Source organism: Paenibacillus vandeheii (assembly GCF_030433635.1).
GTDB classification, from domain to species: Bacteria; Bacillota; Bacilli; order Paenibacillales; family Paenibacillaceae; genus Paenibacillus; species Paenibacillus vandeheii.
Window position 1 is genome coordinate 461372 of record NZ_JAROCD010000003.1, and the last position, 57671, is coordinate 519042.

General features: G+C 45.4%; 62 protein-coding genes (2 of these 62 running past the window's edge). 60 read left to right on the plus strand and 2 right to left on the minus strand.

The annotated features are described in order from the left end of the window. Nucleotides 1–139, minus strand: the 5' end (the start) of a protein-coding gene (locus tag P5G61_RS07630; RefSeq protein ID WP_301245947.1) for a polysaccharide deacetylase family protein. 827 nt of this gene lie to the left of the window's left edge; only the first 139 of its 966 coding nucleotides appear in the window; the start codon lies at nucleotides 137–139; its stop codon lies off the left edge, out of view. A 334-nt stretch (nucleotides 140–473) separates the two neighbouring features. On the opposite strand from P5G61_RS07630, the gene rplS reads away from it, so the two are divergent. The 10 genes from rplS (at nucleotide 474) to P5G61_RS07680 (ending at nucleotide 9365) form a co-directional block, all read left to right on the plus strand. Next, on the plus strand, nucleotides 474–815 hold the full coding sequence (gene rplS / locus P5G61_RS07635) for a 50S ribosomal protein L19 (protein WP_024630190.1): 342 nt from the start codon (nucleotides 474–476) through the stop codon (nucleotides 813–815). A gap of 256 nt (nucleotides 816–1071) precedes the next feature. After that, on the plus strand, nucleotides 1072–1692 hold the full coding sequence (gene lepB / locus P5G61_RS07640) for a signal peptidase I (protein WP_024630191.1): 621 nt from the start codon (nucleotides 1072–1074) through the stop codon (nucleotides 1690–1692). Nucleotides 1693–1859: 167 nt separating this feature from the next. Beyond that, a complete protein-coding gene (gene ylqF, locus P5G61_RS07645) occupies nucleotides 1860–2723 on the plus strand; it encodes a ribosome biogenesis GTPase YlqF (RefSeq protein WP_079346996.1) in 864 nt (287 codons plus the stop codon). A gap of 400 nt (nucleotides 2724–3123) precedes the next feature. Further along, nucleotides 3124–3828 carry a ribonuclease HII gene (rnhB, locus tag P5G61_RS07650; RefSeq protein ID WP_301245948.1) on the plus strand — a complete coding sequence of 235 codons (705 nt, stop codon included), beginning with the start codon at nucleotides 3124–3126 and terminating at the stop codon, nucleotides 3826–3828. Nucleotides 3829–3850: 22 nt separating this feature from the next. Further along, complete coding sequence (locus P5G61_RS07655) at nucleotides 3851–5911, plus strand: DNA ligase (protein WP_301245949.1); 2061 nt, start codon at nucleotides 3851–3853, stop codon at nucleotides 5909–5911. Continuing rightward, nucleotides 5908–6216 carry an EscU/YscU/HrcU family type III secretion system export apparatus switch protein gene (locus tag P5G61_RS07660; protein ID WP_301245950.1) on the plus strand — a complete coding sequence of 103 codons (309 nt, stop codon included), beginning with the start codon at nucleotides 5908–5910 and terminating at the stop codon, nucleotides 6214–6216. The genes P5G61_RS07655 and P5G61_RS07660 overlap by 4 nt, the downstream gene beginning before the upstream one ends. After that, the gene (locus P5G61_RS07665; protein ID WP_301245951.1) at nucleotides 6210–6608 is read left to right on the plus strand and encodes a YraN family protein; all 399 of its coding nucleotides are present in this window, start codon (nucleotides 6210–6212) and stop codon (nucleotides 6606–6608) included. The genes P5G61_RS07660 and P5G61_RS07665 overlap by 7 nt, the downstream gene beginning before the upstream one ends. Before the next feature lie 498 nt (nucleotides 6609–7106). Further along, nucleotides 7107–7268, plus strand: a complete 162-nt coding sequence (locus P5G61_RS07670; RefSeq protein ID WP_301245952.1) for a paeninodin family lasso peptide — start codon at nucleotides 7107–7109, stop codon at nucleotides 7266–7268. Between the two features lie 66 nt (nucleotides 7269–7334). Beyond that, entirely contained in the window at nucleotides 7335–8546 is a 1212-nt protein-coding gene (locus tag P5G61_RS07675; protein WP_301245953.1) for a carboxypeptidase-like regulatory domain-containing protein, read from the plus strand. A 267-nt stretch (nucleotides 8547–8813) separates the two neighbouring features. Next, on the plus strand, nucleotides 8814–9365 hold the full coding sequence (locus P5G61_RS07680) for a nitroreductase family protein (protein ID WP_301245954.1): 552 nt from the start codon (nucleotides 8814–8816) through the stop codon (nucleotides 9363–9365). Nucleotides 9366–9591: 226 nt separating this feature from the next. Here the strand turns inward: P5G61_RS07680 and P5G61_RS07685 are convergent, their stop codons facing one another. Further along, nucleotides 9592–11196 (minus strand): YifB family Mg chelatase-like AAA ATPase, encoded by a 1605-nt coding sequence (locus tag P5G61_RS07685; RefSeq protein WP_301245955.1) that lies wholly within the window; start codon nucleotides 11194–11196, stop codon nucleotides 9592–9594. A gap of 528 nt (nucleotides 11197–11724) precedes the next feature. Here P5G61_RS07685 and P5G61_RS07690 point away from each other — a divergent pair. From P5G61_RS07690 to uppS, 50 genes are all read left to right on the plus strand, one after another. Further along, entirely contained in the window at nucleotides 11725–12180 is a 456-nt protein-coding gene (locus P5G61_RS07690; RefSeq protein ID WP_301245956.1) for a MarR family winged helix-turn-helix transcriptional regulator, read from the plus strand. Nucleotides 12181–12428: 248 nt separating this feature from the next. Continuing rightward, entirely contained in the window at nucleotides 12429–13589 is a 1161-nt protein-coding gene (gene sucC / locus P5G61_RS07695) for an ADP-forming succinate--CoA ligase subunit beta (RefSeq protein ID WP_024630201.1), read from the plus strand. 79 nt (nucleotides 13590–13668) lie between these two features. Beyond that, on the plus strand, nucleotides 13669–14598 hold the full coding sequence (gene sucD / locus P5G61_RS07700) for a succinate--CoA ligase subunit alpha (protein WP_024630202.1): 930 nt from the start codon (nucleotides 13669–13671) through the stop codon (nucleotides 14596–14598). 244 nt (nucleotides 14599–14842) lie between these two features. Next, nucleotides 14843–15973 carry a DNA-processing protein DprA gene (gene dprA, locus P5G61_RS07705; protein WP_301245957.1) on the plus strand — a complete coding sequence of 377 codons (1131 nt, stop codon included), beginning with the start codon at nucleotides 14843–14845 and terminating at the stop codon, nucleotides 15971–15973. A gap of 120 nt (nucleotides 15974–16093) precedes the next feature. Continuing rightward, a complete protein-coding gene (gene topA / locus P5G61_RS07710) occupies nucleotides 16094–18184 on the plus strand; it encodes a type I DNA topoisomerase (protein ID WP_029880927.1) in 2091 nt (696 codons plus the stop codon). A gap of 23 nt (nucleotides 18185–18207) precedes the next feature. After that, entirely contained in the window at nucleotides 18208–19551 is a 1344-nt protein-coding gene (gene trmFO, locus P5G61_RS07715) for an FADH(2)-oxidizing methylenetetrahydrofolate--tRNA-(uracil(54)-C(5))-methyltransferase TrmFO (protein WP_435874075.1), read from the plus strand. 26 nt (nucleotides 19552–19577) lie between these two features. Further along, entirely contained in the window at nucleotides 19578–20120 is a 543-nt protein-coding gene (hslV, locus tag P5G61_RS07720; RefSeq protein ID WP_024630205.1) for an ATP-dependent protease subunit HslV, read from the plus strand. Nucleotides 20121–20256: 136 nt separating this feature from the next. Next, the gene (hslU, locus tag P5G61_RS07725; protein WP_301245959.1) at nucleotides 20257–21660 is read left to right on the plus strand and encodes an ATP-dependent protease ATPase subunit HslU; all 1404 of its coding nucleotides are present in this window, start codon (nucleotides 20257–20259) and stop codon (nucleotides 21658–21660) included. 989 nt (nucleotides 21661–22649) lie between these two features. Continuing rightward, entirely contained in the window at nucleotides 22650–23057 is a 408-nt protein-coding gene (gene flgB / locus P5G61_RS07730) for a flagellar basal body rod protein FlgB (protein ID WP_053783790.1), read from the plus strand. Between the two features lie 5 nt (nucleotides 23058–23062). Continuing rightward, nucleotides 23063–23515, plus strand: coding sequence for a flagellar basal body rod protein FlgC (gene flgC / locus P5G61_RS07735; RefSeq protein ID WP_024630208.1), 453 nt, complete (start codon nucleotides 23063–23065; stop codon nucleotides 23513–23515). Nucleotides 23516–23578: 63 nt separating this feature from the next. Further along, on the plus strand, nucleotides 23579–23890 hold the full coding sequence (fliE, locus tag P5G61_RS07740) for a flagellar hook-basal body complex protein FliE (protein WP_024630209.1): 312 nt from the start codon (nucleotides 23579–23581) through the stop codon (nucleotides 23888–23890). A gap of 138 nt (nucleotides 23891–24028) precedes the next feature. Then, nucleotides 24029–25612, plus strand: a complete 1584-nt coding sequence (gene fliF, locus P5G61_RS07745; protein ID WP_301245960.1) for a flagellar basal-body MS-ring/collar protein FliF — start codon at nucleotides 24029–24031, stop codon at nucleotides 25610–25612. An 11-nt stretch (nucleotides 25613–25623) separates the two neighbouring features. Continuing rightward, nucleotides 25624–26640 carry a flagellar motor switch protein FliG gene (gene fliG / locus P5G61_RS07750; protein ID WP_053783792.1) on the plus strand — a complete coding sequence of 339 codons (1017 nt, stop codon included), beginning with the start codon at nucleotides 25624–25626 and terminating at the stop codon, nucleotides 26638–26640. Next, on the plus strand, nucleotides 26633–27493 hold the full coding sequence (locus tag P5G61_RS07755; RefSeq protein WP_301245961.1) for a FliH/SctL family protein: 861 nt from the start codon (nucleotides 26633–26635) through the stop codon (nucleotides 27491–27493). Before fliG ends, P5G61_RS07755 begins: the two co-directional genes overlap by 8 nt. Next, nucleotides 27480–28799, plus strand: a complete 1320-nt coding sequence (gene fliI, locus P5G61_RS07760) for a flagellar protein export ATPase FliI (RefSeq protein WP_024630213.1) — start codon at nucleotides 27480–27482, stop codon at nucleotides 28797–28799. Before P5G61_RS07755 ends, fliI begins: the two co-directional genes overlap by 14 nt. An 11-nt stretch (nucleotides 28800–28810) precedes the next feature. Further along, complete coding sequence (fliJ, locus tag P5G61_RS07765) at nucleotides 28811–29263, plus strand: flagellar export protein FliJ (RefSeq protein ID WP_024630214.1); 453 nt, start codon at nucleotides 28811–28813, stop codon at nucleotides 29261–29263. 43 nt (nucleotides 29264–29306) lie between these two features. Further along, nucleotides 29307–30245, plus strand: coding sequence for a MotE family protein (locus P5G61_RS07770; RefSeq protein ID WP_301245962.1), 939 nt, complete (start codon nucleotides 29307–29309; stop codon nucleotides 30243–30245). A 42-nt stretch (nucleotides 30246–30287) separates the two neighbouring features. Continuing rightward, nucleotides 30288–31667 carry a flagellar hook-length control protein FliK gene (locus tag P5G61_RS07775; RefSeq protein WP_301245963.1) on the plus strand — a complete coding sequence of 460 codons (1380 nt, stop codon included), beginning with the start codon at nucleotides 30288–30290 and terminating at the stop codon, nucleotides 31665–31667. A gap of 19 nt (nucleotides 31668–31686) precedes the next feature. Then, complete coding sequence (locus P5G61_RS07780) at nucleotides 31687–32232, plus strand: flagellar hook capping FlgD N-terminal domain-containing protein (RefSeq protein WP_024630217.1); 546 nt, start codon at nucleotides 31687–31689, stop codon at nucleotides 32230–32232. Then, complete coding sequence (locus P5G61_RS07785) at nucleotides 32229–32612, plus strand: TIGR02530 family flagellar biosynthesis protein (RefSeq protein ID WP_301245964.1); 384 nt, start codon at nucleotides 32229–32231, stop codon at nucleotides 32610–32612. Before P5G61_RS07780 ends, P5G61_RS07785 begins: the two co-directional genes overlap by 4 nt. A gap of 81 nt (nucleotides 32613–32693) precedes the next feature. Continuing rightward, the gene (gene flgG / locus P5G61_RS07790; RefSeq protein ID WP_301245965.1) at nucleotides 32694–33509 is read left to right on the plus strand and encodes a flagellar basal body rod protein FlgG; all 816 of its coding nucleotides are present in this window, start codon (nucleotides 32694–32696) and stop codon (nucleotides 33507–33509) included. Nucleotides 33510–33575: 66 nt separating this feature from the next. After that, nucleotides 33576–33797, plus strand: a complete 222-nt coding sequence (locus P5G61_RS07795) for a flagellar FlbD family protein (RefSeq protein WP_076208897.1) — start codon at nucleotides 33576–33578, stop codon at nucleotides 33795–33797. After that, nucleotides 33797–34255 carry a flagellar basal body-associated FliL family protein gene (locus tag P5G61_RS07800; protein ID WP_079346966.1) on the plus strand — a complete coding sequence of 153 codons (459 nt, stop codon included), beginning with the start codon at nucleotides 33797–33799 and terminating at the stop codon, nucleotides 34253–34255. The genes P5G61_RS07795 and P5G61_RS07800 overlap by 1 nt, the downstream gene beginning before the upstream one ends. 39 nt (nucleotides 34256–34294) lie before the next feature. After that, nucleotides 34295–35293, plus strand: coding sequence for a flagellar motor switch protein FliM (gene fliM / locus P5G61_RS07805; RefSeq protein ID WP_094936442.1), 999 nt, complete (start codon nucleotides 34295–34297; stop codon nucleotides 35291–35293). Then, on the plus strand, nucleotides 35283–36545 hold the full coding sequence (fliY, locus tag P5G61_RS07810; RefSeq protein WP_079346964.1) for a flagellar motor switch phosphatase FliY: 1263 nt from the start codon (nucleotides 35283–35285) through the stop codon (nucleotides 36543–36545). The genes fliM and fliY overlap by 11 nt, the downstream gene beginning before the upstream one ends. A gap of 28 nt (nucleotides 36546–36573) precedes the next feature. After that, entirely contained in the window at nucleotides 36574–36939 is a 366-nt protein-coding gene (locus tag P5G61_RS07815) for a response regulator (RefSeq protein WP_017689175.1), read from the plus strand. A gap of 11 nt (nucleotides 36940–36950) precedes the next feature. Further along, entirely contained in the window at nucleotides 36951–37487 is a 537-nt protein-coding gene (locus P5G61_RS07820) for a flagellar biosynthetic protein FliO (RefSeq protein WP_301245966.1), read from the plus strand. Further along, nucleotides 37484–38239: a flagellar type III secretion system pore protein FliP gene (gene fliP, locus P5G61_RS07825; protein WP_301245967.1), complete on the plus strand. Its 756-nt coding sequence runs from the start codon at nucleotides 37484–37486 to the stop codon at nucleotides 38237–38239. The genes P5G61_RS07820 and fliP overlap by 4 nt, the downstream gene beginning before the upstream one ends. 25 nt (nucleotides 38240–38264) lie before the next feature. Further along, nucleotides 38265–38534: a flagellar biosynthesis protein FliQ gene (gene fliQ, locus P5G61_RS07830; protein WP_024630226.1), complete on the plus strand. Its 270-nt coding sequence runs from the start codon at nucleotides 38265–38267 to the stop codon at nucleotides 38532–38534. Nucleotides 38535–38544: 10 nt separating this feature from the next. Continuing rightward, nucleotides 38545–39333, plus strand: a complete 789-nt coding sequence (gene fliR, locus P5G61_RS07835; protein WP_024630227.1) for a flagellar biosynthetic protein FliR — start codon at nucleotides 38545–38547, stop codon at nucleotides 39331–39333. 23 nt (nucleotides 39334–39356) lie between these two features. Continuing rightward, nucleotides 39357–40439, plus strand: coding sequence for a flagellar biosynthesis protein FlhB (flhB, locus tag P5G61_RS07840; protein ID WP_029880928.1), 1083 nt, complete (start codon nucleotides 39357–39359; stop codon nucleotides 40437–40439). A gap of 25 nt (nucleotides 40440–40464) precedes the next feature. Next, complete coding sequence (flhA, locus tag P5G61_RS07845; protein WP_024630229.1) at nucleotides 40465–42498, plus strand: flagellar biosynthesis protein FlhA; 2034 nt, start codon at nucleotides 40465–40467, stop codon at nucleotides 42496–42498. Next, nucleotides 42495–43850 (plus strand): flagellar biosynthesis GTPase FlhF, encoded by a 1356-nt coding sequence (gene flhF / locus P5G61_RS07850; RefSeq protein ID WP_301245968.1) that lies wholly within the window; start codon nucleotides 42495–42497, stop codon nucleotides 43848–43850. The genes flhA and flhF overlap by 4 nt, the downstream gene beginning before the upstream one ends. Next, nucleotides 43847–44740: a MinD/ParA family protein gene (locus tag P5G61_RS07855; RefSeq protein WP_301245969.1), complete on the plus strand. Its 894-nt coding sequence runs from the start codon at nucleotides 43847–43849 to the stop codon at nucleotides 44738–44740. The genes flhF and P5G61_RS07855 overlap by 4 nt, the downstream gene beginning before the upstream one ends. 33 nt (nucleotides 44741–44773) lie before the next feature. Continuing rightward, complete coding sequence (locus tag P5G61_RS07860) at nucleotides 44774–46216, plus strand: protein-glutamate methylesterase/protein-glutamine glutaminase (protein WP_301245970.1); 1443 nt, start codon at nucleotides 44774–44776, stop codon at nucleotides 46214–46216. A gap of 33 nt (nucleotides 46217–46249) precedes the next feature. Continuing rightward, the gene (locus P5G61_RS07865) at nucleotides 46250–48328 is read left to right on the plus strand and encodes a chemotaxis protein CheA (RefSeq protein ID WP_301245971.1); all 2079 of its coding nucleotides are present in this window, start codon (nucleotides 46250–46252) and stop codon (nucleotides 48326–48328) included. Between the two features lie 42 nt (nucleotides 48329–48370). After that, nucleotides 48371–48832: a chemotaxis protein CheW gene (locus tag P5G61_RS07870; protein ID WP_024630234.1), complete on the plus strand. Its 462-nt coding sequence runs from the start codon at nucleotides 48371–48373 to the stop codon at nucleotides 48830–48832. 37 nt (nucleotides 48833–48869) lie between these two features. Beyond that, a complete protein-coding gene (locus tag P5G61_RS07875; protein ID WP_301246005.1) occupies nucleotides 48870–49463 on the plus strand; it encodes a chemotaxis protein CheC in 594 nt (197 codons plus the stop codon). After that, complete coding sequence (locus P5G61_RS07880; RefSeq protein ID WP_024630236.1) at nucleotides 49456–49953, plus strand: chemotaxis protein CheD; 498 nt, start codon at nucleotides 49456–49458, stop codon at nucleotides 49951–49953. The genes P5G61_RS07875 and P5G61_RS07880 overlap by 8 nt, the downstream gene beginning before the upstream one ends. A 3-nt stretch (nucleotides 49954–49956) precedes the next feature. Further along, nucleotides 49957–50400 carry a hypothetical protein gene (locus tag P5G61_RS07885; protein WP_079346952.1) on the plus strand — a complete coding sequence of 148 codons (444 nt, stop codon included), beginning with the start codon at nucleotides 49957–49959 and terminating at the stop codon, nucleotides 50398–50400. A 15-nt stretch (nucleotides 50401–50415) separates the two neighbouring features. Next, nucleotides 50416–51204 (plus strand): FliA/WhiG family RNA polymerase sigma factor, encoded by a 789-nt coding sequence (locus tag P5G61_RS07890; RefSeq protein WP_024630238.1) that lies wholly within the window; start codon nucleotides 50416–50418, stop codon nucleotides 51202–51204. Nucleotides 51205–51273: 69 nt separating this feature from the next. Further along, nucleotides 51274–52683 (plus strand): flagellar assembly protein A, encoded by a 1410-nt coding sequence (locus P5G61_RS07895; RefSeq protein ID WP_301245972.1) that lies wholly within the window; start codon nucleotides 51274–51276, stop codon nucleotides 52681–52683. A 52-nt stretch (nucleotides 52684–52735) separates the two neighbouring features. Beyond that, complete coding sequence (locus tag P5G61_RS07900) at nucleotides 52736–53050, plus strand: hypothetical protein (protein WP_285079514.1); 315 nt, start codon at nucleotides 52736–52738, stop codon at nucleotides 53048–53050. 66 nt (nucleotides 53051–53116) lie between these two features. Beyond that, complete coding sequence (locus P5G61_RS07905) at nucleotides 53117–53689, plus strand: DUF6115 domain-containing protein (RefSeq protein WP_301245973.1); 573 nt, start codon at nucleotides 53117–53119, stop codon at nucleotides 53687–53689. A 3-nt stretch (nucleotides 53690–53692) separates the two neighbouring features. Then, nucleotides 53693–54325: an endolytic transglycosylase MltG gene (locus P5G61_RS07910; RefSeq protein WP_094936451.1), complete on the plus strand. Its 633-nt coding sequence runs from the start codon at nucleotides 53693–53695 to the stop codon at nucleotides 54323–54325. A gap of 274 nt (nucleotides 54326–54599) precedes the next feature. Beyond that, nucleotides 54600–55298, plus strand: a complete 699-nt coding sequence (rpsB, locus tag P5G61_RS07915) for a 30S ribosomal protein S2 (RefSeq protein WP_024630243.1) — start codon at nucleotides 54600–54602, stop codon at nucleotides 55296–55298. Between the two features lie 116 nt (nucleotides 55299–55414). Continuing rightward, the gene (tsf, locus tag P5G61_RS07920) at nucleotides 55415–56065 is read left to right on the plus strand and encodes a translation elongation factor Ts (protein ID WP_024630244.1); all 651 of its coding nucleotides are present in this window, start codon (nucleotides 55415–55417) and stop codon (nucleotides 56063–56065) included. A gap of 229 nt (nucleotides 56066–56294) precedes the next feature. Further along, nucleotides 56295–57023: a UMP kinase gene (pyrH, locus tag P5G61_RS07925; RefSeq protein WP_024630245.1), complete on the plus strand. Its 729-nt coding sequence runs from the start codon at nucleotides 56295–56297 to the stop codon at nucleotides 57021–57023. Beyond that, on the plus strand, nucleotides 57023–57577 hold the full coding sequence (gene frr / locus P5G61_RS07930; protein WP_024630246.1) for a ribosome recycling factor: 555 nt from the start codon (nucleotides 57023–57025) through the stop codon (nucleotides 57575–57577). Before pyrH ends, frr begins: the two co-directional genes overlap by 1 nt. Before the next feature lie 89 nt (nucleotides 57578–57666). Continuing rightward, nucleotides 57667–57671, plus strand: partial view of an undecaprenyl pyrophosphate synthase gene (gene uppS, locus P5G61_RS07935; RefSeq protein ID WP_285079510.1) — the 5' portion only. It continues 763 nt past the right edge of the window; the window shows 5 of its 768 coding nt (coding positions 1–5); the start codon lies at nucleotides 57667–57669; the stop codon falls past the right edge of the window.

Below are 57671 nucleotides of genomic sequence, written 5' to 3' on the forward strand. Positions count from 1 at the left end.
TACGTTTTACCATATCCCAGGACGTGCATGCTTTGTGGGACATTGCATTGGTAGGATGAGTTACCGCATACGCATACATCGTAATAGTACAAGTGATTACAGCGAGTACGGCAAGCGTGATTTTTTTCAAGTGTTTCATAATTCTATTGGTTCTCCTTTTACAATTCATTTCTTCGTGGGAGTACATCTTTGATGCTTCAGCACGTAATCCAACAAGCTATATCATAGACGATCTGTCTTGACAGAAAGTTACAGTATTTTTTCCGTCTAATGCTTGACATATTCCAGAATACTAATCATGACGATCCATCGCGGTGGAACTTCTAATTTGTTTATTTTTCCTTGTGTTTTGTTATGGTGCGTGATACAATAAGTCTGTTATGTGGAATACGGCGGTCCTCTATGGATAATGAAGGAGACAAGGTGTTCTCTGGAAGAAGTATGAACGCCTGTACGGAAGGAGGGAGTCATAGATGAATATCGTTCAAGCGATTACACAAGAACAACTTCGTAAGGATATTCCGAGTTTTCGTCCTGGTGACACTTTGAAAGTGCACGTTAAGGTAATCGAGGGAACTCGTGAGCGTATCCAATTGTTCGAAGGTGTTGTGATTAAACGCCGTGGTGGTGGAATCAGTGAGACTTTTACAGTTCGTAAAATTTCTTACGGTGTAGGTGTGGAAAGAGCTTTCCCGCTTCATTCCCCTAAAATCGATAGAATCGAAGTGGCTCGCCGTGGTAAAGTGCGTCGTGCGAAGCTTTATTATCTTCGTGAACTACGCGGTAAAGCAGCGAGAATTAAAGAAATTCGTTAATATAACGGATACCGGGGAGGGCTTGGAGACAAGCCCTTTTCGTTTTTGTCCGGGAAAAGTTGAACCGGAGGTGCACTTCCGAGTAAAATGGTATGGCGGCACATGCGCGAATAGTCCGGGAGGCTTGTGAAATCAGTTATTGAAGAACATTTGAATTGTGGATTAAATGTACTGGTAATGCTTGCATGTAAGATTACATAACTGATGATGTGTACAAACTGCTATAACATGTACTGTGAAGAGAGGAAGATCATTAATGGAACAGGAAGTTCAACAGGACCAGGGCAATGCTGCCGAAGAGAAAGGCAGTCGATCCAAAAAAGCCAAAAATGAAATTTTCGAATGGCTCAAAGCCATCGTGATTGCACTAGTACTTGTCATATTAATTCGGTGGTTGCTGTTCAAACCGTTTGTTGTGGACGGGCCTTCCATGCAGCCGAATTTTCATACAGGTGAACGTGTGATCGTCAATGAAATCTTATATGATATCAGGGAACCACAGCGCGGAGAAGTTATCGTATTCCACGTTCCATCTGAAGGTCGTGATTTCATTAAACGTGTCATTGCTGTTGCTGGTGATACCGTTGAGGTTCAGGACGATACGGTTCTCGTCAATGGTAAAAAAGTCGATGAGACTTACATTCAGGGAGCAATCGATGCTGCTGAAGCGAACGGTGGAACTTACAACGTGAAGGACTTCCCTAATGAGCAATTCCCGGATGGGAAAGTACCTGAAGGTCATGTTTTTGTAATGGGGGATAACCGCCCGAACAGTACGGATAGCCGGATGATCGGTTATGTGTCACTGACGGATATTGTAGGTCGTGCAGATGTGATTTTCTGGCCGATCGGCGATATCAAGTGGATTAACCATTAATATGAATGCAGGATATACAAGCAAAATATAAAATATACACTAAAACGTAGAGGGCAGAGATAATCTGGGGATAATAATGACCGGAAGATTATTTTGCCAGCGAAGTGATACGGTGTGGATGTTATAGTTAAAGCTTGTATATCAACAAATAATGAGGTGAAGACAAGGTGACGATTCAATGGTTTCCAGGTCATATGACCCGAGCCAGACGCCAGATTCAGGATAAGTTAAAGCTGATTGACGTGGTCATCGAACTGCTGGATGCCCGTCTGCCTGTCTCCAGCCGCAACCCGATGATTGACGAGATTTTACAGGGCAAACCCCGGATGATTTTGTTGAATAAGTCCGACTTGGCTGATCCAAAAGTGACGCAAGAATGGATTGAATATTTCAAAAAAGAGGGAATCACGGCTTTTCCTGTAGATGCTTCAACAGGTACCAACGTGAAAGACATCCCAACACAAGCGAAGCTTCTCCTTAAAGAAAAAATTGACCGTCAAATAGCTAAAGGGATTAACCCTCGAGCGGTTCGTGGACTGATTGTTGGTATTCCAAACGTGGGTAAATCCACGCTAATTAACCGACTGGCTGGACGGAACATTGCGGCAACGGGAGATCGTCCTGGTGTGACAAAGGGACAACAGTGGATCAAAGTGGGTAAAGAAATGGAACTGCTGGATACCCCGGGTATTCTTTGGCCGAAATTCGAAGATCAAAACGTGGGTTATCGTCTTGCGGTAACGGGTGCAATCAAGGAAGAGATTCTGAATGCAGAAGACATCGCCTTTTTTGGCATTAGTTACCTGATGCGCTATTACTGGGATTCTCTTGAAGAACGATATGGACTTCAGGAGTTCTCTAAGGATGCGGATGATTCAGACAGTGTCGTTGCGATCATGGAACAGGTTGGTCGTATACGTGGTTGTGTTGTGAGTGGTGGGCGTATCGATTTGGAAAAGGCATCGCGAGCATTTCTGCGTGAACTGCGTGCGGGCAAAATGGGACGTTTCTCTATGGAAGCTCCTTATTAAATACGAAACAACTGCCGAAAGAAGCGGCCGTTACCGGATTACCGGGAGCGGTCGCTTTTTGTCATACTGGAAGTCAAAATAGAGGAACTTTGATTGAGCTGGAAGTCGATTCTAGTAAATTGCACTTTATGGTATTGTTTTGTACGTATATCTGAGGATTGTAAATCATGCTATGATGAGTGATAAAGATTTAGCCTGCTCAATGCTGAATATCTTCAATTTAAGCCATCAGATACCGATAAAATAATAACTCATCATCGTATTATCTATAGGCTTCACGGAAATTTATGTCTTGTTTAATTGGATTTGATAGAACAAAAATCGGGAATCTACGTCTATATAATAAATGATATAAAAGTGATGCGTTGAAGCAAGAGTGGGCAGAGGAGATGACACTGTAATGAATGATATGAATGAAATAACTGAATTGACACAGTTGGATGCCCTGGTTGAACCCAAAAAGAAGGAAAAGGAATGGGTTGAGCCCAAAGATCTGCTAATCTATGAGCGTGAATATTGGGAAAGCGGATTTGAACGGATTGCCGGAATTGATGAGGTGGGACGTGGTTGTTTATTTGGAGATGTCGTAGCCGCAGCCGTTATTTTGCCTCGGGATCTGATTCTAGAAGGGGTTAATGATTCCAAGAAATTAACGGAGAAAAAGCGAGATGCATTATATGACATCATTATGGAAAAGGCGTTGTCAGTTGGGATCGGATATGCGGATGCGGAAACGATTGATCAACTGAATATTAAACAGGCAGCAAGGCTTGCTATGAAACGTGCGGTGGAAGCACTTGAAGGCGTTCCAGACTATTTATTGGTGGATGCCGAAAAGGTAGATGTGAATATACCGCAGTTGTCCATTATTAAAGGCGATGCAAACAGTCAATCCATTGCGGCAGCATCCATTATTGCGAAGGTTACCCGGGATAGGCTTTGCAAAGAGGACTGGGATACGTTATATCCGGAATATGGCTTATCAATACATAAGGGATATGCAACGAAATTTCATCGTGAACAAATTATGGCTTTGGGTGCTACACCCATGCACCGTCGCAGTTTTCTCGGCAATTTGCTCGGAGAGCAGCACACTTTATTTTAAATAGACCACACACGGAGGGAGGGTGAAGGGTTTGAATATAGGTTCCGTGATTCGTGGTTTGCTAGGGGATAGTAAACCGGGAAATGCCAAGCCGCTGGAGTTAAAGGAAGGCCAGGTTGTACGAGGGTCCGTAGTTAGTGTATCCGATGATGGAGCAGATGCGGTTCTTCAAATTCAGGGTGTACAGGTACGAGCAAAACTGGAAACTCCGCTTCGACCAGGTGAAACAACACTGCTTCAGGTCCAGCCTCCAGGTGAGAATGGCGTAACGGTCATGAAGCCGCTCACGGGCACATTAGCAGAAGTTCCACAGGCTTCTTTGAACAATTTGCTTCAGGAGGTAGGTTTGCCGGATACCAAAGGTAATCGTGAACTATTGTTAGCCATGCAGCGAAGCGGGTTACCCTTAACCAAGGATAATGTAGCTATGGTTCAAAATATGATGACAGCTAAACCTGCACAGGTGCCTGTCGAAGAATGGGTGCAGGCGACAGGTATTGCATTTCAGCGGGGTCTTCCGGTTACGGCGGAAACGGTAAAGGGCTTGCATCAGGCTGTATTTGGTCCGCCACTACATCAGTTGTTAAAGGGTTTGGCTGAACAGCTGGAATCCATGCTGACCCAAACAGCGGGCAAACCGGCAGGTAGTGGAGAACAGGCAGCCACGATGAGACCATCCGTTATGGGAGGAGTGCCTGTACCGTTAAGCGGAGAGCAGACGGGAGAAGCGTTGGCTCTGTCAGGCGGTGCGCGAGTGACAGGAGGAACATCTGGCTTGACAGGACAACTCGTGCCCGGGGCATCTGCAGGTGCTGCTCCAGTGGCTGTTGGATCCGAGGAAGCTGCGGGTAATGCGGTGAAAGGTAATGGGCAGACAGGTGCAGGTACGGTAAATGCGGAAGCTACTGGAATGAAGTCAGGGGCCAGCAATATTGAAACTGCTGGCAAGGTGGGTGCAGGTATTCCGGCGGGAACCGGAATACCTGGTGAGAGCCCGCGTACAGCTGATGCGGGCGTTGCGGGGAGCCGCCCGGGCACACCGGGGGCGGCTGTGGATACTGCAGCTGGCCGTGTGATAACGGGCCAGACTGAGGGGAACGCGGCCGGTCGAGTGGACGGCCGCGGTGAAACGCCTGCTGCTGCGGGGCTTTCTGCCGCAGCAGGGCAGGTGGCGCCAGCAGCTCCATCGGCAGCGGAGCTGGCGCCCAAGCTGCTGGCGCTGCTGGACGCGCTGCGCAGCGCGTCCACAGCCGCACCGGCACAGCCAGGTGCGGCGACGACACAGGCCGCCCCTGCTTCGCAGGGCGGCCAGGCGGCTGCGGCTGCCGGAGGCGTGCCGCAGCCTTTGCCAGCCGGCGCGGATGCGCTGCCGGCTGGCGGTAGTGCCGCAGCACCCGCAGGTGCTGCTGCGGCGCCCGTCACCCACGAAGGGGACCCGTGGGTGGGGCGCGTGTTGAAGCTGCTCGGTGCGGAGCACGAGCAGCAGGCAGTGCACGGCGCGGCTGCGCAGGCGCGCGTGGGGGATGTGGCGAGTCCGGGAACCGCGGACTCGCTGAAGGGCTTGCTGCTGCAGCTTGCCCGCAGCGATGGTGCACCGGCGGCGCTCAAGGATGCCGCCGGACAGGCCGTGCAATTTCTGACAGGTCAGCAGTTATTGCTGACAACGGATCGCAGTGCTGCTTTTGCCCAGATGCACTGGTTTATTCCGATTACGGGACCCGACGGAGAAGAGACAGCTTCCGTCCAGATTCAATCACGCCGGGGACAACGCGGTGAATTGGATGCATCCAACTGCCGCCTGTGGTTTGATCTGGATATGAAGAGTCTTGGCCCAACGCTGGTGGATGTGCATGTTGTTAATAATATCGTCAGTCTGCGTGTACTTAATGACGGTGAAGGAATGGGACCGCTCCTGGAAAGTGGGCGTGAAGAGATCCACCGGGCGTTGGATAAGCTGGGCTATCAGTTGCTGACCTTCAAGGCAGAACCATGGCCTGTTGGCCAGGAACCAGGTGCAGAACGGAAAATGACTGCCTCGGACTACAGTCCTGAACGATACAAAGGGGTGGACATGCGGGTATGAAAGAGGATTCGCAACCGGACCTGATCTCCAAAAAGGCCGTTGCATTAAAATATGTACCTGGTGAGAGTGAAGCGCCAGTCGTGGTGGCCAAAGGCCGTGGCAAAGTGGCAGAAGCCATTTTGGATAAAGCCAAGGAAAATGGTGTCCCTGTTCAGGAGGATGCTGCACTTGTCGAAGTGTTATCCAAGCTGGATTTGGATGAACAGATCCCGTCAGAGCTATATCAACTGGTGGCCGAAGTGTTAACCTATATTTATCGAGCTGACCGTATGGCTTCTGGACGAGAGGAAGAGGATTCATGGTAGAGCGCAGATCAGATCAGGGTCCAGTTTCAAAACTGACACGTCAGCAAAAAGGACGATTAGGTGAAGAAGCTGCTTGCGACTGGCTTCGAGAGCAACATTATCGGATTCTCCGTCAAAATTGGCGTTGCCGAAGCGGAGAGATTGATATCGTTGCTGCCCATGAAGGCATGATCATTTTTATTGAAGTCCGGAGTAGAAGTGGAACTGGAAAGTATGGTACACCCCAGGAGTCGGTTGATATCCGTAAAATGCAGCAGGTACGTGCAACCGCATCTGTATATTTGCAAATGACAGGAGAGACAAATCATCAGATCCGTTTTGATGTGATCGCAGTCATGCTGGATAAAGCGGGCGAAACCGTGTCGGTTGATCATATTATTAATGCATTTTGAGCTGCTACTATATACGCGATTTTTCAGCTGTGTTAACCCACGAGAAAGACACTAGAAAAAGTGTCTCTCTCGTGGGTTATTTTGATTTGGAACCGGTTAGAGAAAAAGAACTTAAGAGCAGCAATACATTACATACCATAATTTAGATACAATTTGTATCACTTTATTGGTAAAATTATTTCTTCATCCCCGTTGTTTTCAATCCACTTTCTGATTGTAAACAAGCTATATCTAATAAATAATTTTCTAAATAAAAGCTCAAACGATGTGTTTCAATCCAGTCTATGATACTAAGTTACCTGTTATAAAGTACCCTCTTTCTCCTTACATGTAAATGTCCTATTCAAAGTTCGTTTTAATTCTATAAACAATGCAGCTTCGTTGTGTTCTAACTTGTTTCTAGCAGACAAAGAGATTAAAGTTCTTAAAATAAATAGATACAAAATGTATCGTTTATAATAAAATGAGAAAATAAAATTAAAAAAAGAGGTGTGAACTATGAACGAAATTCAATCTGTCGCAGCAATGAAAGAGAAACTGGTGTGGGAGACCCCTCGAATGGAAGTGCTGGATATTAGCGAAACCATGAACGGCGGTGAAGGAATTTGGCAATATGTATGGGGCGGGGAGTTTTGGAAGCTCGAAATGCTAGTTAGTTAGATAGATATAACGATCTCATATTGCCTTAGGACTTACTACTATATTTGGATGAGGTGAACGATTGTCATGAGTAATCAATGGAAATGGATAGTTCGTTTAAGCGTATTATTATTATTTTCCGGAGTGTTTGGTCTGCTGCTTTCTGGAACTACATATGCTGCATCCAAAGATGCTTCTGTGGAGGGGCAAGTTAATCGTCTTGCTCAAACTTCGAAAATTTATGGGAAAATTACTGATAACGATGGTTTTCCAGTGAAAGATGCGGATGTAAATATTACGCAGCAAACTGGTGGGGCACAAAAACAAATAGTAAAGACCGATTCCCAAGGAGATTTTCGTTTTGAAACGGCTATAAGTGAAAGCACTGATTTCTCCATTAAAGCGGTAGCCAAGGGATACTTGGATTCAGGAATGAATTTTAGTTATGTTACCTTGAGTCCGGGGGATACAAAAGTAGTGAATTTAGTACTCTTTGAGCCAGCCACCATCGTAGGTACAGTGACTGACCAATCGGGAAAACCTATTGTGGGTGCGATTGTAAAAGCGACAACGGTAAGCCAAACAATTAAAACAGACAAGAATGGAAACTACGCCATCACGGGGATTAACGCATATCATACCAGAAACATTGATGTTGAGGTCAATGCGAATGACTATGTTCCTTACACGAGATATGTGTCAGTCAGCTATGGGACTACGGATATATTGAATTTCAATCTGCAAGAGGCTGCTGCTGTAAACGGCGTGGTAATCGATGAGAGTGGAAAGGGAATCATAGGCGCCAAAGTGACAATCAATGGTTTCCAGACAACAACAGACAAACAGGGTAACTATACGATGAAGCAGCAGCTTCCTGGATTAAAAACAATTTCTGTTGAAGCTGATCAATATATCAAACAAACGATTAGAGTGACTTTAGTCAAAGGACCTAACAATACTTTTGATTTTATTCTCAAGAGTAATGTGGACAAAACCCCGCCTGTAACCAAATATGCTTTAGTTCCTCTAACAGAGGTATCCAACGGGAAACAATATATTAATGGATTTAATTTTAAGTTAAAGGCAACGGACGAAGTTAACGGGTCTGGCTTGAAAATGATTCAGTACAGAATTAACGGTGGGCCATGGATTACGTTTAGCGGACCAGTAAAAATCTATGCTCCTGATGTCAAAACAGTGGAGTATTTCAGTACGGACGTCGCCGGCAACCAGGAAAAAATCAACAAAATGGATTTTGTGAATGGGAAGTTTGAGGGAGCAGGATCATACCCGTACTAATTAAATAGCTATTTATAATGAAGTAAGGCGACGCTGACTCTAGGAAACCCTTCGCGGGAAAGAGTCGGAGTCGTCTTTTTGCCTCCGAAATGACTAGAACAAGATAATGTTGTCAGCATTCCTTTGAATCCTATGAACCGATCAGTGTATAATCAAGATTGTAATCCAGTTTTGTTGTACCGTTTGATTTTTCATAAATGAGTCGATTCACATCGCAGTCTTAAACTGCGGTCACGGATAATTTTTTATAATCTGGGAGGCATGGTCATGAGCAAATCTACCCAAACGGGTAACGCCGTAAGAGAAGCCATTCAAAATCGTCGCACAGTAAAGAAATTTAAAAAGGAAGCTGTTCCCACACAGCAGATTATTGATTTGTTGGACACAGCCGTATGGGCACCCAATCACAAATTGCGTGAGCCGTGGCGGTTTTTGCTATTTAGCGGAGATGGACTGAATAAGCTGGCAGACGCCATAGATGCAGAAATGGGTGACGATAACAAGTTCTCTGCGAACATCAAGCAAGTCCCAGCCGTTATGCTTGTAGTCATGGAAGAAGATCCGCGCCAGAATGTCTGGGATGAAGATTTTGCAGCAGTGAGTGCGTTGGTACAGAACTTCCTACTCGCGGCATGGAGTGAAGACATCGGAACATTCTGGGTAACCAAGCCTTTCCTGTACGGACCCAAATTCCGTAAGTTCCTTGGCATTCAGGCTGGGGAAAAAATTATCGGCATGGTTTACATGGGGTATCCAGAGGTTATTCCTTCTGCCAAAGAACGTACACCAGCCAAGGACAAGCTGACTATATTTGAATAATTAATATCTTTTCCGCTATACATTCGAACGTAATTCTCTATGCAAATACCCCTGCACGTTCCCTCTAGTACGGAGGAGAAATACTTGCAGGGGTATTTGACTTGTTAATTCATGTAACCTAGGGTTCAAATTTTACAGATACCTTATCTGAACGTATCATAATGCTGCTGCATGTTTGCATGGTAAGGTGCATGTGTTTTTCCTTAGCTTCATTGCCGGAGTGCCCTCAAAATAAATTCAAATCCAACTGACGATATTGTATCGCTTCAGCCACATGAGCTGTCAAAATTACGCCATTATGGTCCAGGTCGGCGATCGTCTGGGCCATTTTAATAATTCGATCATGTGCACGCATGCTCAGGTTCAATGCTTGCAGTGTCTGCTGGAGCAGAGAGTCTGCTTCATCAGGCAGACGAATCGTTCGACGCAGAAGGGTTCCTGATAGCTGGCTATTCCAGCGAACTGAACTGTTCGCATATCGTGCAGCCTGAATATAATGAGCGTGAATGACTTTGGCCTGCATTTCCGCAGATGAAGGAGAAGCGCCAGCCTTGCGCCACTCACCTGGGGGAGGCACTTCGACCTGAAGGTCGATTCGGTCCAGCAGAGGACCGGAAATTTTGGCACGGTATGCGGCAACACGGGCAGGACTGCATATACATCTTTGATCCTCCGATTGGGCAGAGAGATAACCGCAAGGACAAGGATTCATAGAACAGGCGAGCATAAATTGTGCTGGAAATGTGAAAGCAGCTCTCGCCCGGCTAATGGTGACTTTACGATCCTCCAATGGTTGTCTTAACACTTCTAGCACTTGCCGCTGAAACTCGGGCAGCTCATCCAGAAACAATATCCCCCGGTGGGCAAGACTTACTTCACCCGGTTTGGGGATGCCGCCGCCTCCAATTAGACCTGAAGTGGATATCGTATGGTGTGGAGAGCGAAAGGGTCTGTCTGCGATGAGACCATTCGAGGTATCTTTCAGCTTGCCTGCGGCACTTAGCACTTTGGTTACTTCCAGCGCTTCGTCTTCAGACAATGGGGGAAGAATCGTAGGCAGTCGTTTAATTAACATGGTTTTCCCTGTTCCTGGCGGGCCGACCAGCAAAATATTGTGCATCCCTGCTGCGGCAATCATAAGTGCCCGCTTCACATGATGCTGTCCCAAAACATCACTATAATCATCCTCCAGGAATGAAATGTGTTTCGAGCGCTCGCGCTTATTCGAATCTTCGCAGTCTGGAATTCGAACAGAAAGGTGGGCGTAGTCTTTTAACACAATAGGTCCTGTATTTTGAATTGTTCCATTCGTGCTCTTTGCAGCTGTTACACTCTCTGGAACGATATCTTGCAAATGACGAATGCCATATACCTGAATACCCCGAATCAGCGAAGCCTCTTCCAGATTATCGGCAGGCAGAAGAACGGAGGTAAAGCCTTGACGTTTCGCCAAATCTACCATGGATAAAATGCCAGGCACGGATCGCACTGACCCGTCTAATGCCAGCTCACCCACCACCAATGTCCGTTCCTGTACAGGAAGTACCAGCTGACCACTTGTTGTTAGTAAACCAATAGCAATGGCAAGATCAAAAGAAGATCCTTCCTTACGCAGATCAGCAGGGGCGAGATTAATCGTAATGCGCTGCAACGGGTACTGGTAACCACAGTTTTTTATAGCTGCACGAACGCGTTCACCCGCTTCACGAATAGCTGAATCCGGCAATCCGATAATCGACGTCTGGGGTAGGCCGTTCGACAAATCTGTTTCCACTTCAATTAAAACTCCGTCAATTCCATATAAACAGGCACTGTGCAGTTTTCCGTACATAATAAAAGAAACACCTCACTTCGTCCTTGGCGCGCATAGTACGGGCCAGTCTACGAATTAAGGTGCTTCCTCAGCTTCTACAAGCATTTTATATAAAAGAAATCAGGGCGTCAACCCATCTCGTCATAGTACGGTTTATCTATCCCTTACTTTGGATTGTATATAGATTCCCGCATGAAGTTTCTCACAGAATAAAAATTATTCACTTCCGAATCAATATCACGCTGTTGTGGAGGCGTAAGTAGAAGATGGGTGAGCTGTTCAACATATCAAGAATTTTTGGTTATGTGGTTATACATTTTGATTATCATCTATACCTGTTATTATATTTTAAACAATTAAATTTAACACTATTAAATAGAGTGGTGAAATCATTTGTGCTCAATTATTCTGTTTTTTTTCTAATTTATGATAAGATAGATGAAGGTTCCTTATGATTCGCAAATTCTTGCGGTTATAACAGGGGGCAACCTCTATTATAAGGAATATAGAATACTCAATAGCACAATAGGTAGGTGAGACAGATATATGCAGAATGAAAGTTTGAAGCTGGATAACCAATTATGCTTTGCCATATACGCTTGTTCACGTGAAATTACGAAGATGTACCAGCCCTATCTTGAGGTACTGGGTGTAACCTATTCTCAATACCTGGTCTTGATGGTATTGTGGGAACGTGAAGAATGTACGGTTAAGGAAATCGGAGAGGCACTTTACCTCGATTCTGGGACGTTGACGCCTCTTCTGAAACGTTTGCAGTCAGCAGGACTTATTCATCGCGAACGTTCAGTCCAGGATGAACGAAAAGTATTGATTACGCTTACTGACTCCGGGCGGGAACTTCGCCATAAAGCCTTGTCTATACCTGAAGCAATCCAGGAAGATGCCTGTCTGAACAGTACTGAGTTCGAATCTTTACTGGGACAGTTCAAGGGCCTGCTGGAGAAAGTCCATCAGACGAATACCAAAGAAGCCAGAAAATAAAATGTAATACAGTATTACAATCAAGAAACCTTGGCTTATTAGCTGAGGTTTTTCCATTAATATCCAAGCATTCACAATATGGGATCATACCCATATCAAAATACTGTCTATTAACCATTACTTTTTTAAGGAAAGCGTTTTAAAAACATGTTACAATGAATTGGGTTTAAGTGAAATTAGTCAACATTTGTCTTTTGTTAGTCTACCAACCCGCCTTGTTGCAGTCATGTTGATAGGAGGATTCGAGAATGAATATCCATGAATATCAAGGAAAAGAAGTACTGAAACAGTATGGAGTCACCGTTCCAAACGGAAAGGTTGCTTATACAGTCGATGAAGCGGTTGCGGCCGCAGAGGCACTGGGCAGTCCAGTGACTGTAGTCAAAGCGCAAATTCATGCAGGTGGCCGGGGGAAAGCCGGCGGCGTGAAAGTAGCGAAAAGTATCGACGAAGTTCGTGCTTACGCATCCGAAATTTTGGGAAAAGTATTGGTAACACACCAGACTGGACCTGAAGGCAAAGAAGTAAAACGTCTTCTGATTGAAGAAGGATGCGATATCCGCAAAGAGTATTATGTGGGTGTTGTTGTGGACCGTGCCACAGGCCGCGTCGTGATGATGGCTTCCGAAGAAGGCGGTACAGAGATCGAAGAAGTAGCTGAAGCTACACCTGAGAAAATTTTCAAAGAAATTATTGACCCTGCGATTGGATTGCAAGTGTTCCAGGCACGTAAACTGGCGTACAGCATTCGTATTCCGAATGAGTTGGTGAACAAAGCAGTTAAGTTTATGCTTGCTTTGTATACAGCATTTGTCGAAAAAGATTGCTCCATTGCCGAGATCAATCCACTCGTTGTTACCGGAGATGGAAACGTTATCGCTCTGGATGCGAAATTGAATTTTGATTCCAACGCCTTGTTCCGTCACAAAGACATTCTGGAACTGCGTGACCTGGATGAAGAAGACGAAAAAGAAATCGAAGCATCCAAATACGACCTGAGCTACATAGCACTTGATGGCAACATCGGCTGTATGGTCAATGGTGCGGGACTTGCGATGGCGACGATGGATATCATCAAATACTATGGCGGCGACCCGGCCAACTTCCTCGATGTTGGGGGCGGTGCAACAACAGAGAAAGTGACCGAAGCTTTCAAAATCATTTTGTCTGACGCCAAAGTGGCGGGTATCTTCGTTAACATTTTTGGCGGCATTATGCGTTGTGATGTCATTGCCAATGGTGTTGTTGAAGCCGCGAAGCAGCTTGGCCTGACTAAACCGCTGGTTGTTCGTCTTGAAGGAACTAACGTGGAGCTTGGTAAACGTATTCTGGGTGAATCCGGCCTGAATATCGTTCCTGCTGATTCCATGGCCGATGGTGCACAGAAAATTGTTGCCCTCGTAAAATAAGTTCATTCCTGGGCAAATTGCTGCCTTAGTTCCGGAGCTGTCCGGCACTTGAAAAATAACCGTAAGGATGTGAAGCAACGTGAGTATTTTGATTGATAAAAATACAAAAGTCATTACGCAAGGCATTACGGGTTCAACGGGAATGTTCCACACGAAGGGCGCATTGGACTACGGAACCCAGATGGTAGGCGGCGTTACACCGGGTAAAGGCGGAACCAATGTTGATATTACGCTGGAAGATGGCAAAGTAGTCAGTCTCCCGGTATTCAACACAGTACAGGAAGCGAAGGAAGCTACGGGCGCAACAGCGAGCGTCATCTACGTTCCTCCGGCATTTGCAGCGGATTCCATCATGGAAGCTGTGGACGCAGAGCTGGATCTCGTGATCTGTATTACTGAAGGTATCCCGGTACTTGATATGGTCAAGGTTGACCGTTTCATGGAAGGCAAAGATACCGTTCTGATCGGTCCAAACTGTCCGGGCGTTATTACACCAGGTGAATGCAAAATCGGCATCATGCCAGGTTATATTCATATGCCTGGTCACGTAGGCGTGGTTTCCCGTAGTGGAACACTCACGTATGAAGCTGTTCATCAATTGTCTGCGCGTGGAATTGGACAATCTTCTGCTGTGGGAATCGGGGGAGACCCGGTTAAAGGCTCCGAGTTCATTGATATCCTGAAACGGTTCAATGAAGATCCGCAGACACATGCGGTCATCATGATCGGTGAAATCGGCGGTACGGCTGAAGAAGATGCTGCAGAGTGGGTACGCGATAACATGACCAAACCGGTAGTTGGCTTCATCGGTGGTGTTACTGCGCCTCCAGGGAAACGTATGGGCCATGCAGGCGCAATCATCTCTGGTGGTAAAGGTACAGCCAAAGAAAAAATTGCGAAGCTGGAATCTTGCGGAATCAAAGTTGCTCCAACGCCGGCTGAAATGGGCTCAACTCTTGTGAGCGTACTTGAAGAACGCGGTATTCTGAATTTGTGCACGACACATTAATTCTTTTCCGTTATAATAGAAGAAACGGCTCAGGAATATAATTTTCTGGTGAGCCGACTATTGATAATACGGAAAAGGTAAGCAACCTTTTGTCCTGAACAGGGCGAAGGGTTGCTTTTTTGCGTTTTTTACCGGGTGAAAAAGAGAGTAATTGTTTGCCTGCGAGAGTAAACGCTTGCATTCCGTTGTCACATAACACACAATATGAGGGAAGATTTTCTTCCCGATAGGGGAGGTTTTTGATATGGAAGAAAGATGGATTTTGATTGGACTGCATGAAACGGACGGTATTGGTAAGAAAACAATCTCCAAACTGCTATTAGGTCAACATCAACTAATGGATTTGTTGGACTATAAAGAGGGAGATTGGATTGCTGCGGGATTACGCAAGGATCAGGCTGCCCGTCTAACCAAACAATTCAATACCGACTGGATTGAGCAGAGACAAGAGAGTATTTATAAACTTGGAATTGAGGTCGTTACCTATCTGGATCAGGATTACCCTATATTAATGAAGGAAACCGTTCAGCCACCCTGGGTCATGTACGGGCGTGGAGATATGAAACTGCTGCACACGCAATCCATTGCAATGGTAGGAACCCGCATGCCCACAGTATACGGACGCAAAATTGGTGAGAAGCTGGCGGAGCAATTATGCAAGGCGGGTCTGACCATTGTAAGTGGGCTAGCCAGAGGAATAGATAGTGTGTGTCACGATGCGGCTCTTCGTGCAAACGGCAAGACCATTGCGGTATTTGGGACAGGAATTGACAACATTTATCCTCCCGAAAACACCAGTCTTGCAGAACGAATTGCCGAAACAGGGCTGCTCTTGTCAGAATATCCTCCGGGTACGCGTGCACGTCAGGGATTGTTTCCGGAACGTAATCGGATCATTGCCGGGTTAACTCTGGGTACGTTGGTCGTTGAGGCTGATATCCGAAGCGGATCACTCATTACTGCAGATGCCGCCCTTGAAGCCGGAAGAGACGTGTTTGCAGTCCCTGGTCCCATTACATCTCCCAAAAGTCGAGGTTCGCACAATCTGATTCGTCAGGGTGCAAAATTGGTGACCTGTGCGACAGATTTATTGGAAGAGTTTCGATTGGACTTGCCAAATACGGAACAACTTCCTTACAATAGAGGACGTTCAACGGAAAGCAGTGAAACTTCGAATCAAGGAATATTCCCTGTCGTAAAACTCTCTTTAGATGAACAACGTGTTATTTATCTGCTAGAGCGAGAAGAGCAATCCCTGGATCAACTTGTTGAAGAGCTCAACTGGGATTTTGGACATTTGCATTCAGTTCTGTTATCTTTAATCATAAAAAAGCAGATTAGCCAATTACCTGGAACAAAATATGCAAGGGTATGACAATGCTGCGATCAAGGCAGTATGTGAAAATAGATTATTAGCGGAAGTTAGTCCTGCTGCTAATGAAGTATGAAACAAAAAAACAAGCAGCAGTTTCATGACTGAGAGGAGGATGAACCTATGGCGGATGCACTCGTAATCGTGGAGTCGCCCTCAAAGGCGAAGACGATCGGCAAATATTTAGGCAGCAAGTTCATCGTAAAAGCTTCGATGGGACATATACGCGATTTGCCAAAGAGTCAGATCGGCGTTGAGGTGGAGAATGATTTTAATCCAAAATATATTACGATCCGCGGCAAAGGTTCAATTTTGAAAGAATTGAAGGATGCACGTAAGAAAGTGAAAAAAGTGTATCTCGCAGCTGACCCGGATCGCGAAGGTGAGGCTATTGCATGGCATTTGGCCCATGCACTTGAACTGGACGAAACCGCGGATTGCCGAGTTGTATTTAATGAAATTACGAAACAGGCTGTCAAAGATGCGTTCAAAACGCCGCGCAAAATCAATATGGATCTGGTTAACGCGCAGCAGGCGAGACGTATTTTGGATCGGCTTGTAGGATATAAAATTAGTCCGTTATTATGGAAGAAAGTCAAAAAAGGATTGTCCGCTGGCCGCGTACAGTCCGTGGCCGTCAAAATCATTTTGGATCGTGAAAATGAAATTAATGATTTTGAACCGGAAGAGTACTGGAGCATTACTGCCAAACTTACAGCGGACGGAAATCCGTTTGAAGCCAAGTTCCATCAATTGAACGGTACCAAAACCGAACTTGGCAGTGAGGCAGAAGTACAGGCCATTCTAAAACAGATCGAGGGCGCTTCTTTTACAGTCAAAGAAGTTAAAGAGAAAGAACGCAGCCGTAATCCTTCGGCTCCGTTTACAACGAGTTCCTTGCAGCAGGAAGCCGCACGTAAATTGAATTTCAGAGCTTCCAAGACAATGTCGGTTGCCCAACAGCTGTATGAAGGGGTAGACCTCGGAAAAGAAGGCACAGTCGGTCTCATTACGTATATGCGTACAGACTCTACCCGAATTGCAGCATCGGCTCAGGAAGAAGCCAAGGAATACATTGTTGGCAAGTACGGTGAGCCATTTGCACCAGAGACGCCTAGAAATTATTCCAAAAAAGCAGCCAATGCTCAAGACGCGCATGAAGCGATTCGTCCAACTTCCATTTTGCGTGATCCCGATTCGATTAAATCGTTTATGAGCCGAGATCAATTCCGGTTGTACAAACTGGTTTGGGAACGTTTTATAGCGAGCCAGATGTCTTCTGCCGTTCTGGATACACTATCCGTGGACATTGCTGCAGGTGATACGATTTTCCGGGCAGCGGGTTCCAAGGTTCGTTTCCAGGGATTCATGAAGGTGTATGTAGAAGGTAATGATGATGGTACAACGGAAGAAGATCGTCTGCTGCCTCCGCTGAAAAATGGAGATGTACTGGAGAATCGGGAGATTGAGCCGAAACAGCATTTCACACAGCCGCCACCACGTTATACGGAAGCAAGGCTGGTTAAAACGCTTGAGGAACTGGGCATAGGGCGTCCGAGTACATATGCGCCAACGCTGGAGACCATTCAGAAGCGCGGATATGTTGCAATTGAAGAGAAGAAATTCATGCCAACTGAACTGGGCGAACTGGTCATCGAACAGATGGAGGAGTTTTTCCCGGAGATCCTGAATGTGGAGTTCACCGCCAACATGGAAGGTGATCTTGACCATGTGGAGGAAGGGTCGGAGGATTGGGTCAAGGTACTCGCAGAATTCTACGAGTCTTTTGAGAAACGCCTTGAGTTTGCGGAAGAAGAAATGAAAGAGATTGAGATTGAAGATGAAGTATCGGATGAAATATGTGAGAAGTGTGGCAAACCGCTCGTTTATAAATTGGGTCGTTTCGGGAAGTTTCTCGCATGTTCCGGATTCCCGGATTGCCGTAATACCAAACCGATTATCAAGGATATCGGTGTAACCTGTCCGAAGTGTAAGGAAGGGCATGTTGTTGAACGCCGCAGTAAAAAGGGACGTATTTTCTATGGCTGCGACAAGTATCCTGAATGTGATTTTGTATCATGGGATAAACCATCGGCGAAACCATGTCCAAGTTGTGGATCACTAATGATTGAGAAACGGAACAAACAGGGAACACGATTGCAGTGTACTTCATGTGATCATCAAGAGCCGGTAGAGGAACCGGAAGAAGAATGAGCGGATTAGCATAATGGGGGTAAATGATTTTGAATAATGAACAACAAGTAACCGTTATTGGTGCCGGGTTGGCAGGAACAGAAGCAGCTTGGCAGATCGCAAGTCGTGGTGTACGCGTAAAACTATACGAGATGAGACCGGTTGTGAAAACACCGGCTCACCATACAGATAAATTTGCAGAACTGGTATGCAGCAACTCGCTTCGTGCCAATGGCTTGACTAATGCAGTCGGTGTATTGAAGGAAGAAATGAGAATGCTTAATTCTCTGGTCTTGGGTGCAGCAGACCGTCATGCGGTTCCAGCAGGTGGGGCACTTGCTGTGGACCGGGACGGATTCTCAGGCGAAATCACATCTACGCTTCATCAGCATCCGCTCATTGAGGTTGTCAATGAAGAGCTGACTTCTTTGCCGGAAGACGGAATCGTTGTTGTTGCAACCGGACCATTGACTTCGCCAGCGTTGTCAGAGCAAATCAAAGCTCTTATGGGTGAGGAATACTTCTACTTCTATGATGCGGCTGCGCCGATTATCGAAAAAGATTCCATTGATATGAATAAGGTCTATCTAGCTTCACGTTATGATAAAGGCGAAGCAGCATACTTGAACTGTCCAATGACAGAAGAGGAATTCGATGTGTTCTATGAAGCATTGATCACAGCGGAAGTTGCTCAACTAAAAGAGTTTGAGAAAGAAATTTACTTCGAAGGCTGTATGCCGATTGAAGTCATGATGAAGCGTGGTAAGCAAACGGCTTTGTTTGGTCCGATGAAACCTGTAGGACTCGTCAATCCGCATACTGGAGAACTGCCACACGCTGTTGTTCAGCTTAGACAGGACAATGCAGCAGGAACGCTGTATAATTTGGTAGGATTCCAGACGCATCTGAAATGGGGAGAGCAAAAACGTGTCTTTTCTTTGATCCCTGGACTTGAAAATGCGGAATTCGTCCGTTATGGTGTAATGCACCGTAATACATTTATCAATTCTCCCAAACTGCTTCGTCCAACGTATCAGTTCAAAGAGCGTCCAAACCTGTTCTTTGCAGGTCAGATGACAGGAGTAGAAGGTTATGTAGAGTCTGCGGCATCCGGTTTAATCGCGGGTATGAATGCAGCCAAAGCAGCCCTTGGACAGGAACTGGTCGTATTGCCGGTGGAGACAACACTGGGCAGTATGGCACAGTATATTACAACAGCTGATTTCAAACACTTCCAGCCAATGAATGCAAACTTTGGATTACTGCCGAAGCTGGAAACCAAAATACGTAACAAAAAGGAAAAAAATGAAGCACTTGCACAGCGTGCACTGGATGGCATTGCTCGTTTTGCAGCAGAAGAAGGTCTAATCGTTCCGGAACGCGTGTAAATTAATCGTGGGAGGAGGCTGATATCATGGATATGTCATTTCATGCTACAACGATCTGTGCAGTTCGTCATAATGGCAAAGCAGCGATTGCCGGTGATGGTCAGGTGACCATGGGGCAAAGTGTTGTGATGAAAAATACAGCCAAAAAGGTAAGACGTTTGTATCGTGGTCAGGTTGTGGCGGGTTTTGCCGGTTCCGTAGCGGATGCCATTACTTTGTTTGAGAAATTCGAAGGCAAGCTAGAGGAGCACCATGGTAACTTGCAGCGTGCGGCGGTAGAGCTTGCCAAGGATTGGCGCCAGGATCGGATTTTGCGCAAACTAGAGGCACTCCTGATTGTTATGGATAAAACGGGTATGCTGCTGATTTCTGGCGGGGGCGAAATTATCGAGCCGGATGATGATGTTATTGCCATCGGCTCGGGAGGAAACTTTGCCTTATCTGCTGCGCGTGCGTTAAAACGTCATGCAGTGGATCTGGAAGCAAAAGACATTGCTCGTGAATCACTCCAGATTGCTTCAGAGTTATGTGTATATACCAACAATAATATTATTGTTGAAGAGTTGTAAGGAAAAGCAATCTCCCGTGATGGAGCATGATGATTAAATCGGCTTCAGTTACTTCGTGGAGATTCTTTGTCCTTATAGGTCATTTTATAAAGTCATCTCATAAACAAGGTTCGCACACTGGTAGGAGGGAATCTATATGCATACTCAAGCGTTAACGCCCAGACAAATCGTTGCAGAGCTTGACAAGTACATTGTAGGTCAAAAACAGGCTAAAAAATCGGTAGCGGTTGCCCTTCGCAATCGTTATCGTCGCAGCCTCTTGCCTGAGCATACCCAGGATGATATTGTGCCTAAAAATATCCTGATGATTGGACCTACCGGTGTCGGTAAAACAGAGATTGCACGCCGACTGGCTAAGCTGGTAGGAGCTCCATTCGTAAAAGTGGAAGCAACGAAGTTCACGGAAGTGGGTTATGTTGGCCGTGATGTGGAATCGATGGTACGTGATCTGATTGAAACATCCTTGCGGATGGTCAAGCTGGAACGTACAGAAAAAGTGAAGGATAAAGCTGAAGAAGCTGCCAATGAGCGAATTGTACATATTTTGGCACCTTCACAATCCAAATCCAAAAATCAGCGCAATCCATTCGAAATGATATTTGGCAACAATGGCAATAACACGCCAGAAGCTGATGAACAAGAACCGGATACGGCGGGAGTAGCGGAGCGGCGCCGTAAAATCAAATTCGATTTGTTATCTGGGAAACTGGAGGATGACGTTATCGAAATTGATGTGGAAGATGCCGCACCTAACATGATGGACATGTTCGCTGGTCAAGGAAATGATCAGATGGGGATGAACATGCAGGAGATGTTTGGCAGTTTATTGCCTCGTCGTACCAAAAAACGTAAACTGGCGATTAAAGAAGCTCGTAAAGTGTTGATCCAGGAAGAAGCGGGCAAGTTGATCGATATGGATGATGTTACTCAGGAGTCCATCCGGAGGGCGGAACAGACCGGTATCATATTCATTGACGAAATTGATAAAGTGGCCAGTCAGGGACGTGGTAGCGGCCCCGATGTATCCCGTGAAGGTGTGCAGCGTGATATTCTGCCTATCGTGGAAGGATCCACGGTAATGACCAAATACGGCCCTGTCAAAACGGACTATATCCTGTTTATGGCAGCCGGTGCATTTCATGTGGCAAAACCCTCGGATCTCATTCCAGAGCTTCAGGGGCGTTTCCCAATCCGCGTAGAACTGAACAGCCTGACACTTGATGAATTTGTATCGATCCTCACGGAACCTAAAAATGCATTAACCAAGCAGTATGTGGATTTGCTGCGTACGGAGAATATTGAAATTGAGTTCTCGGATGATGCCATTCGTGAGATTGCCAAGCTAGCTGAGTCCGTGAATCAAAATACCGAAAACATTGGTGCAAGACGTCTGCATACTATTTTGGAGAAACTTCTTGAGGATCTGTCTTTTGAAGCACCAGAACTTACGTTGGAGCGTATGGTCATCACTCCGGAATATGTACGTGAAAAATTGAATGACATTGCACTGGATCGTGATTTAAGCCAATATATCCTATAACATAGGTGTATTGCTCTGTATAGAGCGTGATAGAAGTATGGATAACGGTATACTATGGATGATTAAAGAGTAAATGACTACACGGAAACAGGATAATCGGTCCTGGTCCTGACTATCGTAGACTTTATTCAATCCATCTGTATGCCGTTTATTTTTGTTTTAGCCTAATATAATGCAGTATTGTAACCGATAATAGAGTTGGAGTTCTATAAGACGAAAGACAATCTAGGACTTGTGCCGCAGAGATAATGTATTTAAACCCTAAAGACGTGCTTACAGCACATATTCAATAATGCTATAAATTCCAATAAAAGGATTTATTTTTTCCAAGTCTGGTGATCGGTTTAATTAGAGCTGTTAGAAAAAATTGCATAAATGCGCAAAAAGCGAATTTAATTGCATTGCAGATGTGACAAAATTTTATCGGTTCATTAAAATCTGCATACCAGGGGTAAATGTTAAAAAAGTGTTGGGGGAATTCACTGAAATTAGATAATCTACTATGGATATTTTGTCAATTATCTATTTCATTGAAGATCAAAGAGTATCGTTGAATTGATAAGAAAGCTTATTATATCGGTAAATATTTCTAACTGAAAACAGATTGAAGCCCCTCTATGGATTTCAGGTTTGTATTAATATGATGTGCTCAATTGTACAGAAGCATAGTATAAATTTTAAGAATGTTTAAGAGCTCATAAAGAGTGCTTAAGCTTATTTTTGTTTTGGGCCCCGACATTTACGAAAAAATTCATAATTTGCAGAAAATACACAAAAAGCTCTGTCTTTCAGAAAAGATAGGGCTTTTTTCTTATTGTAATATATCCCAATCTCGAAGAAACTTATGTTATACGACAACATCAGAGTTAATTCTACTTAAGTCCTAGAAAACCGTGTAAAAGCGAATGTTTTTTGTCGAAAAAACATAAGTGTCCTGACGGAAAAAGATTGAATCTATTTCCATAATTTCTAAAGAGAGGAGGGCGATTATGAATCTTTTGAATGATATTAGTTTTCAAAGGTTACAAGGTGCACTCGATGCCTCCAACATTAGACAAAGAACAATTGCTGACAACATTGCGAATGCGGACACCCCGTATTTCAAGCGTTCCGACGTTGCTTTTGAAGAAATGCTGCAGGAACAAATGAATGGAGATATGCCTGTACTTAAAGGAAAAGTAACGGATTCAAGGCATTTTGTCATAGGTCCTTCCTCTTCCATACCTACACCAGTAGTTAATATGGACCAGTCGACTTCCATGAATAACAACCAGAACAACGTCGATGTAGACAAAGAAATGAGTCTTCTGGCGGAGAACCAGTTGCGTTACAACGCTTATATTCAGCAAGTGAATGAACAAATCAAAATGATGCGTGTTGGAGTCGAAGGGAGATAACTTAGGTGAACATCAGTAACAGTTTTAGTATCAGTGCATCGGCTCTGACGGCTCAGCGTTTGCGGATGGACGTTATATCTTCCAACATCGCCAATGCGGAGACGACGCGCGCGAGTGTAACTAACGGTGAGGCGGTCCCTTACAAGCGTAAGATGGTTGTGCTTGAGCCCAATAAAACTTCCTTCAACAGTTTGCTTCAAAATCAGATGAGAAGTAGTGGGTCTGGAGAGGGAGTTCGAGTATCAGAGATTCGTGAAGATCAGTCGCCTCTGAAGCCGGTTTATGACCCTTCACATCCGGATGCGAACGCTGAAGGGTATGTGTACATGCCTAACGTGGATATCGCGAAAGAAATGGTGGACATGATCTCGGCTTCACGCTCATATGAAGCAAACGTTACTGCTTTGAACTCAACCAAAGCAATGATATCCAAGGCATTGGAGATCGGAAGATCTTAATTAACGGCTTAAAGGTGGAAAATTCCTAAAACCAAAGAACAGATATGAAAGGGAGGGACATTAATGATTCAGAACAACATGTTCAGCACACAGGGGATTCAACCGCTTCAGATGCAAAGTACGGCACAAAGCAAACCATCTACACCAGCCGAAACCATTCAGAGCTTCGGTACATACCTACAGGATGCGCTAGGGTCTGTAGCTGCACAGGAGACCCAAGCACATGAAATGTCAAACCAATTCCTGGTTGGAAAAGTGAATGTTGATCAGGTGATGATCGCTTCCGAACAGGCCCTGTTGAGTCTGCAACTTACGACTCAAGTCCGAAACAAAGTAGTCGAAGCATATCAGGAGATTATGCGTACGCAATTGTAAATTGGTTTTACATGCGCTTCGACAACAGCGCTGATTACTACAACAAGCAGCTGCGATGCTGCTCCTGACCGTTAATCTTTAGAATCGATAGAGATGGCGGAAGGACAGACCAAGCAAAGTTTCGGATGGGGTGACAGAGTGAATGAGAGAATTGCCCAGTACAGGGAAAAGGCATCCCAGTATTGGAATAGTTTTAGCAAAAAGCAAAAAGTATTATTTATTTCCACCTTTCTGTTTTTAATTTTGGCTGCAGTTGTACTAACCATGCAATTGTCAAAGACGGAATATGAAGTTGCTTTCACGGATTTGAATGCAAGCGACTCGGCAGGCGTCATTAGTTATCTTGATTCATCTAGTATTCCTTACAAATTAAGTGCAGACGGCAAGACCATATCTGTACCGAGCACGGATGTTGCTATTGCAAAAGTAAATATCGGATCACAAGGAATTATTCAGAATGGTTCATTAGGATATAAGTCATTCGAGGAGTCATCATCTCCAATCGGAATGACGGATAAAGAGTTCGATGTAAAGTATAACAATGCATTGAACGGAGAAGTAGAGCAGTTGCTTCAACGAATGCAAGGCATACAGGATGCTAAAGTGCTCGTCAATATGCCCAAAGATAATATCTTTGCTGGGCTAGAAGAACAGGATAAAGCATCCGCATCGGTGGCCCTGCAATTTAAACCGGGTTATCACCCTAATCAGGCTGCGGTAGATGGATATTTTAATTTGGTTAAGACAGCCATTCCTAATCTACCTATTGAAAACATAACGATTACCAACACGGATGAAGCGGAACTGATTCCGACGGCCCGAGGCGGTAGCGGGGGATTGTCTTCTGAAGTCCAGGAAAACATGGCGTTACAGAAGAAATTCGAAAATGATGTTCGCAATAACGTGAAACAATTTCTTTCCCAGATTGTCGGTGACGAGAACGTCAATGTTCTGGTTGCTTCCAAACTTAATTTTGACAAGGAAACGCGGAAAGAAAACCTGGTTACACCGGTCGATGTAGATAATATGAAGGGCATCGAGATCAGTGTGCAAGAGATTCAAAAGAGTTACACTGGGGCAAGCAATCCTACAGGTGGTGTTGCTGGCACAGGTCAAGAGGAAGTTCCGGGCTATCCATCCTCGGATGCATCAGGCAACTCAACCTCGGAAGAATCATCCAGCACCAAAAACTACGATGTCAACCGAATTGTTAAAGACATCGTTTCTAGTCCATATACTGTAAAGGATTTAACCATTAACGTAGCAGTTGAACCACCAGCAGGGCAAACAGAATTACAAGCACCGGTTCAGGATGCAATTGAAAATATTTTGGTAAACATCGTTCGTGCTTCGTTGGCAGATTCAGGCACTGTAATAAGTGACGCAGATTTGGCCAAAAAAGTTTCGGTAATTTCTCAAGGGTTCCAGACTGCTGCGGCAACAAATACAGGTTTCCAGCTTTCCACCGGAATGATGTGGGGCATAGGAGCACTGGTGGCAGCATTGATTGCAGCGGTTGTGATTTTGTTAGTACGCCGTCGTCGCAAACAAAACGAAATAGAAGAAGAGGAAATTCCTCTTCCGGTAGCAACAGAGTTTCCGTCCATTACGTTGGACAGTGTAACGAACGAAAGTCAAGTGCGCAAACAATTGGAGAGTTTGGCCAAGAAAAAGCCAGACGAATTCGTCAATCTGCTGCGTACGTGGCTGGCTGACGAATAGAGGTGAACGCATTGGCGAAGGCAAGCAGTCAAGGTCTGACTGGAAGACAGAAAGCAGCGATTTTGTTGATTACATTAGGTCCGGAAGTATCCGCTCAAATCTTCAAACATTTGCGTGATGAGGAGATCGAACAACTGACGTTGGAAATTGCCAATGTTCGCAAAGTGGATGCTTCCGAAAAAGATATGATTATGTCTGAGTTTCACCAGATCTGTCTCGCACAGGAATATATCTCTCAAGGCGGTATTACATACGCGAGAGAAATTCTGGAGAAAGCACTCGGATCGCAAAAAGCACTGGAAGTTATTAACCGTTTGACGGCTACGCTGCAAGTTAGACCATTTGACTTTGCACGTAAGGCTGATCCGAATCAAATATTGAACTTTATTCAGAACGAAAGCCCGCAAACGATTGCTCTGGTATTATCATATCTGCAATTTGAGCAGGCAGCAGCGATCTTGTCCTCGTTACCACAAGAGAAGCAGGCCGATGTAGCCCGCAGAGTTGCTGTTATGGACAGTACTTCTCCAGAGGTCATTTCTCAAGTGGAGCGGGTGCTCGAACAGAAATTATCTTCTACTGTTACGCAGGATTATACAAATGCGGGTGGTATCGAGTCCATCGTTCAGATCTTGAACGGCGTCGACCGTGGTACGGAACGTACCATCCTCGATTCGTTGGAGATTCAAGATCCGGAACTTGCAGAAGAAATCAAAAAACGCATGTTTGTATTCGAAGATATCGTCAATGTGGACGATCGATCGATTCAGCGTATTATCCGGGATATCGACAACGCAGATTTACAGCTGGCACTCAAAGTGGCAAGCGAAGAAGTACGGGATGCTGTTTTCCGGAATATGTCGAAACGGATGTCCGAGACATTCAAGGAAGAAATGGAATTCATGGGGCCCGTTCGGCTGCGTGATGTTGAGGAAGCTCAAACTCGTATCGTAGGAACGATCCGTAGATTGGAAGAAGCTGGTGAGATCATTATCGCTCGCGGTGGAGGAGATGATATCATTGTCTAATTTGATTAAATCTTTCCAGTATGTACCGGTCGATGACCGCAAACGACTCGAAAATCATCATCATTATGGTGGATCAGAGTCTGAATCGGAATTAAACGGTGAACGTGCTGAAGGTTCCGAAGCTGAGATGCTGCAGGCACGCGTGGACGAAGAAACACAACGTCTTACCGCGGAGATGCTGGAGGATGCCAAGGAGTTTGCAGAAAAGCAGGTACGTGAAGCTTCAGAGGAAGCGGAGCGATTGCTTCAAGAAGCCCGTGAACAGATTGATAGCTGGTGGCAGGAGCAGCGTCAGCAGGATGAACATCTAACTGAAGCACTTCGTTCACAAGGTTTTCAGCAGGGTTTTGAAGAAGGCAAAGTACAGGCTGAACTGGATCTCCAGGTGCAGATCGAAGAGATGATGAAGGAAGCTCGTGGGGTGCTTGAAGAAGCTTACGTTGCCAAAGATCAGATCATTCAGGAAGCAGAGCCTTTCCTTGTGGATCTCGCCTGTGGTATCGCTGAGAAGGTCATTGACAAGCAACTCTCGGTTGAACCAGAACACACGCTTGAGTTGATTCGTCAGAATTTGTCTCGCAAGCGTGAGCAGGGAATGATCACTTTATGTGTGGCACCTGATCAATTTTCTTTTGTGCAAGCCGCACGTGAAGAGTTGGCTCTGGCCATTGACTCCCAGGCAGAACTGCAGATTTTGCCTGATGCGACGGTAAAAGACAAGGGATGTGTTATACGATCATCGTTTGGCAGCGTAGATGCCAGAATAGATACCCAGCTCGCTGAAATTAAAAAAGAACTGATCCGCATAGCACTTGAGGATGAGGGGCGAAAAAATCAACATGAAGATTCTTAGCTCGCAGCGATACATGGATCATCTTAAACAATTTGATCCCGTTCGCATTAACGGTAAGGTCACTCAAGTCATTGGTCTTATGGTTGAGTCTGAAGGTCCGGATGCTAGCATCGGGGATGTATGTTACATCTACCCGGGGAAATCTGCCAAGCCTCTTCAGGCGGAGGTAGTCGGGTTTCGGGATAACAAAGTGCTGCTCATGCCACTCGGTGAACTTCAATCCATTGGTCCTGGATGTGATGTGGTTGGAACAGGTAAACCACTTGGGGTTCAGGTTGGATCAGAATTGCTCGGTAAGGTGTTAGATGGATTGGGACAACCTTTAGACGGATCATTACTACCTTCCAGAATGCCGATGTACTCCACATCCAATACGCCAGTGAATCCGATGGATCGTCCACGGGTGCTCGAAACGATGAGTGTTGGTGTGAGAGCCATTGACGGGCTGCTGACGGTTGGCAAAGGGCAGAGGGTCGGCATATTTGCCGGGTCAGGTGTTGGTAAAAGTACGTTGATGGGCATGATCGCACGCAATACAGCAGCAGACGTCAATGTCATTGCTTTGGTCGGGGAGCGGGGCCGGGAGGTACGTGACTTTATTGAACGGGATTTGGGTCCGGAAGGACTGGAAAGATCCGTCGTTATTGTCGCTACCTCCGATCAACCTGCTCTGATTCGAATCAAAGGTGCGGTCATCGCAACTACGATTGCGGAGTATTTCAGAGACAGGGGCATGAATGTCATGTTAATGATGGACTCCGTCACACGTTATGCCATGGCACAGAGGGAAGTGGGACTTGCCGTGGGAGAACCTCCTGCAATGAGAGGATATACTCCTTCTGTTTTTGCGAGTTTACCCAAGCTGCTTGAGCGAGCGGGGACTGGGCCTACAGGTTCAATTACAGCATTTTACACCGTCCTTGTCGACGGGGATGATATGAATGAACCGATCGCGGATGCGGTGAGAGGTATATTGGATGGTCATATTGTACTGAATCGATCCATTGCAAATAAAGGTCATTTCCCTGCCATTGATGTTCTTGCGAGTATTAGCCGTGTTATGAAGGATATTGCTCCTGAAGAACAGCTGGAAGCCGTAAATAATATGAAGAGACTCATGGCGGTATACAAAGAATCAGAGGATTTAATCAACATTGGGGCTTATCAAAGAGGTTCTAATGCAGCAATCGATGAATCGATAGACCAGATTGATAGCATCTGGAATTTTACAAGGCAGAAAGTCGATGAAAAAGTAACGCTGAGTGAAGTACAGGAACGTTTGATTCTTGAATTTGCAAGGAGATGAATGGGTAAACGATGAAATTTCGATATCATTTCCAGAAGGTTGTTGACCTGAAAAGCAATGAAAAAACGCAAGCGGAGTGGATGTTATCCACAGCGATCGGGAAACTTCAGACAGAGGAAGAGCATCTTTTACAACTAATGAATGATAAAAGGGAAATGATTGATGTCATTCAATCCGCTACGGAAAGTTCGGCTTCCGTATCCAGCCTGCAGGAAATGCAGCGGTATGTCCATCACCTTGACGAGTGCATTTCACGTAAAAGTAGTGATGTCAGACATGCTCAGGTCAATGTGCAACGGAATCAGACGTTTCTGAACGGCAGAATGATGGACGAAAAAGTATGGCTTGGGGCGAGAGACAAGGCCAAAATCAAATTTCAGCAGGAGATGCTCCTCCGGGAACAGAACGATCTGGACGAGATGGCTACTGTACGCTTCGCTGCCAAAGCCGGACGCGCGAATTGATGTGGGCCGGACGCGAAGTTGTCTCGTGAAGGAGGAATGAACAATGGCTGTTAAAGACACAGATATGGAAAAAGAGTCGAGCGGCGGTTGGGAAAAGTTCTTGATGATTTCAATCCCAATTGTGTTCACTGTGGTTTTGTTAGGTGTTTTGCTCACTCTATTTAATGTAGATATTCGCAACAACCTGCTTGAAGTAGCTAACAAAATTCCTGTCGTGAAAGACTGGGTACCTGATCCTGTGCTAGATCCGGAGAAAAAGAAACTGGAGAAGAGCGAGCAGCAGGTCGAAAGTGCAGAAGCGACAATAGAAAAGCTGAAGGCACAGGTAAATGCAAAAGAAACTGAGCTCAAGGCAGCACAGGAAGCCACAACGACTGAGGCCCAAAAAGCAACTGATTTGCAAAAGAAATTGGATGATGCGGAAAAAGCTGTTGAAACCGCTGCGACAACAACGCCGGAGACGGAGTCCGATTATCAGAAACAGATCAAAGATTTAGCTAAGATGTATGCGGACATGAGTCCGAGTAAAGCCGCGCCGATTTTGCAAAATATGACGAATGAAGAGATGGTCTTGCTTCTGAGCGCGATGCAATCGGCTGCACGGACTAAGGTACTGGAGAAAATGGACCCAAAAACAGCGGCTGATGTCACGATGATGATGAAGGATGCGAAACCATCCGGTGATCTGGCCCTGGATGCACTGCAATCCCGCTTAAAGAAAGAGACTGCAACGACATCTACGGCGTCTACGACTAACTCCAAAAATTTGGATAAAAATCAGCTTAGTCAAACGTTTGCTTCGATGTCGGCATCCAGTGGAGCGAAGCTATTGCTCGAAACATACAAGCTGAGTCCGGATAAAACCTTGACCATTTTGAATTCTGTTGACGATGCAACACGTTCTCAATTACTTGAAAATATGTCGACTGAAAACTCGGTTGAAACTGCAAAAATATTAAATAAATTAATGGGTAACAAGTAAGATTAGTAGCGTCTGTTTACTACGGAGAGGAGGTGAAAACAAATGTCGATTGTATATCAAATGACATCCACATCATCCGCCAAGACAACAGGAGCAGCTCAGACTGCCGGAACTGCATCCAAAGGTGCGACTGCTGGAAGCGGTGATTTTCTGCAAACTCTTGCCCAATCATTAAGCGGTGGGGCAGCGGCGGAGAACAGTTCAGCAGCCGCAGGGAGTTTAACAGCGAATCCGCTAATGTTTACCTTTGCAACTAGTGAGGACGAAGAACCGACATCGATTACAGATATCTTGAGTTCGTTATTTGCAGATTTGGATTCGTTAGATGAAGCTTTGGAAAATGATCCGTCGCTACTAGGGGATTTACAAAGTTTGATTCAGCAGATGTATGCTCAATTAAACGCTGCTTCAGGCACTCAAGCTGAAGGTTCTGACGAGCCCGCAACTGAAGCGGGAAGTGCTGCATCAGCAATTGATCTGACCGAGCACCCCGCAGCAGTACGCTTTGTATTACAGGATGTGCTTACACAGCTGATTTCTGGAATGACTGAGCTGGATAGTACAGTTGCCAAGAATGCTCCAGAATTCAAGCACCTGCTTCAATCTCTTCAAAGTCAGCTGCAAGATGCTGGCGTTGACACTAGTCTTAATAGAGGGTGGACTGAACTTAAATCCATTCTGGATACATTAGTGGTCGCTAAGGATCAGGCGGTGCAAGTGGCTCCAACCAATCCCGTTCAAACGTCCAAGCAAGATTCTGTGGTACCGCAAGTTCTTGTTGCGGCAGCTTCAAATGCTGGAACTAAAGTTACAGTTGAAACGGATTCAACACCTACTACAAATGACGTTGGAGAAGTGGATCATTCCAGTATCATCACCGCAGGAGAGTTGTCCTTACGTTCATCAGGTACATCAGCAGGTAAACCGGCTGAGCCTGTCATGCAAGCTTCCCAGTTTGCAAAAGAGATGACACAGTTTGTTGTGAATAAGTTGGATATTGTGCAGCAAAAGGGATTCTCGGAGGCGACAATCTCACTCCGTCCAGAGCATCTGGGTAAGCTGGATGTACAGATTACTTTGCAAAATGGACAACTGGTTGCACGTTTTATGACCGAGCATACGATGGCCAAAGACATGCTGGAACAGCAAATGATGCAGCTGCGCAGCTCGCTTCAAGCTCAAGGTATTCAAGTGGAACGACTTGAGGTTACTCAGAACAGCTCACTTGGTTCACAGATGTATCAGGATGGTGGTCGCCAGCCAGGAAGCAATTCTCAGCAGCAACGTCGCTCTCGTGAACGTGAAGAACAATCGGATGATGCTGTAACTACAGCAACTCTCCAGGAAGAATTACGGAACTGGCGCAGTGAGCATGAAGAAGGTAACGACCTGCGAAGAGACACGTTTACAGCAGAGGCTTAATCAGAAATGAGGTGAAAAGATGGCTAATGAAGCGATTTCTACTAATAATACCTGGCCTAACTATTCGGCAGCGAATAAAGCTACAACAAGCGCTGCAACAAAGGAATTAGGTAAGGATCAGTTTCTCAAAATTTTGATTACCCAGCTGCAGAATCAGGATCCGATGCAGCCGATGGAGGATAAGGAGTTTATTGCTCAGATGGCTCAGTTCAGTTCGGTAGAACAACTGGTGAATATCTCATCTCAGCTCAAGACTTTAAATCAGTCTCTTGGGACAGTGTCTGGCATGATTGGCCGCGAGATCAGTTGGCTTTCTTCTAATAAAGAGGATAACGGAACCCTGCGTCAAGGCATTGTGGATTCCATCATCGTACGAGATGGTGTTCAGTACGCAAAAGTAGGCAATGACGAAATCAAGCTGGATGAAATTATTCAGGTAACCAATCCAACACAGGCTGAGGAAAATGAAACTCCGGTTCAGAACGCTGCAGATTCTGCTGAAACGACCGAAAGTAAGGAACCAGAAGCATCAGCGCAGCCTGAAGACAATGGAAACACGTTATGAGTGATCGGATAACAGTAGGTCAATTCTACACAGGCCCAATTACACCTAATTTGCTTAATCGCTCCAAAGCGGGAGAAGCGTCCAATGGACCTGAACGCCCTTTTGCACAGGTCTTGGAAGACAATCTTCTGAAATTGAGTAATCATGCTGCCAAAAGGTTGGAACAGCGTGGTATTGAGCTCAAGACTGAGCAGATGCAACAGATTGGCACTGCCCTGGATAAGGCTGCTGCCAAAGGAGCCAAGGAATCCTTGATTCTGATGAATGATATGGCTTTTATCGTTAATGTCAAAAATCGCACTGTCGTTACAGCCATGGATAGTGAAAGTATGAAGGATAATGTATTCACCCAGATTGACAGTGCTGTAATTATTTCTTGACCGGCTGGCCCTTCTCGGGAGCCGGAATGCCGCTGACCGACTGACGCGGTAACCAAATTAAGGCTGGGAGGATTTTTAAAAATGTTGAAATCAATGTACTCAGGCGTTTCCGGGATGCGGGGTTTTCAAACAAAGTTAGATGTAATTGGTAATAATATTGCGAACGTAAATACGGTTGGTTTTAAAGGTAGTCGTGTCATGTTCAAAGATATTATGAGCCAGACGACAGCGGGGGTAACAGCGCCTGGAGATGAAAACGGTGGTGTAAATGCAAAGCAGATTGGTTTGGGTGTATCCGTAGGCTCGATTGATACGCTGCATCTTGCGGGCAGTCCAATGACAACCAATAATCCAACTGACCTGCGCCTCAATGGTGATGGTTTCTTCCTCGTGACACTTGGTGGGGAACAAGAAGTTCCATTTTTGACACGCGCAGGGGATTTCCATGTGGATGCTAACCGTAATCTCGTAACATCAGATGGTTTGTTCGTTGTTGATAGTGGTGGAGAGCCGATCACTCTGGACGAAGCTGTAGTGTCATTCACCATTGGCCAAGATGGAATTATCAACCAGACGATGGATGATGGGACAACTGAACCTGGAGCACAACTTGGTATAGGTAAAGTAACAAACCCAGAAGGTCTGGAAAAAATCGGCGGAAATCTGTATCGCATTACTGCCAACGCTAATGCAGATGGAGAATTTGAAATTGTTACTGCAAATAGTACCGAATTTGGTACAGGCTCTGTTATTGCAGGCCAATTGGAAATGTCCAACGTGGATCTGACTGGAGAATTTACAGAGATGATCGTGGCTCAGCGTGGATTCCAGGCGAACTCACGGATTATTACAACGTCGGATGAAGTGCTTCAGGAAGTTGTTAACCTGAAACGTTAATAACTGATTAGTAATTTTTAATGCGTGGGGGAGCTTGCTCCTCCACTCTGATCGAGGGGGCTTAGCATGATTTCGGTTACGCGGTTAAATGGTTCTCCCATGTGGTTAAATGCGCTGATGGTTGAAATTGTGGAAGAGACACCAGACACGTATATTACTCTGGTAACCGGAAAGAGACTTATTGTGCTTGAAAAGGCCGATGATGTCATTTCCAAAATTAAAGATTACAACCGTGAAATCGGGGTTCAGGCAGCCACTATCAAAGTGCAGCAAACGGAGGAGTCCTGATGAAAAAGATGTTGCCTTGGCTTGCAACGAGCTTGCTAGCTATAACACTCATTGTGGTGGTTGTGTTTGTATTTATGCAAGGACAGAACGGGAATAAGCTTGATACACATACGGCAGCTGCTGCAGAGAAGAAGATGACTGCGGATGAGATTGTCGAAGTTTCCTCAGAGCTTGGAGAAATTAAAACCAATTTGGCTGATATAGACCATATTGTCGTTGTAAGTTTTTCTTTCAAATTATCCGACAAAAAAGCCAAAGAAGATTTTGAGAAAATCAAGGAAATCACGGTGAAGCCTATTATCATCCAGACGTTTGCGGATACCAAGTCTGATGAACTGGCTACAGCGAAAGGTCGCATTCAATTTAATAAAAAATTGACCGAGCTTATTAATGAAGCTTTGCCGGAAGGTAAGCTGACCAGCACTAGTTTTTCTTCTTTTTTGACAGCACCAATATAATGAACAGGACACGCTGTAAATCTGTAAGGGGGTGAGAACATGGTGGATGTATTATCACAAAATGAGATTGACGCCCTATTAGCTGCCCTTTCCTCTGGTGAGATGGATGCTGAGGAATTGAAAAAGGAAGAAACTCAAAAGAAAATTAGATCATACGATTTTAAGCGAGCGGTTCGTTTTTCCAAAGATCATATTCGAAGCTTGACCCGTATTCACGAAAACTTTGCACGTTTTCTCACCACTTATTTTTCAGCCCAACTGCGGACGTTCGTTCAGATCAATGTCGTTCAGGTTGAACAGTTGCCTTATGACGAGTTTATCCGTTCTATTCCGAAGATGACGATATTGAACATATTTGAGGCGGAGCCATTACAGGGACGGATGGTAATGGAGGTTCATCCCAACGTGGGTTATGCAATGCTGGATCGTCTGCTAGGCGGAACAGGAAATGCACCGACAAAGATCGCATCGATGACGGAAATTGAGACAACGATTATGGAGCGGATTTTCAGCCGTGCGTTTGAGAGTTTGCAGGAAGCCTGGAAGACCGTGTTGGATATTTCTCCAAGGATGGAAGCGCTGGAGACCAATCCGCAATTTATGCAGATTGTATCTCCCAATGAGACCATTGCTCTGATCTCGCTGAGCACCAAAATCGGTGACACCACAGGTATGATCAATTTGTGTATCCCGCATGTCGTTCTTGAACCTATTATGTCCCGGTTGTCGACTCATCAGTGGTTTGTTTCGGAGAAAAAGACGAGAGCTCCGGAAGAATATGATGCTCTCAAAGAGCGTGTGAACAAAGCCAAATTGCCCGTCGTTGCGGAATTAGGAGAATCCAGAATTTCGATTGCTGAATTTCTGGGACTGTCTGTTGGCGATGTCATTACATTGAACAAATCCGTTGATGAGGGACTGTCCATTAAAGTTGGAGACAGGCTGAAGTATATGGGAAGCCCGGGAACGATCAAGGATCGTGTGGCTGTGCAAATAGACAAGATTGTCACCGAAGGAGTTGAAGAATTTGACGAGTAAGGATTATTTATCCCAAGAAGAAATCGATGCTTTGCTCAGACAATCGGAATCGATGAACAGTTCGGAACCGGCTGAGAAAACAGTTGATGATTTTTTGACCGAGCTGGAACAGGATGCCTTGGGAGAGATCGGTAACATTACATTTGGTAGTGCAGCGACAGCTTTGTCCACGCTTTTGGGCCTAAAAGTAGATATTACAACACCTAAGGTGTCCATCATTAGCCGGACACAGTTCGATGAAGCGTTCCCTAAGCCTCACGTTGCCGTCCATGTAAACTATGTAGATGGATTTGAAGGAATCAACTCGCTGGTCATCAAAAAACGGGATGCGCAAGTGATAGCCGATTTGATGCTTGGTGGCGAAGGGAATCCGGTCGATGAAGAACTGAATGAAATCCATATCAGTGCAGTACAGGAAGCAATGAATCAGATGATGGGTTCGTCTGCTACATCCATGTCCACAATCTTTAACCGTTTCGTGAATATTTCTCCTCCGGGAATTGATATTCTCAATATGGAAAGTGGTGAGGGAGTCAGCAATCTTCCAGAAGATGAGACGTTGATTCAAGTATCCTTCCGTCTGTTGATTGGTGATCTGATCGATTCCAATCTCATGCAGCTGCTTCCGGTACACTTTGCGAAAGAAATGGTAGAGATGCTGATTGGAGGAGCCCAAGAGTCTACTGCCAGTGCGCCAGTTGCGTCGACACCTGAGCCAACACCAGCAGCAGCACCTGTTGCCCCTCAGCAACCGCCTGTTCAGCAACAGATGCCGCCACAGGCGCAACAACCGCCTGTTCAAGACTATAATGGATATGGACAGGCTCCGATGGGGGCGCCTCAAGGAATGCCGCCACAGCAGCCTTACAGCATGCCTCCGCAGCAACCATATGGTGTACCGCAGCATTACGGCGGTGTGCCGAACAGGAATGTAAACGTACAACCGGTTCAATTCGCCAATTTGCAAAATGGGGCGTTCGGCCAGGTAGACGAAAACAATTTGAATTTATTGATGGACATTCCCCTTAAAGTCACCGTAGAATTAGGAAGGACCCAGAAGCAAATTAAGGATATTTTAGAACTGTCACAAGGTTCAATTGTCGAGCTGGACAAACTGGCCGGTGAACCTGTCGATATTTTGGTGAATAACAAGCTGATTGCCAAAGGTGAGGTTGTCGTCATCGACGAAAACTTTGGTGTCCGTGTTATAGATATCGTAAGCCAATGGGACCGAATTCAGAAATTACAATAAGCACAATTTAGGGAGGACTTGAATCAAGATGGCAAACCGAATTTTAGTCGTGGACGACGCTGCATTTATGAGAATGATGATCCGGGACATTTTGTCCAAAAACGGATACGAGGTCGTTGGCGAAGCACAGGATGGATCACAAGCAATTGAGAAGTTTAAGGAGCTTCGTCCTGATCTGATCACCATGGATATTACCATGCCTGAGATGGATGGTATTGCAGCATTGAAAGAAATCAAAAAAATTGATGCTAACGCAAAAGTGATTATGTGCTCTGCGATGGGTCAACAAGCGATGGTTATTGATGCAATTCAAGCCGGAGCCAAAGATTTCATCGTGAAGCCGTTCCAATCTGACCGGGTTATCGAAGCAATCAGCAAAACGCTGGGCGTTTAAGAGACATGATGATGGCTCAGGATAAGATTCCAAATGATGTAGGCGCGGGAGTCAATTATTATTTTCAGCTTGTATGGGTGATTGTTGTCCTGGCCGTCATTCTGGTTCTTATAGTCTACCTGATTCGTTTTCTAAACAAACGGAATCAGCGATGGTTCCGGAACGGCACAATTCGTATTTTGGGTGGAGTCGGACTGGGACCAAACAAGTCGCTGCAAATTATAGAAATTGGCGGTAGCGTTTATCTACTCGGTGTGGGTGATGACATACAGCTGGTGGATAAGGTTTCGGATCTTGAAGAGGCACAGCGAATCATTGATTCATTTGAACGGGATGCTTTAGCACAACAGGGAAGCCTCTCGCCTCTCATTGCAAAGCTGGCAGCCCGCTTGCGCAAAGATGAACCGCCGCGGGAAATGGAACTTGAGGATACAACCTCTTTTCACGAACTGTTTGAATCTAAACTTCGGCAGATGCCTAACCGTAAAGAGAAGATGGAGAAGGTCCTGGAAGAAGACAATACTACAGATCGGTCGAGGGATTCATGAAGAAAAAGATTTGGTTAGCGTGTTTTTTCATAGGGCTCTTCAGTCTGGCCACCGTCACTGCTGCCTTTGCCGAACCGATTCCGAATATTGACATTCAAATTGGAAACGGGGATGGGAGCACACCAAGCACGAGTTCACTGTCCATTATCCTGTTGATCACGGTACTTAGTATAGCGCCAGCTTTGCTAGTACTGATGACCAGTTTTACCCGGATTGTTATCGTTCTCGGGTTTGTGCGGACATCCTTGGGTACGCAGCAAATGCCACCCAATCAGGTGCTGGTCGGTTTGGCACTTTTTCTGACACTTTTCATTATGTCACCGACGTTGTCGTCCATCAATCAGGTAGCGCTTCAGCCCTATCTCAAGGGAGACATCACACAAACCGAGGCCTTGGAAAAAGCTGCGGATCCCATGAAGAAATTTATGTTCTCCCACACCAGGGAGAAAGACCTATTGCTGTTTATGAAGTACAATCAAACCGAAAAGCCCAGCACATACCAGGATATTCCGATTACTGTGATGGTACCGGCATATGCAATCAGTGAGTTGAAGACAGCATTCCAGATGGGATTCATGATCTTTATTCCATTCTTGGTTATAGACATTGTAGTGGCGAGTACGCTCATGGCTATGGGGATGATGATGCTTCCGCCTGTCATGATCTCATTACCTTTTAAAATACTGCTATTTGTGCTTGTCGATGGCTGGTATCTGGTCGTGAAGTCACTGTTGCTGAGTTTTAACACTTGAGCCGGAATATTAAAGGAGGACGGTCATGACTTCGGAGTTTATTATCGGTCTGGCCGGGAAAGCGGTCTATACTTCACTGCTGGCCAGCGCACCCATGCTTATTCTAGCTCTGGTTGTAGGACTCATTATCAGTGTCTTTCAGGCAACAACTCAAATTCAGGAGCAAACACTGGCCTTTGTGCCTAAAATCATTGCCGTACTTCTGGCAGTACTTTTGTTTGGTCCTTGGATATTGAATATACTGGTCGATTTCACGTATAACATTCTCGATAATTTATACAGATACATAGGGTAGGCTGTTGCAGATGGAGACATTGTTGCAAAGTTTTCCTGTCGCTCTGCTTATGTTTTGTCGAATAGCATCATTTTTTGTAACCGCGCCTGTCTTCTCGGCTCGGAATGTGCCGAATTCTATTAAAATTGGTTTATCAGCATTTGTAACCTTAACTGTGTATATGGTATACGGCATAGACCAGGTTGTACCTACGGATCTGAGTTATATCCTGCTGGTCATCCGAGAGATACTGATTGGCTTGCTCCTAGGCTTTGTTGCTTATCTGTTAATGACGGCTATACAGACAGCAGGAACTTTTATTGATCTTCAGATCGGTTTTGGTATGGCTAACGTATTTGATCCGATGACTGGTGCTTCTGCTCCGCTTACAGGTAACTTCAAATATGCCTTTGCTATATTACTCTTTCTGACAATGAACGGACATCATTATCTGCTCGATGCCATTGTATACAGTTATCGCTGGATTCCGTTGTCGAACGCATTCTTTATACGATTGGCAGATGGAAGTATTGCTGAATTTTTGGTGCGTACATTAGGTGAATCATTTATGTTGGCTTTTCAGATGTCTGCACCGATTGTTGTTGCCCTGTTTTTGACGGATGTAGGATTGGGATTCTTGGCAAAGACGGCTCCTCAATTTAATGTATTTGCCGTCGGAATGCCGCTTAAGGTACTCGTTGGGCTTGCTATATTGCTTTTGCTGGTTCCCAGTTTTGCCTTTGTGTTTAGTCAATTGTTCGAAGTAATGTTCAGATCCATGGAAAAATTGCTTGGGACCATTGGACAAAGGCCGGGCTGAGTGAAACGGAGGACAAGATTCGAATGAAATATCAACTCGACCTCCAGATGTTCGCAGGGGAAAAAACAGAGAAGGCTACCCCGAAAAAGAGGCAGGATACGCGAAAAAAAGGACAGGTTGTCAAAAGTATGGAGCTGTCCGGCGCATCCATTCTCCTATTCACCTTTTTGATCATGATGATGTTCAGTAACTTTTACAAAGAACGTATGGTTCGACTGTTTACAGACATCTTCATTAATCGGCTGAGTATGGAGGTCACTGGGGAGAACGTCGTAGCCTTATTGATGCGTTATGGCATCGAGGTGATGTTATTGCTTGCTCCTGTTTTGCTCGGTGCCGTACTGGTTGCGTTAATCGTCAATTACATGCAGGTAGGTTTCCTGCTTGTAGGAGAGGGCCTAAAGCCGAAACTGGAAAAGTTGGATCCGATTAAAGGGTTCAAAAACATTTTTTCTCTTCGTTCTTTGGTGGAGTTTGCTAAATCCATAATGAAAATGTCGATAATCGGCTTCCTGGTTTACAGTACCATCACAGGTTATCAGTCAGATATTGCTTCGCTTTCACATTTTTCATTGGATGCGATTCTGCATTTTGCGGCTTCAATCACCTTAAACTTGGGGATCAAGATTGCAGTAGCCCTGTTAGTACTTGCCGTGCTCGACTATATGTACCAGAAGTATGATTACGAGAAAAACATTAGGATGTCCAAACAAGACATCAAAGACGAATACAAAAAAATGGAAGGTGACCCACTGATCAAGGGGAAAATCAGGGAACGTCAGCGTCGTATGGCTGTTCAGCGCATGATGCAGGAAGTTCCCAAAGCGGATGTGATTATCACTAACCCAACTCACTTTGCCGTAGCGCTTAAGTATGAAGGGTCTGAGATGGAAGCACCGCAGATTATAGCCAAAGGTCAGGATTACGTCGCCTTACGCATTAAGGAAATTGCCAAAGAGCACGGTGTCATTACAATGGAAAACAAGCCGCTGGCACGGGCATTGTTCCAGAGAGCCGAGATTGGTGACGCTATACCGGCTGATTTGTTTCAAGCGGTAGCCGAAGTGCTGGCTTATGTATATAAATTAAAGGGCAGAACGAAATAACAGGGGATCGGAGGCCGTACATCCATTGAAAACAAAAGATATAGCTGTCCTTGCGGGTATCATCGGCATCGTGTTGATGATGATTCTCCCGATCCCAACCTGGTTGTTGGACTTGCTGCTTGTCATCAATATCTCACTTGCATTGATGATACTGCTTGTTGCGATGAACAGCAAAGAAGCACTGCAATTTTCCATCTTTCCTGCGTTGTTGCTAATCACGACGTTGTTTCGATTAGCACTCAACATATCGACAACGAAACTGATTCTGGGACAAGGAAACGCGGGATCTGTTGTAGCCACCTTTGGTAGCTGGATAGCCGGTGGACAGATTGCAATCGGATTTGTTGTGTTCCTAATACTCGTCGTTGTTCAATTTATCGTTATAACCAAGGGTTCCGAGCGTGTAGCTGAAGTAGCAGCACGATTCACCCTCGATGCGATGCCTGGTAAGCAGATGAGTATTGACGCAGATTTGAATGCTGGACTGATTAATGAGCAGCAGGCGCGTGAACGTCGTTCCAAAATCGAACGTGAAGCGGACTTTTACGGAGCCATGGATGGTGCGAGTAAGTTTGTAAAAGGGGACGCGATTGCGAGTATCATTATTCTCCTAATCAATCTGATTGGCGGCTTTATCATCGGAATGACAGTACATGGTCTCGCTTTTGCTGATGCGCTGTCCACCTATTCCGTATTAACTATCGGGGATGGATTGGTAAGTCAGATTCCTGCACTTCTAATTTCTACAGCAGCAGGTCTTATTGTGACAAGAGCATCATCGGAAGGTAACCTGGCCGATGACATTACGGGGCAATTGTTTACATACCCGACGCTCCTTTATATTGTAGCCTTTGTAATAGCAATGCTCGGATTTTTCACTCCGATCCATATTATCACAACGTTGCCTCTCGCAGGTTTGCTAGCTTATTCGGGTTGGAGAATGCAGAACAATCTGAATCAGAAGCAAGTCGCGGAGGAGCAAATGGAAGAGGAGCAACAGATTGAAGAAGTGAGAAGTCCAGAGAGTGTAATTAACTTGCTTCAGGTTGACCCTATCGAGTTTGAATTTGGGTATGGTTTGATTCCTCTGGCTGATAATCAGCAGGGTGGAGACCTGTTGGATCGGATCATTATGATACGTAGACAGTGTGCTCTTGAACTCGGGTTAGTTGTTCCGGTAATCCGCATTCGGGATAATATCCAATTAAGACCGAATGAATATGTCATCAAAATCAAGGGTAATGTGGTTGGCGGCGGGGAACTGTTGTTAAATCATTATCTGGCGATGAGCCCGGGTTACGAAGAAGAGTCTGTAACAGGTATAGAAACGACAGAGCCAGCTTTTGGACTTCCAGCGTTATGGATTGATGAAGTAACCAAAGACAGAGCTGAACTTGCAGGATATACGGTTGTAGATCCTCCTTCCGTTGTAGCAACACATCTCACTGAATTGATTAAGAAGCATGCGCATGAGTTACTTGGCAGACAAGAAACGAAAGCACTTGTGGATAATCTCAGAGAGAATTATGCTGCGCTGGTGGATGAACTCATTCCATCTGTTCTCTCTATCGGAGATATACAGAAAGTACTCGCCAAGCTGCTGCGTGAGAAAGTTTCCATTCGGGATATGGTTACAATCTTCGAGACACTGGCTGACTACGGAACGTATACCAAAGATCCGGATGTACTGACGGAATACGTGAGACAATCCCTCTCTCGTCAGATTACTCAGCAATTCTCTCAAAAAGGAGAGACGCTTCGAGTAATCACTGTTGGACCTGGTCTGGAGAAGAAAATTGCTGAAAGTGTACAGCAATCCGATCAAGGCAGTTACCTTGCATTGGATCCGGCCTCAACGCAGAGTGTATATCAAAAGTTGACTGAACAAGTCAATCGATTAATCCAGTCTGGTCAGCAGCCTGTTGTATTAACTTCTCCAACCATTCGTATGTATCTGCGCCAGGTGATCGAACGCACCATGCAGGATATACCAGTGCTTTCCTATAGTGAGTTGGAGCCGAATGTTGAAATCCAAAGTGTCGGGGTGGTGAACTTATGAGAGTAAAACAATACGTCGTGGAGACCATGCCCGAAGCTATGCTTCAAATTCGCAAAGACCTGGGAAGTGATGCCGTCATTCTGTCCACCAAAGAAATCAAGGTGGGTGGTATGCTGGGGATGTTCCGCAAAAAAAGGATCGAAGTTGTAGCAGCAGTGGATAAGGAAGAAAAAAAACAAGCAACAAAGCAAGTGCAAAACCAATTTACACCCGTGCCTCGCGCATTTGTACCTGAAGCATATCGACAAACGGCTCATTCGTTTGTCGCCGCTTCAGATGAATCGGCTGTAAATACAGCCGACAAACATGTGCAAGAGAGATTGACGGATGCCCCTGCTGTGTCTGAATCGAGTAAAATCGGTTCAGACATGAGCAACGGCAGATCTTCTTTGAATTTCGAGCATAAACCGCGACCGCAAGGGGCGGATTTTTCGGGTTTAACATCTGCCAGTGGGCAGCAAAAGCAGGAAATCAATCCGCAGCAAGACCAGCTGATGTCTGAATTGCAGGAGCTCAAACTGATGATGACCAAGTTGTCTAAGCAAGGGGCTTCGGCAGACCCGGTACCAGAGCAGCTTCATGCTCTTCGAGAAAGGTTGATGGAGCAAGACATTTGGCCAGAAGTATGGGAATCATGGTTTGACGTTGTTCAGTCGGTGCTTGCTGAAAAAGGATTAACTGAAGTAGAAGCCGTTCAAGCCGTTCAATTGGAAATTTCACAGTTTTTGGAGAAACGTATTGATGCAGGCATTTTACCGACTACACGTATTGTATATGTAGCTGGGCCAACAGGGGTTGGTAAAACAACAACGATTGCCAAGCTGGCTGCTGAACAGATGTTCAACAAACAGCGAAAGGTAGGGTTTATCACTTCAGATACGTATCGGATCTCAGCGGTAGAGCAACTAAGAACGTACGCATCCATTTTAAATGTCCCGCTTGAGGTCGTACAATCTCCAGGTGATACACAGCGTGCGATCTCCCGTCTTGAAGGATGTGATCTGATCTTCATGGATACAGCCGGAAGAAACTACAGAAATGAGCTGCTTGTTTCAGAACTGCAAAGCTTACTCGCGCCTGTGGAAAATAGTGAAACCTTTTTGGTTATGAGCATGACCTCCAAAAGTGCCGATATGGTTCAAATTACAGAGCATTTCAGCAAATATGGGCTCGATAAGGTCATCTTTACGAAGATGGATGAGACCGGAAGCTGCGGCCCGATGTTTAATCTGCTGCACCGTTTTCCACTCAAGCTTGCTTATGTGGCTAACGGCCAAAATGTGCCTGATGATTTGCTCAAGCCTGATGCGGATTCTCTGACCAAACAATTGTTAGGAGAGCTTGTACGATGAAGGACCAGGCAGCCTCACTCAGAAGTATGGTCTCCATGCCTAGCGGAGTGGAAGAAAGGGGTCGTAATTCACGTTCCTCCAAAATCATAACCGTTGCCAGTGGAAAGGGAGGGGTTGGTAAATCCAATTTTACACTTAACTTTGCACTGAGTTTACAGGCATTGGGGCAAAAGGTATTAGTATTTGATGCAGACATAGGGATGGCTAATATCGATGTCTTAATGGGAACCTCTTCTCCCTATAATCTGTACCACTTGTTATACCGACAGAAATCCATACAGGAAATCATACAGCTTGGTGCAAACGGGTTGCCTTATATCGCCGGAGGTTCGGGGATGCAAGAATTGTTCTCATTGTCAGATCGAGATCTGGAGTTTTTTGCTGGGCAAGTTGAAGAGATTGCTCAGGAGATGGACTATGTCATTTTTGATACAGGAGCAGGACTTTCCAGAGAAAACATGAAATTTATCGGTGCAGCCGATGAATGCCTAATTGTCACCACACCTGAACCAACTTCAATAACTGATGCTTATGCTTTAGTCAAAGTTATGCATGGCCAGGAAAATGCTACACCCTTTCGGATGATCGTTAACCGGGTTGAAGACCAGCAAGAGGCGGAACGGGTGGCGGATAAAATAGCTGGAGTGGCAAAGAGATTTTTACAGATCGATATCCCGCTGCTTGGATATATTTCCGAAGATGCCCAAGTGGTAAAGGCAGTTAAAAGGCAAGTGCCATACAGTTTGGCATATCCGAATGCCAAAGCTTCCAGGGATATCGAGAAACTCGCACAACACTATTTGGCTGCACCTGCTGCTCAGGGATCGGGAACCGAAACCTTAACAGGAATCAGAGGTTTTATGAAAAAGTGGCTAAAGCGGACAACATGATCTCTGAATAAAGGAAACAGGGGTGGAAACAACATGGCGGTGTATCAAGTATTGGTTGTCGATGATTCCGCTTTTATGCGTAAAATTGTCTCAGATTTAATAGAAGCAGATTCGGAGTTTAAGGTTACGGCAACAGCATCAAATGGTAGGGAAGCCATTCAAAAAGCAATAGACTTGAAGCCGGATATCATCACAATGGACGTTGAGATGCCCGAAATGAATGGCTTGGATGCATTAAAATCGATCATGAAGCAATCTTTCGTTCCGGTAATTATGCTCTCGGGAATTAATGAACAAGGCATGAAAGAGACCATCATGGCGCTCGAGGCCGGTGCATTTGACTTTATTCGTAAGCCATCCATTGTGCATGATCAGGATATTGCCCAAGTAGGTAAAGCACTGATTGAGCGGATGCGAGCTGCTATGAATGAAATCAAGCGAAAAGCCGATCGAGAAGCATCCATGAAGAAGAATCGGGATGAAGCGCAGAGCAAACTGCTGCATCAGTCCCAGCGAGTTCAGGTTGACTCACCTTTACAAGACCGCAAAGGTCTTTTGAAGAAAACGATAGAACCTGCCCAGTCAGGAACACGACTTGGTAGTGACAAATCTGAATCCTTGCGAGCAAAACCGAAGCAGCCAACTGCTCCACTGACGAACCAGAATGCGGGACGTTTGGACATGAAGCCGGAGCGTTTACGAGATGCAAATGGAGCCTCGGATACCAGCACTGACAAGTTAGCAAAGGCGAACAAATCAACGCAGCCTCCCAAGGGAAACCGTTTGTCCAATACGTCGCGATTGGCTGAACAGGAGACAGCAGCCGCTTCAGCCGAACCACCCAAGGATATTGCCAAGGTAATCCCGTCCCATAAGGGAGCAGGGGGAGCAGACGGTTCATTCAACAAACTTGTGGCTATTGGTTGTTCAACTGGAGGGCCGAGAGCCCTCAAGACTTTGCTGGAGCAGCTGCCAGGTGATTTACCGGCTCCAGTCATTATTGTTCAGCATATGCCGCCTAATTTTACCCGGTCCCTTGCCCAGCGTTTGAATACATTCAGTGAACTGCATGTGGTTGAAGCTGAGGAAGGAATGGTTCTACGAAAAGGGACAGCCTACATTGCTCCAGGTGGCTTTCATGTCAAAGTCAACAAAACGGCAGACGGAAGATTTACCATAAAGCTGACAGAGGAAGAACCAGTCAATGGTCACAGGCCCTCAGTAGATACGATGTTTGAGTCGCTGCTGTCGTACACGTCATTGCAACGACATCTGGTTTTGCTGACAGGGATGGGCAGTGACGGCGCTCGTATGATGAAAAAATTGTATGAAGCCGGTGTCACATCAACCTTTGCGGAGAATGAAGAAACTTGTGTTGTGTATGGTATGCCGCGTTCTGCTGTAGAGCTGCAATGCGTGCGTCATCTACTGCCATTGCAGGAGATTGCGCCTAAACTTGTTCAAGCTGTGAAATAAACGGAGTGTAACTCATGGAGGAGGTGCCTCACAATGGACATGAATCAATATTTATCTATGTTTATTGATGAGTCTAATGATCATCTGCAGTCCCTTAACGAAAATATGCTTCAACTCGAAGGCAGTCCGGAGGATCTGGGAATTGTTCAGGTCATATTCCGCTCCGCTCATACGTTGAAGGGTATGGCTGCTACAATGGGTTTTGAGGATCTGGCATCATTGACGCACAAAATGGAAAATGTGCTGGATCTGGTACGTAATGAAAAGTTGAAAATGCAGGATTTCATTTTTGATACCCTGTTCAAGAGTTTGGATGCTCTGGAAACAATGGTTCAGGATATTACCGAAGGTGGAGAGGGTAAAGCGGATGTCTCTTCCATCGTAGCCTCTCTCCAAGCCATTGAGAGTGGTGAATGGACGGGAGGTACTGCTGCTCCAGCAGCCGCAGTAAACCAATCATCAAGTACAGTAACACCAAGTGCGGTTGAACTGGACGAATTCCAGTACTCCGTATTGGATCAGTCCATAGCTGAAGGTCACCGTGTGCTCTATATTGAAGTTCTTGTCAGCGAGCAGAGCCAGCTGAAGGGCGTACGTGCATATATGGTCTTCGATCTGTTAGAACGCTCGGGTGAAATTGTTAAATCGTTCCCAACAGTACAGGATATCGAACAAGAGAAGTTTGAGCGCAGTTTTTCGTTGTATTACATAACAACCAAAGAGGCGCAGGAACTTGAAAAAGGCATTATGAGCATCTCTGAAATTGAGAGTGCCAAAGTCATTCAGCTGGATCAAGAGACTCTTCAGCAAATGACCAATCAGGCAGCGGCAACAGCTGAAATGGAAGCTGCACCTGTTCCTGCTCCAGTAGATGCATCCCCGGAATCGGTTTCTTCATCAAAAGACGAACCAAAGAAGCCGGCAGCGACCAAAACAGCTACACCTAAACAAGCTGCTGCACCCTCACGTACCATCCGTGTGGATATAGAACGTCTTGATGTACTGATGAACTTGTTCAGCGAGTTACTGATCGATCGTTCCCGTTTGGAGCAGTTGGCCAGCGAGACGGGTAATAATGATTTGTCTGACACGGTAGCTCATCTGAGCAGAGTCAGTACAGATTTGCAAAATATTGTACTGAAATTGCGGATGGTTCCTGTGGATACGGTATTCAACCGTTTCCCGCGTATGATTCGTGACCTGGCTAAAACTCTGGACAAAAAGATCGATCTGGTCATTACGGGTGCCGAAACCGAGCTTGATCGGACGGTAATCGATGAGATCGGCGATCCACTGGTGCATTTGCTTCGTAACGCTGTTGACCATGGTGTTGAATCGATCGCAGAGCGTGTGGCAGCAGGTAAACCGGAATTGGGAACAGTTAACCTTCGCGCCTTCCATAGCGGAAATCATGTATTTATCGAAATCGAAGATGACGGTAAAGGCATTTATCGCGATAATCTGTTGAGAACAGCTGTCAAACGTGGCGTTGTTACCGAAGAACAAGGTGCCAAGATGAGTGATGATGAAGTCAATCAGCTGTTGTTTGCACCAGGCTTCAGTACCGCAGATAAAATCTCGGATATCTCCGGCCGTGGAGTAGGCTTGGATGTTGTAAAATCCAAAATCACTTCCCTTGGTGGTAATGTAACCATTCATTCTACACCGGGTAAAGGTACCAACTTCTCCGTTCAATTACCTTTGACCTTGTCTATCATCGCTGCGATGCTTGTCCGACTTGGTTCCGAGAAGTATGCCGTTCCTTTGTCTTCCATTGTGGAGACAGCTATTGTGCAGCGTGAACAGGTTCGCAACATTCATGGCAATAGAATGATCACGTTCCGTGAGTCTTTAATTCCGTACCTGTCTTTGAGCGAAGTTTTCGGGGTGCCTGATTTCAATGATGCGGACGAACAAGAAACTGAAATCGTGGTTATTCGCAAAGGTGAACGTCTTGCAGCTGTAGCAGTTGAAGAATTTATTGGACAGAATGAGATTGTTCTTAAATCGATGGGGACTTATCTTCCTGGCATTGAAGGGATCTCTGGTGCAACAATTCTGGGAGACGGACAAGTAGCTCTGATTCTTGACCCTAATGCGTTTATTAAATAAGCACAAAAGATAAGTCTTACATTTAATAGGGAGGTTTTATCCATGGAAGAAGAGTTGAAAGTCATTGTCTTTAAATTAGGTTCCGAAGAGTATGGTATTGAGGTAGATAAGGTTCAGACGATTGAGCGTATGATGCCTATTACCCGTGTTCCCAAGACCTTCTCTTTTGTAAAAGGGGTTATTAACTTACGTGGTGTTGTTATTCCCGTCATTGACCTGCGTGGTCGATTCTCTTTGCCGGAAACAGAATATACCGATCAAACACGTATTGTTATTGTAGGCGTGGACGACATGCAAGTTGGCTTTATCGTTGACTCTGCCAATGATGTTATTGACATTAAGCGTGATGCTATCGATAGTCCGCCGGAAGTAGTTGGTGGAGTTAAAGCAAGATACCTGCGCGGTGTAGCCAAGCTGGAGGATACGCGCTTGTTGATCATGCTTAATCTCAACGAAGTATTAAATAAAAGCGAGATTGTACAGCTGGAAAGTATTGAGGGCTAACACCGTGGAACTGTTCAACCGATTTGAGGGATTCCAAATGGATGTGCTCAAAGAGGTCGGTAACATTGGAGCAGGCAACGCCGCAACGGCGTTGTCTCAGCTTCTCAATAGACCGATTGACATGGGTGTACCTACAGTACAGATGCTTCCTTTTGAAGAAGTTGCTGAGAAAGTGGGCGGAGATGAACGTATTGTTGTTACCGTATTTCTTCGTGTTGAAGGCGAAGCACCAGGCAATCTCTTCTTTATGATGGCACCTGAGGCTGCCAAAATGCTGCTGAACCTGCTTGCCGGTTTTGATCTGAAGGAAGGTCTTGCATTCACGGAAATGGAACAATCTGCTCTATCCGAAATCGGGAATATTCTGGCGGGTTCGTATCTTTCTTCTTTGGCAGATTTCACCAAACTAGCTATGTATCCGACCGTTCCTGGACTTGCTATTGATATGGCTGGAGCCATTTTAAGTTATGGTTTGCTGCAGTTTGGTGAAATGGGTGACGATGCATTATTGATTGACACTTCTTTCTTTGAAGGCGAAGATCAGGTAGAGGGTCAATTTTTCCTGATTCCGGATCCGCCTTCATTTGCTAAGATATTTGAATCTTTAGGGGTGCCACTGGATCATGATTGAAGACAAAAGCGTCGTTAAAGTCGGTATGGCGGATTTGAACATTGCTCATCTTCCCGGCGTAATCCGTACGACTGGCTTGGGCTCTTGTGTGGGATTAACGATGTATGATCCGCATTTGAAGCTTGCCGGAATGGCGCATGTCATGCTCCCCACTTCAGAGATTGCTCGTGAAGGAACGTTGAACAAAGCCAAATATGCAGATACGGCATTGCCGGAATTGTTACAAAGAATGATACAACTCGGTGCCTCTCGTTCACGTATTGTGTCCAAAATGGCTGGAGGGTCTCAGATGTTTGCCTTCTCGGGGGCAGGGGATACGATGCGTATCGGACCGAGGAATGCGGATTCTTGTCGCGAATGGTTAGAGAAGCTGGGAATTCCACTTCTTGCGGAAGATACCGGTGGGAATTATGGACGAACGATTGAAATGGATTGTGAAACTGGACTTTTGACTATTCGAAGTGTCCAAATGGGTGTAAAGGAACTATAAGACATGATAGGAAACTACCGCATTAATCTTGGAGCAGGCATAGTCGGATTTATTCTGACTTTTTTTGTAGCGTACAGCAGCAATGTGTTGATGACCAGTTTAATTCGCGGGTTGATCGGCTTTGTAGCCTGGTTTGTCCTTGCTTATGGTTTACGCTGGGGACTGGGATTGCTGCTGAACCCTCAGGTAGAGGGGAATGAATATGGTTATGATTCACCGGGCGCTCAAGAACTAAGAGGTTCACAGGTGGACATTAAACTCGAAGACGATGGACAAGAGCTGAACGACTTGCTCAAACATGGACAGAACGCCTCCTCTGGGGAGAACCTTCCACCATCTGAGACGAAAGCTCCAACGGGATTTGCTCCTTTGGATCCGCCTAAACTTGTCCGGACCAAGGAGCCGGAGGAGTTGGCGCAGGCCGTTCGTCACCTGACAGACAAATAAGGAGGGTGAAAGCAATTGAACGAGCGTAAAGCTTCACATTTGAACCACGCTGACCTGTGGGAAAAGTGGAAAGAACAAGGCGATCTTGAAGCCAAGAAAAGTTTGATCGAAAAGTATCTTCATATTGTAAACTATGTATCCGGGCGTTTGGCTGTCGGTCTGCCCAAAAATGTCCCGAAAGATGATCTGGAGAGCAATGGTGTCATGGGATTGATTGATGCGCTGGAGAAATTTGACTATGAGCGTGGCCTGCAATTTGAAACGTACGCCTCCTGGCGGGTACGTGGTGCAATCCTTGATGGTTTACGACAGGGAGATTGGGTGCCTCGTTCCGTTCGGGAGAAAGCAAAGCGGATTGAAGATGCTTACCAGCAGTTAGAGCAGACATATTTGCGCTCCGTTAGTGATGAAGAAATGAGTCAGTATCTCGACGTGTCGACGAAAGACTTTCAACATATGCTTCAGGAAGTGGCAGTGATGTCGCTTTGCTCTCTAGAAGACCCGATCCGGGAAGAAGAGTCTGAGACTCGACTATCCTTAATGGTCGACGAAAAGGCTAAAAATCCGGATTATAAAGTCAATGAATTCTATTTAAAAGAAGCTTTGGTGCAAGGGCTTGATAAATTGACGGTCAAAGAGAGAACGGTTGTTTCGCTTTTATATTATGAAGATCTGTCTCTTAGTGAAATTGCTGAGGTCATGTCTCTTTCTCCGTCACGAATTTCTCAACTGCACTCAAAAGCCATTTTAAGGTTACGCGGAACGCTGGATAAACAGAAAGACTTACTTATGCGTAAAGATTAATAGTCGAATAGAGAGTGTTAATTTTAGGATTTTTGGGGAGTGGAAAGCCTAAAAGGGGGAAAAAATGCATTGACACAGCGGACGGTTTTGGAACAGTGTTTGAGCATTGTTTTATCAGATGATAAAAGTACGGCCTACCTTGAATTTTCCAAACAGGAAGAAGGTTTTGCCTGTACACCGGAGGAACTCGAACAATATGTAGCAAGTCAGGGCATTAAGTACGGTGTGCTGAGCGAAGCACTGCTCGTTTTTGCAAGTCGTCCTGAGACGTATGTGAAGGATCGATGCAAGATTGCAGAAGGAATTAAACCAGTACAGGGAACGGATGGATTCATCAAGATACTGGTGGGCATGGACGATTCCAATGAACGGCGCCCTCTGGAAGCGGAAGACGGGAAAGTCGATTACAAAGAAGTGACTCGTTTAAACAATGTTCGAACAGGTCAAATCATTGCCGAACGTATTCCTCCTGTGGATGGCACGGCAGGTAAGGCTGTGACTGGTGAAGAAATCCCTTTTCGTCCCGGGAAAGAAGCCCGTTTCAAAGTTGGGAAAAACGTTGTCGTTAATCCTGAAGGAACTGCGATGTATGCTGCTCTGGATGGATTGGTCACCAAAACAGATGGCAACAAATTGAATGTGTTTCCTGTATACGAGATCAATGGCGATGTGGATTATAACATTGGTAACATCGATTTTGTGGGTACAGTTGTTATCCGAGGTAATGTGCTCACCGGTTTTAAAGTAAAAGCGGCGGGGGATATTCGTGTTGTCGGAGGTGTTGAGGGAGCGGAACTGGAAGCGGGAGGCTCTGTCGAAATTACCGGCGGAATTATTGGTTATAACAAAGGACTTATACAAGCTGGACATAACGTGAAATGTACCTTTATTCAAGAAGGCAACGTCGATGCGGTGGAAAATGTTCTGGTATCCCAAAGTATTATGCATTCCACGATTCGTGCAGGAAATGCGGTAATCTGTGAAGGCACAAAAGGACTTATCGTTGGCGGGTCGATCCAGGCCGGTGAAAAAGTCTCGGCACGTGTTGTTGGCAACAGCATGTCTACTGTGACATCCATTGAAGTAGGTGTATTACCTAAGCTGCGTAATGAGCTGAATGACTTGCGTAAGGAAGTCAGGGAGCAGATGGATGCTTTGGATAAAACGAAAAAAGCTTTGACATTATTGGATCAGTTAGCTGCTGCTGGGCAATTAAGCCCGGATAAAATGTCAATGCGGATCAAACTGAGTGCTACACAAAAATCTGCCCTTCGTCTTAGTGAGGAAACGAAAATACGTATCTTTGAAATCGAAAAGGTGCTTGAAGATACAAGCAGGGCTCGCGTCGATATCCATAAGATGATTTTTGGTGGCTCTAGAATAGTTATCGGCAGATACACCAAATTTATTAAAGATCCGATAAGTCGAATATCTTTTTATTATCATGATGGGGATATAACGATGGTTCCATTCGTTTAAGTACAGCATTCAAACACATGAAGAAATCCATCCGATACCGTGAGGTGAACGTATGAGTTTCAAAGCGGTTGAGTTGCAGATTGCCGTACCTAGAACAAGTGAGGCCGGGCGTTATCAGAGTGAAGCTCAGCAGAGGCCGGTGACAGACCAGAACCTGTTGGCAGAACAAACGGCCAAAGAAGCAAATGAAGCAAGGCAACGAAGCGAGGCGCTGGATGAAACAGCACACACCAATGTACGCGATGGTCAGTCCAGAAACCAAGAGCAGCAGAGCGGCTCCAACGAACCGGAAGCGACTTCAACACTGGAAACTGTCAAACCTGCCGAGCATCCATACAAAGGAAAACATATTGACCTGTCGTTGTAATGGATGACATGTGACTCACATGTAGTCTTGAGCATCGATGGCTGCATTAAAAGGAGAGAACCCAATTTGTCACCATGGATCATTATTGTCATATTAGGAGCCTGCGCTATTGCATATGCGTTTATCATGCCCAAGAAAAACAAGGGGCAGGAGCCTGGGCATCACCTGGTGCAAGAGATGGAAACTACGCTTGAACATTATATGGCTGAGATCGAAAACGACAATGATGCTCTCATCCAGCGTGTTGCTGAGATGAAGGGTGAGGCGACGGCTGCAGATCAGCGTATGCAATCTCAGCTTCAGGAATTACAGCGGAGGCTGGATCAACTGGAAGAAAGTAAAACGACACAAACAGACATATCCTCCAATATAATTCCGGTACATAGCACAAGCGGATTGCAAGCTCAGGCGCTTGTAGACAGTGTGCGAGCTGATTTGTCCCAACAGGCATCAGAAACAGTGCAGCAGGCCACTGAGCAAGAATTGAAGCCTGTACGTGAATCCATTAAGGATCGATATGCAGAGCTGTTTAATTTATATGCCGAAGGAAAGTCAGTGGATGCCATTGCCAAGCAGACAGGCATACAACGTGGAGAAGTACAGCTGATTTTACAGCTGGCAGAACGGGAGGAGAGCTAAGAAATGGACAAGCGCTCCTTATGGATTGGACTTGGAAGTGGCATGATTGTTGGTGCGGTATTGCTGCAGCTTGCAACGGTTGGACAAAACGCATTGTCTGAGAGTAATCTTGACCCGGATGTAGCTACAGCCAACCTGACAATGGAACAGCTTGAAGCGGCGGCGAAGAGTATGGATATGAAGCTTGTAGCTTCCGATGATGAGCTGTATACAGAAACTGAGTGGGTAGCGAAGAAGAAACAGGAGAGCAGCGAACTGCAGGGGAAAACGGCAACGGCCCCCGAAGCGGCAAAGTCAGCTGAGGAACCGGAGCAACCCGAGACTCCACAGCAGCCTGCCACCAATAAAAGCGGAAACCAGAATGAAGTCAATCAGCCCAAGACGACTGAGCCGTCAACGCCTAACAATCCTGAAGCTGCGGCTACAGTGTCTTTCAAAGTACGTTCAGGCAACAGTCTGGCCATCGTGGCGGGTAATCTGGAGAAAGCCGGGATTGTCGATAGTGCACAAGCTTTCATAAAGGCTGGCAGGGCTGAGCGAATTAATACCAAAATACAAGTAGGCACCTATGACCTGGAGAAGGGCGAAAGCTTCAAATCCATTATTGCCAAGATTACAAAAGAACCGTCAAACTGAGTTCGCTCAGAAGGACGGTTTTTTATTTATAGATTGTGACAGGTTTTGCACCGCTACAACGGATATGAATTTGTTTGAAAAGAGCGCTTTTTTGTACAAGGCATTTTAGTTTGAAAGACTGTTGCATCAGGCAATCAGTTATGATATATTAGATAACGGTGTTAAAACACACGCATGTGCTAATTTTGTTGAGGGTGCTTTCCTGATGGAGAGTCTTGGCGAAAAATGATGCCGGCGGAGGACACAATAAAACCATATTAGGAGGTGTGTGAAGATGGCAGTAATCTCCATGAAGCAGCTTCTCGAAGCTGGGGTACACTTCGGTCACCAAACTCGTCGTTGGAACCCAAAAATGGATCGTTATATCTTCACTGAAAGAAACGGAATTTATATCATTGACTTGCAAAAGACAGTGAAAAAAGTCGAAGAGGCTTACAACTTCGTTAAAGGAATCGCAGGAGAGAATGGTACAATTCTTTTCGTGGGTACGAAAAAACAAGCTCAAGATTCCGTTAAAGAAGAAGCTGAACGCGCTGGTCAATTCTACATTAACCAACGTTGGCTCGGCGGTACCCTGACTAACTTCTCAACTATTCAAAAACGTATTGATCGTTTGAAACAGTTGGAAGCTTGGGAAGAAGACGGTACTTTCGCTGTATTGCCTAAAAAAGAAGTAATCTTGCTTCGCAAAGAGAAAGATCGCCTGGAGAAATTCCTCGGCGGTATTAAAAATATGAAAGGCCTGCCAAGCGCCCTGTTCATCATCGATCCACGCAAAGAGCGTATCGCTGTTGCGGAAGCTCGCAAATTGGGTATCCCAATTGTAGGTATCGTTGATACCAACTGCGATCCGGACGAGATCGATTATGTTATCCCGGGTAACGACGACGCAATCCGCGCCGTTAAGCTGTTGACAGGTAAAATGGCTGATGCCGTTATCGAAGCTAACCAAGGCGAAGAAACTTCCGCTTAATAGATTCGAACATATCTAATGAATTAAATGAAAAGGGTGGTTGGTAGGTGGATAACCTCTCACTGCCCTTTTTTTAGAGTGTACGTACAATTACTTATTTTTGGAGGGAATTAATAATGGCAGTTAATGCGAGTGCAGTAAAAGAACTCCGTGAAAAAACGGGCGCAGGTATGCTCGATTGCAAAAAAGCACTAGAAGAAGCAAACGGTGACATCACGAAAGCAGCTGAATTGCTTCGTGAAAAAGGTCTGTCAGCAGCAGCAAGCAAAGCTGGACGTGCAGCAACTGAAGGCGTTGTAGAATCTTATATCCACGCTGGTGGCCGTATTGGTGTACTGGTAGAAGTTAACTGTGAAACTGACTTCGTTGGTAAAACAGACCAATTCAAAGATTTCGTTAAGGACATCGCTATGCAAATCGCAGCAGCGAACCCGAAATTTGTCACTCGTGAAGAAGTTCCTACAGAAGAGCTGGAAAAAGAGAAAGAAATCTTGAAAGCTCAAGCTTTGAACGAAGGCAAACCAGAAAAAATCGTTGAAAAAATGGTTGAAGGCCGTATTGGTAAATATTACGAAGAATTCTGCCTGTTGGAGCAAACTTTTGTTAAAGATCCAGACAAAACGATCTCCCAACTGTTGAACGAAAAAGTTAGCCAAATCGGTGAAAACATCTCCATCCGTCGTTTCGTTCGTTACGAACTGGGTGAAGGTCTTGAGAAAAAAGTAGACAACTTCGTAGAAGAAGTTATGTCCCAAGTGAACAAATAAGACGTTTTTCAAACTGGCAAGCAGAAATGATTTTCGAAGATATAAGAATGATGAAACTTCGAAGCGCTACTCCCTTATATCCCAGGAAAACAATGCCTTACCGGTTGAACGTTTTTCCTAAAAGAGCGGAACACAACTGTGTTCCTTTCTTTTTAAGCAGGAGGCCATGCGCGAGAAGTTTTGTTGGTTGAACGCCCAGGGTGTTCAATTCAAAGTGGAGGGTGAATAATTGGAACAGCCAGTATTTAAACGTGTTGTCTTAAAGGTCAGCGGAGAGTCTCTTTCCGGTCAAAACGGCTACGGTATTGATGCAGAGACGATCTCGTCGATTGCCCAGCAAGTAAAAGAAGTGGTTGAACTAGGTGTACAGGTTGCTATCGTATGTGGCGGCGGAAACATCTGGCGTGGAATTGCCGGTAGCGAAAACGGCATTGACAGAGCGACTGCGGATTATATGGGGATGCTGGCGACGGTTATGAACTCGCTCGCACTGCAAGATGCACTGGAACAGATTGAAGTGCCTACACGCGTACAGACATCGATTGCCATGCAACAAATCGCAGAGCCTTATATTCGTCGTAGAGCTATTCGTCATCTGGAGAAAGGCCGGGTCGTTATTTTTGCAGCAGGTACAGGTAACCCGTTCTTCTCCACCGATACAACAGCAGCACTGCGCGCAGCGGAGATCGAAGCAGAAGTCATCTTGATGGCCAAAAACAAAGTTGATGGTGTTTACTCAGCAGATCCGTTTAAGGACAGCACTGCTGTCAAGTTTGATCAGTTGACTTACATGGATATACTTAACAAAGATCTTGGAGTAATGGACTCAACGGCGTCCTCGCTTTGTAAGGATAACAACATTCCGTTGATCGTATTTGCCATTACGGAACAAGGTAACATCAAACGTGTTGTTCTTGGTGAACGCATCGGGACAATCGTTAAAGGGAGTGTAGATTAATGCCACAAGCGGTTAAAAAACATGCCGAAGAACGTATGGATAAAGCGATTCAAGCGTTACGACGTGATCTTGCCACTTTGCGTGCAGGTCGTGCAACTCCGGCTCTTCTCGACCGGATTCAAGTGGAGTATTACGGTGCAATGACTCCGCTCAATCAATTGGCTAATATCAGTACACCGGATTCCCGGACACTGATGATCCAGCCATGGGATAAATCCTCCATGGGGGACATTGAGCGTGCAATTATGAAATCCGATCTTGGCCTTACGCCAGCGAACGACGGAACGATGATTCGTCTGTCCATTCCAGCACTTACGGAAGAACGCAGACAAGAACTTGTGAAGTTGACGAAAAAGTTCGGTGAAGAAGGTAAAGTAGCTATTCGTAATATTCGCCGTGATGCGAATGATGATATTAAAAAAATGGAGAAGTCAGACATTTCCGAGGACGAGTCCCGGAGACATCAAGACGACATCCAAAAATCGACCGACAAGTTTATTGCTGAAGTCGATAAGGTACTCGCTGCCAAAGAAAAAGAAATCATGGAAGTGTAAGACAAGCGCAGCCCCTCCAATACGGTGGGGTTTTGTCTCTTTTTCCAAGCTTCAGGTGAAGAAACTTCAGGGATTTTGGAGGAACAGGAATGAT

Coding starts and splice junctions, on each gene's coding strand:
- rplS (WP_024630190.1), top strand. CDS start 474: ATGAATATCGTTCAAGCGATTACACAAGAACAACTTCGTAAGGATATT.
- lepB (WP_024630191.1), top strand. CDS start 1,072: ATGGAACAGGAAGTTCAACAGGACCAGGGCAATGCTGCCGAAGAGAAA.
- rnhB (WP_301245948.1), top strand. CDS start 3,124: ATGAATGATATGAATGAAATAACTGAATTGACACAGTTGGATGCCCTG.
- P5G61_RS07660 (WP_301245950.1), top strand. CDS start 5,908: ATGAAAGAGGATTCGCAACCGGACCTGATCTCCAAAAAGGCCGTTGCA.
- P5G61_RS07665 (WP_301245951.1), top strand. CDS start 6,210: ATGGTAGAGCGCAGATCAGATCAGGGTCCAGTTTCAAAACTGACACGT.
- P5G61_RS07670 (WP_301245952.1), top strand. CDS start 7,107: ATGAACGAAATTCAATCTGTCGCAGCAATGAAAGAGAAACTGGTGTGG.
- P5G61_RS07675 (WP_301245953.1), top strand. CDS start 7,335: ATGAGTAATCAATGGAAATGGATAGTTCGTTTAAGCGTATTATTATTA.
- P5G61_RS07680 (WP_301245954.1), top strand. CDS start 8,814: ATGAGCAAATCTACCCAAACGGGTAACGCCGTAAGAGAAGCCATTCAA.
- P5G61_RS07685 (WP_301245955.1), bottom strand. CDS start 11,196: ATGTACGGAAAACTGCACAGTGCCTGTTTATATGGAATTGACGGAGTT.
- P5G61_RS07690 (WP_301245956.1), top strand. CDS start 11,725: ATGCAGAATGAAAGTTTGAAGCTGGATAACCAATTATGCTTTGCCATA.
- sucC (WP_024630201.1), top strand. CDS start 12,429: ATGAATATCCATGAATATCAAGGAAAAGAAGTACTGAAACAGTATGGA.
- dprA (WP_301245957.1), top strand. CDS start 14,843: ATGGAAGAAAGATGGATTTTGATTGGACTGCATGAAACGGACGGTATT.
- topA (WP_029880927.1), top strand. CDS start 16,094: ATGGCGGATGCACTCGTAATCGTGGAGTCGCCCTCAAAGGCGAAGACG.
- trmFO (WP_435874075.1), top strand. CDS start 18,208: ATGATTTTGAATAATGAACAACAAGTAACCGTTATTGGTGCCGGGTTG.
- hslV (WP_024630205.1), top strand. CDS start 19,578: ATGGATATGTCATTTCATGCTACAACGATCTGTGCAGTTCGTCATAAT.
- hslU (WP_301245959.1), top strand. CDS start 20,257: ATGCATACTCAAGCGTTAACGCCCAGACAAATCGTTGCAGAGCTTGAC.
- flgB (WP_053783790.1), top strand. CDS start 22,650: ATGAATCTTTTGAATGATATTAGTTTTCAAAGGTTACAAGGTGCACTC.
- fliE (WP_024630209.1), top strand. CDS start 23,579: ATGATTCAGAACAACATGTTCAGCACACAGGGGATTCAACCGCTTCAG.
- fliI (WP_024630213.1), top strand. CDS start 27,480: ATGAAGATTCTTAGCTCGCAGCGATACATGGATCATCTTAAACAATTT.
- fliJ (WP_024630214.1), top strand. CDS start 28,811: ATGAAATTTCGATATCATTTCCAGAAGGTTGTTGACCTGAAAAGCAAT.
- P5G61_RS07770 (WP_301245962.1), top strand. CDS start 29,307: ATGGCTGTTAAAGACACAGATATGGAAAAAGAGTCGAGCGGCGGTTGG.
- P5G61_RS07775 (WP_301245963.1), top strand. CDS start 30,288: ATGTCGATTGTATATCAAATGACATCCACATCATCCGCCAAGACAACA.
- P5G61_RS07780 (WP_024630217.1), top strand. CDS start 31,687: ATGGCTAATGAAGCGATTTCTACTAATAATACCTGGCCTAACTATTCG.
- P5G61_RS07785 (WP_301245964.1), top strand. CDS start 32,229: ATGAGTGATCGGATAACAGTAGGTCAATTCTACACAGGCCCAATTACA.
- flgG (WP_301245965.1), top strand. CDS start 32,694: ATGTTGAAATCAATGTACTCAGGCGTTTCCGGGATGCGGGGTTTTCAA.
- P5G61_RS07795 (WP_076208897.1), top strand. CDS start 33,576: ATGATTTCGGTTACGCGGTTAAATGGTTCTCCCATGTGGTTAAATGCG.
- P5G61_RS07800 (WP_079346966.1), top strand. CDS start 33,797: ATGAAAAAGATGTTGCCTTGGCTTGCAACGAGCTTGCTAGCTATAACA.
- fliM (WP_094936442.1), top strand. CDS start 34,295: ATGGTGGATGTATTATCACAAAATGAGATTGACGCCCTATTAGCTGCC.
- P5G61_RS07815 (WP_017689175.1), top strand. CDS start 36,574: ATGGCAAACCGAATTTTAGTCGTGGACGACGCTGCATTTATGAGAATG.
- P5G61_RS07820 (WP_301245966.1), top strand. CDS start 36,951: ATGGCTCAGGATAAGATTCCAAATGATGTAGGCGCGGGAGTCAATTAT.
- fliP (WP_301245967.1), top strand. CDS start 37,484: ATGAAGAAAAAGATTTGGTTAGCGTGTTTTTTCATAGGGCTCTTCAGT.
- fliQ (WP_024630226.1), top strand. CDS start 38,265: ATGACTTCGGAGTTTATTATCGGTCTGGCCGGGAAAGCGGTCTATACT.
- fliR (WP_024630227.1), top strand. CDS start 38,545: ATGGAGACATTGTTGCAAAGTTTTCCTGTCGCTCTGCTTATGTTTTGT.
- flhB (WP_029880928.1), top strand. CDS start 39,357: ATGAAATATCAACTCGACCTCCAGATGTTCGCAGGGGAAAAAACAGAG.
- flhF (WP_301245968.1), top strand. CDS start 42,495: ATGAGAGTAAAACAATACGTCGTGGAGACCATGCCCGAAGCTATGCTT.
- P5G61_RS07855 (WP_301245969.1), top strand. CDS start 43,847: ATGAAGGACCAGGCAGCCTCACTCAGAAGTATGGTCTCCATGCCTAGC.
- P5G61_RS07860 (WP_301245970.1), top strand. CDS start 44,774: ATGGCGGTGTATCAAGTATTGGTTGTCGATGATTCCGCTTTTATGCGT.
- P5G61_RS07865 (WP_301245971.1), top strand. CDS start 46,250: ATGGACATGAATCAATATTTATCTATGTTTATTGATGAGTCTAATGAT.
- P5G61_RS07870 (WP_024630234.1), top strand. CDS start 48,371: ATGGAAGAAGAGTTGAAAGTCATTGTCTTTAAATTAGGTTCCGAAGAG.
- P5G61_RS07875 (WP_301246005.1), top strand. CDS start 48,870: ATGGATGTGCTCAAAGAGGTCGGTAACATTGGAGCAGGCAACGCCGCA.
- P5G61_RS07880 (WP_024630236.1), top strand. CDS start 49,456: ATGATTGAAGACAAAAGCGTCGTTAAAGTCGGTATGGCGGATTTGAAC.
- P5G61_RS07885 (WP_079346952.1), top strand. CDS start 49,957: ATGATAGGAAACTACCGCATTAATCTTGGAGCAGGCATAGTCGGATTT.
- P5G61_RS07900 (WP_285079514.1), top strand. CDS start 52,736: ATGAGTTTCAAAGCGGTTGAGTTGCAGATTGCCGTACCTAGAACAAGT.
- P5G61_RS07910 (WP_094936451.1), top strand. CDS start 53,693: ATGGACAAGCGCTCCTTATGGATTGGACTTGGAAGTGGCATGATTGTT.
- rpsB (WP_024630243.1), top strand. CDS start 54,600: ATGGCAGTAATCTCCATGAAGCAGCTTCTCGAAGCTGGGGTACACTTC.
- tsf (WP_024630244.1), top strand. CDS start 55,415: ATGGCAGTTAATGCGAGTGCAGTAAAAGAACTCCGTGAAAAAACGGGC.
- frr (WP_024630246.1), top strand. CDS start 57,023: ATGCCACAAGCGGTTAAAAAACATGCCGAAGAACGTATGGATAAAGCG.